The sequence below is a fragment of the Dermacoccus abyssi genome, from assembly GCF_003515945.1.
Lineage (GTDB): Bacteria > Actinomycetota > Actinomycetes > Actinomycetales > Dermatophilaceae > Dermacoccus > Dermacoccus abyssi.
Map to the genome: position 1 here is coordinate 57,672 of NZ_QWLM01000010.1, position 57,671 is coordinate 115,342.

Sequence of the window (57,671 nt, forward strand, 5' to 3'; positions counted from 1 at the left end):
ACGTACGACCTGTGCGCCGATCACGCTCAGCGTCTCACCGCGCCGCGAGGTTGGGACATCGTGCGCCTGGCCGTCGACATGACCCCGCCGGAGCCCACACCGGACGACCTCGTGGCGCTCGCCGAGGCCGTGCGCCGCGCCGCGGCTCGCCCACCGGCCGAGCCCGAACCGGAGCCGGTGCGCAAGCCCGCCCGTGCCGCCCGGGCCGAGGACCCTGCCTTCCTCTCGACGGCCTCACGCCGTCGTCACCTGCGCGCGCTGCCCGATGCCACGGACGACGACGCGTCCACGGAAGCGGGCGACGACGGCCGGTAGGATCGTCGGCGTGAACGCCCCCGTACTCAACGACTTCATCAAGGCCTACGACGTTCGCGGCCTCGTGCCCGAGCAGCTCTCGCCGGCCGTCGCGCGCGAACTCGGCGCCGCCTTCGCGCAGATCGTGGCCCGCCCCGAAGGAGCCGAGGGCGTCGTCGTCGGCCACGACATGCGCCCGAGCTCGCCGGAACTGTCTCGAGCCTTCGCCGAGGGCGCCGCCTCGTACGGCATCGACGTCACTCTCATCGGCCTGTGCTCGACCGACGGCCTGTACTACGCCTCCGGTGCTCTCGGCATCCCCGGCGCGATGTTCACCGCGAGCCACAACCCCGCGCAGTACAACGGCATCAAGCTGTGCCGCGCCGGCGCGCGCCCCGTCTCGCTCGAGACCGGCCTCGCCGAGATGCGTGACCTCGCCCAGTGGGCACTCGATCGTGGCACGGCGGTTCCCTTCGACGGCGAACCCGGCACGATCGACGAGCGCAACATGCTCGGCGACTACGCCGCCTTCCTGCGTTCCCTCGTCGACCTGTCCGGCGGACGCCCGCTCAAGGTCGTCGTCGACGCCGGAAACGGCATGGGCGGCCACACCGTGCCCGCGGTCCTCGGCACGGATGCGGGGCTCGACGAGCTTCCGCTCGAGATCGTCCCGCTCTACTTCGAACTCGACGGCACGTTCCCCAATCACGAGGCCAACCCGCTCGAGCCCGCCAACCTCGTCGACCTGCAGAAGGGCGTCGTCGAGCACGGCGCCGACATCGGTCTGGCTTTCGACGGTGACGCCGACCGATGCTTCGTCATCGACGAGAACGGTGACGCGGTGACGCCGTCGGCCGTCACGGCGCTTGTTGCCCAGCGTGAGATCGCGAAGGAGGTCGCCAAGGGCACCCGCGCTTCGGACGTCTCGGTTGTCGCGAACCTCATCAGCTCGCGCGCCGTCACCGAGGTCATTACCGAGAACGGGGCGAAGCCGGTGCGCACGCGCGTCGGCCACTCCTTCATCAAGGCGCAGATGGCCGAGCACGACGCCGTCTTCGGCGGGGAGCACAGCGCGCACTACTACTTCCGCGACTTCTGGTTCGCCGACACGGGCATGCTCGCGGCGATGCACGTGCTCGCCGCGCTCGGTGAGCAGGAGAGGACGCTCTCGCAGCTCGTCGCCGAGTACGCCCGCTACGAGGCCTCCGGCGAGATCAACTCGACCGTGAGTGACGCCACCGCCGCCACTGGCCGCGTTCGCGAGTGGGTGGCCTCCCAGGGCGAGTACACCGAGGACGGCATGGACGGCGTCACCTTCGTCCACGAAGGCGGTGACAGCGATCCGATGTGGTGGCTCAACCTGCGCGCCTCGAACACAGAACCTCTGCTGCGCCTCAACGTCGAGGCAGCCGACCGTGCAACGATGGAGCGCGTGCGCGATGCCGCGCTCGCCGCCGTCCGAGAAGGAGAAGCACAGTGAACCGAGGCGTCACGATCGAACCGTGGCTGCGTGAGATCCTGCGCTGCCCGGTCACGCACAGTGAGCTCGTCGACGGCGTCGACGACGGCGGCGAGCCCGTGCTCGTCGCCACCGAAGCCGATGCCGAGCGCGGTGGCCGGTTGCAGTACCCGATCCGCGACGGCATCCCCGTGTTCCTCGTCGACGAGGCCACAGTTCTGCCCACCGAGGCCTGATCGGCCCACCTGGTACCTACGCCGAGGCCGCTTCCCGAATCGGGAAGCGGCCTCGCCGCGTGTTGTGCGTGGTGCCGGACGCGTGGCTCAGAGGCGGACGTCGTCCTCGGCGAGCCAGCGCTGCACGGTCGACTCCTCGGGTGCCGGAGCCTCGATGACGTGCGGGACGAAGCGCGCACCGCCGTCCGTGATCGGGCCGTCGGTCTCGCGGATGCCCATGCCGGCCGCGTGACCGTCGACCACCCAGGCTCCGATGACGGGCCGGTTGCCGTCGAAGTCGGGCAGCGGCCACCACTGCTGGTAGCAGAACGACTCGTCGTGTTCCTGGCCGCCGTGCGTCCAGTCGCGACCCTCCGCGTGGACGCGGATCGAGGCACCCTCACGGCCGAAGAACGGCTTCGCGACGTACTCGCGCAGGTCACGCGGGGAGTCGAGGTAGGCCGGAAGCAGGTTGGGGTGACCCGGGTAGAGGTGCCACAGCGCCGCGAGCAGCGCCTTCGTCGAGAGGGCCGAACGCCACAGCGGCTCGATCCAGCGCACGCCGGAAGTCTCGATGTGGGCGCCGAAAGGCTCGACGAGCAGGTCCTCCCACGGGTACAGCGCGTAGCAGACGTCGATCGGGCGCGACTGACCGTCGACGAAGCGACGCGAGTCGACGTCGAGGCCGACGTCGGACAGGTCGAACAGGCTCGTCGTCGCGCCGGCCTGATCTGCGGTGTCTGCGAGATAGGCGAGCGTGGAAGCCTCTTCGACGAGGTGGAGCAGCCCCGCGAAGTGAAGGTCGTCCTGCCCAGCGGCGACGCGCTTCTTCCACGCACCGACGAGCCTTTCGTGGATCGAGTTCCACTGGTCTAGTTCGGGGAAGTTCGCCTCGTGCCAGGACCACTGGGACACGGCCGACTCGACGAGCATCGTCGGGGTGTCGCCGTTGATCTCGAGCATCTTGGGGGTGCCGTCGCCGGCGAGGCACAGGTCGAAACGGGCGTGTGAGCCCGGATCACCCTCCTCGAGACTCGCCAGGAGCCGCCGGGTCGAGCCCTCGGGCAGGCACAGACGCCGGTCGTCGTACGTCGTGAGCATCCACGTCGCGGCGCTCAGGCACATGCCCCACAGTTCGTCCGTGGCCGCCTCGAGCCGGTCGATCTCGGCGGGGGAGAAGGAGTAGTAGGCGCTGTCCGTCCAGTACGGCACGTCGTGGCCGTCGACGGTCTCGGACGCCCAGAGCATGCCCTCGGAATCGAGGATGTCGCGGAAGTTCGGGCGCGGCTCGCAGGCCAGGCGCCTCATCCGCCTCCGCCGCCGCCCTTGCCGAAGCCGCCACGCACGACGCTGCCCTTCGACGAGCCGTCGGCGCCCTTGATCTGAGTGCCCTCGCGGACGGAGGACTTCGTCACCTTGCCGCCCTGGGCGTCGAACCCACCGGCGGCGTAGGTGGCGTTCTTCGGAATCGACGTGGCGTAGCTGTCGAGCTTTCCGCCCACCGGGGCGACGCGCTGGCCCGAGCGGTAGAAGACCCATGCGGCGCCGGCGTGATGTCCGGAGCGGCACTCGCTGTCCGGCAGCCGTTCACCCGTGGCCTTGTCGCGGCACACCCCGGCGTAGTCGGCGCCCTTGGACGACGAACATCCGGTGAGGAAACCGGCGGCGAGAACGGTGGTCGTGCCGAGGGCGAGCCCACCCTTGCGCCTGGTCGTCGGCATCCGAATCCTCTCCTTCGAGTAGGACGTCAATGTATCGCGCGATCTAGGCTGTGACGCGCGGATCCCCTCGGGCGTTCCGTCCCCCCGAGCGACAGAAGGTGTGACATGCCCTACCTCGACGAGAGCTGGCTGGACGACGCCCGTCACCTCGAACGCTGCGACTCGCGCGACTCCCTTCGGGCGCTGGCCACAGCCGGTGCCCAGGTGCGCGAAGCGATGACGCTGGCCCGTGAGGCGGGCGTGGAGCGCACGGCCGATGGTGAGCGGCCCCGCGCCGTCCTCGTGGGCGCGCTCGGTGGCAGCGCCGTCGTCGCCGACGTCCTCGAGACGTTCGCCCAGCCGGGGGCGCCCGTTCCCGTCATCACCCGACGCGACGTGCCGCTGCCGGGATGGGTCGGCCCCCTCGACCTCGTCGTCGCGGTGAGCCTTTCCGGGCGGGCCGCCGGGCCGCTCGCGCTCGCCTCGGAAGCCGCACGCCGTGGAGCGTCCCTGCTCACCGTCGGGGCAGCGGACTCACCCCTGGCGGATGTGTGTGCGCGGGCCCGCGGTACGCACATCCCGGTCGGGCGCGGGCGCACGTCGAGCCGGACGGCGATGTGGTCGCTGCTCACCCCGGTGCTCATGGCGGCGGGGCACCTCGGCCTCATCGACGTCACGGACAGCCACCTCGAGCAGGCGATCACCCACCTCGACCGTGAGGCTGAGGTGTGCCGCCCCAGCTCCGAGCACTTCGTCAACCCCGCGAAGCTCGCGGCGCTGCAGCTCGCCGGTACCGTGCCCATGGCGCTCGCGGACGGACCCGTCGCCGCTGTTGCGGCCCGCCGCGCCGCGTCGATGTTCGCCCGCACCGCTCGGGTGCCGATGACCTGGGGTGAACTGCCGGATGCGGCCGCGTCTGTCGTTGCGACGCTCGACGGTCCCTTCACGGCCGGTGGCGGTAGTGGCGCGGCCTCGGCCCCTGACGACATTTTCGCCGACCCCTTCCTCGACGCGCCCCGACAGCCCGGGCTCGGGCTGCTCAGCCTCCACAGCGACCCCGAAGGTGCCGTTTCGGACTTGGCCGACGTTGCTGCGGGCGTTCAGGACAGCGCGTTCGCGGCCGGCGCCACCGTCGTCGAGGTGCACCCCGGCGATGGCCCGCCCATAGCGCGACTGGCCGAACTCGTCCAGAGGGTCGACTTCACCGCCACCTACCTCGCGCTCGGCCAAGGTCTCGACCCGAATGTGTCGCGGCACGTGACGCAGCTGCGCGACCATCTCGGCGACCGTCGGGCATGACGCCCGCGGTCGGCACGGGGCGGCGGGCGTGTCGTCTGCGTGAGGACGGGAACGTCTTCGCTGGTTAGGCTTGGGCGCATGACGAACTTCTCCCGGGCCGAGGTCGCGGCCATGGTCGACCACACCCTGCTCAAGCCCGAAGCGACGGCTGACGACGTCGCGGCGGTGGCCCGCGAGGCCGAGGAGCTGGGCGCCTACTCGATCTGTGTGTCGCCGAACATGCTGCCCGTCGAGACGAGCGTCAAGGTTGCCACCGTCTGCGGCTTCCCGAGCGGCAAGCACACGAGCACGGTCAAGGCCGCCGAGGCCGCCGAGTCGGTCGAGCGCGGCGCTGACGAGGTCGACATGGTCATCGACGTGGGCGCGGCCAAGATGGGCGACTTCGAGGCGGTCAAGCTCGACATCCGCACGGTGCGCGACGCCATCCCGAACGCCGTTCTCAAGGTCATCATCGAGTCCGCTGCCCTCACCGACGACGAGATCCGCGGCGTGTGCGAGGCGGCCGTCGACGCGGGTGCCGACTTCGTCAAGACCTCCACGGGCTTCCACCCGAGCGGTGCGCCAGCGCCCACGCCGTGCGCCTCATGCGTGAGTGCGTCGGCCCGAACCTGGGCGTCAAGGCCAGCGGCGGCATCCGTGACGCCGCTGCGGCCCGCGAGATGATCGAGGCCGGCGCGTCGCGACTCGGGCTGTCCGGCACGCGCGCCGTGCTCGACGGTCTCGAGGGCGGCTCCGGCGACGCGTCGGCGGCTTCCGCCGAGGGCGCGGCGGGCTACTGATTTCGTATCTGAACGCAACGAAGGGCACCGGCTGAGTCGGTGCCCTTCGTCGTCGGTACGTCGTTGTCCCGGGGTGGACGTGGGGCGGACGCGGGCCGTGTTCAGGCCTCGGTCGGCCGGCGACGCGGCACCCGCCACTCGACGGCCGTGCCGCCGCGCGGCCTCACCCGCACCGTGCACGAGCCGCCCCACCGCTCGGCGCGCGCGACGAGGTGGTCGAGCCCCGAGCGGCGCTCGACGTGCTCGGGCAGCCCGACGCCGTCGTCCGTCACCTTGAGGCGGACGTCCTCGCCGACGTCGAGCGCCACCCGTACCGCCGACGCTCCGGCGTGCCGGGCGGCGTTGCTCAGTGCCTCGCGCACCACGGCGAGAATGTCCATGACGAGGGCGTCGTCGAGCGTCCAGTAGTCGCCGCCCACGGCTACTGAGGGCATGAACCCGAGCGCGTCGCTGCCCTGCTGAGCCAGCTGGTCGATGCTGCGGGCCAGCGCGAGCGCGACGCCTCCCTGCTTGAGGTCGAAGATCGCGCGACGCACGTCCTTCACCGTCTCGTCGAGGTCGGTGACCACGGCGTCGAGCTTCTCGGAGGCCACGGTGTCGCCGACGAGCGGCATGACGCTCTGCACCCGCATGCCGGCGGCGAAGAGGCGTTGGATGACGTGGTCGTGCAGATCCTGGGCGATCCTGTCGCGGTCCTCGAGGATGGCCACGCGCTCGGACTCCGCGTGCTGGTGGGCGAGGAGCGTCGCGACGGACAGGCGGTCGGAGAGCATTTGGCCGACCGCCTCGAGCGGTTCCGGCGCGATCGAGAGAAGCGCCCGGTCCCACGCGATGAGCAGCAGACTGGGGGAGGCCTCCTCGGCAGTCACCGGCACGAGCAGCGCCGAGCGCTTGGCGTCGTCGACGAGCGCGGCTGCCTTGGCGCCGGAGAGGAAACGGGCATCCGGGCGCAGCGCCAAGTCGTCGGCCAGGTCTTGGCCGAGGCGCTCCGTCATGCGATGCACGGGAACGTACTCGACGTGGTCGGCGGTGAGGATGGAATCGAAGCGCTCGACGACAGCCGGCCACGCCTGCTTGGGCGGCAGCTTCGCAAGCAGGGCGACGGCCTCGGCCGCGGCCCTCTGCCAGCGTTCACGGGCCTCTGCCTCAGCGAGCGTGCGAGCGTGCGCGATCGCGGAGGCGGCCGCCGCGGCGAGGGCCTCGAGCACTCGCTCGTCGCGGTTGCTGAACTGGTTCGCCGAGCGCTTGTTCGTCAGGTAGATGTTGCCGTAGACCTGCCCACGGATGACGACGGGGCAGCCGAGAAAGGAACTCATCGGCGGGTGGTTGGGCGGAAACCCGACGCTCTCGGGGTGACGGCTGATGTCGGCCACCCGAGGGGTGTGCGGCTCGTGGATGATCGCGCCGAGGACGCCCTTGCCGTGCGGCCCGTCGCCGATCAGCGCGGCCGTTTCGGCGTCGATGCCGTGGAGGACGAGGTCCTCGAAACCGCCGTCGGCGTCGAGGATGCCGAGCGCGCCGTACTCGGCGTCGGTGAGGTCGACCGCCGTTTCGACGAAACGGTGGAGCAACGGTCGCAGCGCGAGGTCCTTGCTCAGGTCGATGACGGCGGTGAGCAGCGCGTCGTCGGGGGAGGGGCTGCGATCGTCGCCGCGCGGGCTGCGGGGCGAGGCGGGCTGCGATGCAGTGACCATGCACGCGAGTCTAGGGGCGCCAGGTGTGACGAGCGGCTCCCCGCAGACTTCGCCGCACACGTCCCCTCCGGGGTGACGGGCGTCCACAATGGGGGCATGGCTGTTCGTGTCTATCTGCTCGACGATCACGAGATCGTGCGCCGAGGGCTCGCCGAGCTCCTTTCCACCTCCGGGCGTTGTGAGGTCGTCGGTGAGAGTGGGAGCGCCGCCGAGGCGATCCGTCGTATCCCCGCTGCGCGCCCGGACGTCGCGATCCTCGACGGCCGTCTGCCCGACGGCACGGGCACGGAGGTGTGCCGCGCGGTGCGCAGCGTGGACGAGAACATCCGCTGCCTCATCCTCACGTCCTACGACGACGACGAGGCCCTCCTCGCGGCGATCCTCGCGGGTGCGAGCGGCTATGTCCTCAAGCAGGTGCGCGGCGCCGACCTCGTCGAGACGATCGAACGCGTCGCCGCAGGTGAGTCGCTGCTCAAGGGGGAGGACGCCGACCGCATCCGCGCGCGCCTGACCGGCGAGGACGTCATGCTGCGCCCCGAGCTGGCCGCGCTCACCGACCAGGAGAAGCGTGTGCTCGACCTCATCACGCAGGGCTTCACGAACCGTCAGATCGCCGGGCGCCTGCACCTGGCGGAGAAGACGGTGAAGAACTACATCACGAGCCTCCTGTCCAAGTTGGGGCTCGAATCGCGCACCCAGGCCGCGGTGCTCATGGAGCGCCTGCGCCACCCGCACGACTGACCTGCGCGCGAGCCGGTGTGACGCCGGTCTCGCCAGTAACGACGCGGATTTTCGCGTGCTGCGGCCGATTGGCGTCGGGGTCTAAGGTTGACCTCATGGCCCACTACGACCTCGTCATCATCGGTACCGGTTCCGGTAACTCCCTCGTCACGCCGGACTTCGCGGACAAGAAGGTTGCCGTCATCGAGAAGGGCGTCTTCGGGGGTACGTGCCTCAACGTCGGGTGCATACCGACGAAGATGTTCGTCCAGGCCGCCGAGGTGGCCCGCAGCGCACGCGAGTCCTCGCGCCTCGGTGTCGACGCGTCCGTGCAGCACGTGCGCTGGAGCGACATCCGTGAGCGCGTGTTCGGGCGCATCGACCCGATCGCGCTCGGCGGACGCGAGTACCGCGAGCGCGGCTCCGAGGACGGCAACACCACCGTCTATTCAGGCCACGCACGCTTCACGGGCGACCACAGCCTGCGCGTCGACGGCTACGACGAGGAGGTCACCGGCGACCAGATCGTCATCGCCACAGGTGCCCGCCCGGTCATCCCCGCGGTCATCACCGATTCGGGCGTGCCGTACGAGACGAGCGACACCGTCATGCGGATCGCCGACCTGCCCTCGTCGATGGTCATCGTCGGTGGCGGTTTCATCGCGCTCGAGTTCGCCCACGTCTTCAGCTCACTCGGCGTCGACGTGACGATGGTGCTGCGCGGCGAGCGCGTTCTGCGTCACGCGGACGACGACGTGAGCCAGACCCTGACGAACGCCGTCGAGAACCAGTGGACGCTCGTGCGCAACGCCGAGCTGACGTCGGCCGACCACGGAGCCGACGGCGTCGAACTCGCGCTCTCGGACGGCCGCACCGTGAACGGCGATCTGCTTCTCGTCGCCACCGGCCGCCGACCGAACACCGACGACCTCGGCCTGGAGAACACCGGCGTCGAGGTGCGCCCCGACGGTCGCGTCGTCGTCGACGAGTACGGCCGCACCGGCGTGGACGGCGTGTGGTCGCTCGGTGACGCGAGCTCGCCGTTCCAGCTCAAGCACGTCGCCAACGCCGAGGAACGCTGCGTCGCGCACAACCTCGTCCACCCGAACGACCTCCGTCCGTTCCCGCACGACGTGGTGCCGAGCGCGGTCTTCACCCACCCGCAGGTAGCCACGGTCGGCATGAGTGAGGCGCAGGCGCGCGCCGCAGGCCACGACGTCACCGTCAAGGTGCAGGCCTACGGCGCGACGGCCTACGGCTGGGCGCTCGAGGACACCTCCAGCATCTGCAAGGTCATCGCCGACAAGGAGACGCGCAAGCTGCTCGGTGTCCACTTCGTCGGCCCCGACGCCTCGACGCTCATCCAGCCGGCGATCCAGGCGATGTCGTTCGGTCTGGCTGCCGACGAGATGGCGCGCGGCCAGTACTGGATTCACCCGGCCCTCACCGAGGTGCTGGAGAACGCCCTCCTGGGCTTGGAGTTCCCGCCCCACGACGCCTGATCCCGCTCACCGTCACGACGAGCGCTGCGAGGACGCCCGCGCAGCACAGGGCGGTTGTGGCCCACCACAGATCCGGCAACCAGATCATGAGTTGCCGACGATCGTGTCCGAGCGCGCGGGGTGCGTACCAGGCGGCGCTCGCCAGCAGCGCGGAGGCGACGGAAAACCCCCAAGCCCAGGCGCGGGTATGCCGACGTATGCGCCCGCCGAGCCGCGTCAGTCGAGCCCACGTGGCTGCACCGAGCACGAGAAGGACCGCCAGCGCGCTCAGTGCCCACGGCGACCACCAGAGCAACGGGTCGTCACCGCCCGGGAACTGTTGTCGTAGCGTTCCGCTGCGTCGAGCCCCTCGCGGGCGCTCAGGCCACTGCGATGCGTCAGGAGATCGCGGACGGTGGTCTCGTCGTTCGGTATCCAGGTGAAGTAGCGCGCTACCGGTGCGTCGAGCTACACGTCGCCGGCGTGGACGAACTGCAGCACCGCCAGAGCTGTGAAGGACTTGGAGACGGACCCCACAGGCAGCGCCGAATCAGCGGTGAGAGGCCTGCCGGTGCCGTCGGTCCCCGCGAGGTACTCGGTCTCGATCGTGTCCCGAGAAAGGACACGCATGGCAAGGCCGGGCCATCCGAGGCGTTCGCGGGTTTCGCGGGCCAACTTCTGCGGGTCAGTGTCTGCGGGGGCAGCCGGCAGAGCAGACGCGGCACCGGGCCGGAGCAAGCCCACGGTGAGTGCGAGGAGGAGGAAGGGGAGTGCCAGCAATCGCCATTTAAATATGCGCATATTTTTATTGTGCACGGGTCGCTACGCTGAGTCCATGCCGAGAACCGCCGACCACGACGCTCGTCGCACGCAGATCATCGATGCGGTGCGTGGCCTCGTCGCCAGTGACGGGCCCGAGGCCGCGACGATGAGCCGCATCGCGGCGAGTGCGGGTGTCTCGGTGGGCTTGGTGCAGCACTACTACGCCTCCAAGGACGTCCTGCTCGCCGACGCCTACGACCGAACCCTGCAGGTACAGCAAGGGCGGATCGAGACGCTCGTGGCGAGCGAGGAACAGGCGCGGGGGCGGATCGAACACATGGTGCTCGGCGCCCTGACACAGTTCCTTCCGCTCGACCACGATCGCCGAGACGAGACGATCCTCTTCGACCACTTCAGTTCCGTGGCGCTTCGACAGCCGAGCCTGCTCGAGGCGTGGCAACGCACGGACGACGTCCTGCTCGCACGGCTGCGTGAGGCCGTTGTCAACGCCGAGGAGTGCGGGGAGGCGCGAGAGGGCGTCGACCCGGACGACGAAGCGCGGCGCCTGCTCGCGGTGACCCGAGGTCTCGCTCGAACGCTCCTTCTGCGTGACGACGCCCACGAGGTCGCCCGGGTGCGTCGAGTTCTGGCCCAGGAATGCGCTTCGACGTTCCCGAACCCTTGTCGGCAATACGGGAGCTGACGTTCGTGGGGGTGGCTTGTGGACCGTAGGCTGCTCGTATGAGTGACTCTTCGGGCGGCAACAAGGCGATCTTCGCGGCCCTGGCGGCCAACCTCGGCATCGCCGTGACGAAGTTCATCGCCTGGATGCTCACCGGCATGAGTTCGATGCTGGCCGAGGCCATCCACTCGGTGGCCGACTCGGGCAACCAGATCCTGCTGCTCGTCGGCGGCAAGCGGGCCCGCAAGGATGCCGACGAGTTCCACCCCTTCGGTTACGCGCGGGAGCGCTACGTCGCGGGCTTCGTCGTCAGCATCGTCATCTTCAGCGTCGGCGGCATGTTCTCGCTCTACGAGGCGTACGAGAAGTACCACGAGATGTCTCTGCCGGACGCGCCGCACCCGGGCACCCACGAGAAGTGGTGGTGGGTTCCCATCGTCGTGCTCGTCGCCTCGATCCTCATGGAGGGTCGCTCGCTCATGACAGCGGTGAGCGAGGCCAAGAAAGAGAAGGGCGATCAGTCCTGGGGCTCGTTCCTGCGCAACGCCAAGAGCCCCGAACTCCCGGTGCTCTTGTGCGAGGACTCGGCTGCCGTGGCCGGTTTGACGTTCGCGCTCTTCGGCGTCAGCCTGGCGGTGTTCACCGAGAACGGCATCTGGGACGCCGTGGGCGCCGGGCTCATCGGTCTGCTCCTCATCGCCGTCGCGGCGTTCCTCTTTCGCGAGACGCGTTCCCTGCTCCTCGGTGAGGCAGCCCGCCCGGAGACGGTGCGCGAGATCCGTAGTGCCATCGAATCCGCCGACGGAATCGAGCGTGTCATTCACCTCAAGACCTCCCACCTCGGCCCGAACGAGCTTATGGTGGCGGCCAAGATCGCCATCGACCCGCAGGCGCGCGGTGCGGAGATCGTGCGCTCCATCGACGCGGCGCAGCAGGCCGCCCGGCGCGTCGATCCCGACCTGCAGATGCTCGTCTACCTCGAGCCCGACGTCGATACCGGCGGGGATGCGAGCGGCGGCATCGGGCACGTCACGTCAGCCCAGCGCGAGAACGCTCCGGGGGAGTGGCACGTCGGCCCTTCGCGACCCGACGACCGATAGGTCTGCTCAGCGCATTCGCAGGGACGCATCGACGTTCTCTAAGGTTGGCTCCATGAATCGAGAGCACGTTCGCCCGGTCCGCGTCGAGACCCGAGGCGGTCACTGATGGCCGGCGGACTCTTCGCGCTGCTCGACGACGTCGCAGCGCTCGCCCGCCTCGCGGCGGCCTCCACCGACGACGTGGCCGCTGCCGCCGGTCGCGCCAGTGCCAAGGCAGCGGGCGTCGTCATCGATGACACCGCCGTCACGCCGCGCTATGTGCAGGGCCTCGCGGCCGAGCGAGAGCTGCCGATCATCAAGCGCATCGCGATCGGCTCGCTACGCAACAAGCTGCTCTTCATCCTCCCGATCGCGCTGGTGCTCTCGGAGTTCCTCCCGATCGCAGTGACGATCCTGCTCATGCTCGGCGGTACGTACCTGTGTTTCGAGGGCGCGGGGAAGATCATCCACGCCCTCAAGCACCGCCGCGAGCACGGGCACGAGAGTGCCGTGGAGCGCGAGGACGAGGACGTTGCCACCGAGAAGATCGACGAGGACGAGGTCGTGAGCGGGGCCGTGCGCACCGACTTCATCCTCTCCGGCGAGATCATGGTCATCGCCCTGAAGTCGGTCACCGATCAGCCGCTCGTCTCGCGCGCGATCATTCTGGCCGTGGTTGCCGTCCTCATCACGGTGCTCGTCTACGGCTTCGTGGCACTCATCGTGAAGATGGACGACGTCGGCCTCAGCCTCATCGAGGGCGGCAAGAGCGAGAAGTTCGGCCGTTTCCTCGTCAACCTCATGCCCAAGGTCATGGCGTTCCTGTCCACCGTCGGCGTCGTCGCGATGCTCTGGGTCGGTGGCCACATCCTTCTCGTCGGCACCGACGAACTCGGCTTCCACCCGCTGTACTCGGCCGTCCATCACGTCGAAGAAGCGGTGCACGAGGCCACTGGCGCACTCGGCGGCGTGCTCGGATGGCTCACGAACACCGTCGCGAGCGGCATCTTCGGGCTCATCGTCGGCACGATCGTCGCGCTGATCGTGACGCCGATCCTCGCCGCTCGTGCCAAGTCGAAGGGCGAGGCGCCCGCGCACTGAGCTGCCGCACCTCACCTCTCGAACGGCCGTCGCGCGTCCCGTGCGGCGGCGTTGACGTGGCCGTGTCGGAGGTGGCCGGTAGACTCACGGCCAGTCGGCGCGGGCGATAACCCATGCACGAGAGCAGCCCAGAGGGGCACGCCGGAATCTCGAGTCACCGAATGCGAAGGAAACAGAACACCATGCCGTTCGACTACAAGATCCGCGACATCTCACTCGCCGAATCTGGCCGTCACCAGCTGCGCCTGGCCGAGCACGAGATGCCCGGTCTCATGTCATTGCGTGCTGAGTACGGCGAGAGCAAGCCGCTCGCCGGTGCGAAGATCGCCGGGTCGCTGCACATGACGGTGCAGACGGCCGTCCTCATCGAAACCCTCACCGCCCTCGGCGCCGAGGTGCGCTGGGCGTCGTGCAACATCTACTCCACCCAGGACGAGGCTGCCGCGGCCGTCGTCGTCGGCCCGAACGGCACCGTCGACGACCCGCAGGGTGTGCCCGTGTTCGCGTGGAAGGGCGAGACGCTCGAGGAGTACTGGGACTGCACGAACGAGATCCTCACGTGGCCCGGCAACGAGGGCCCGAACATGATTCTCGACGACGGCGGCGACGCCACGATGCTCGTGCACAAGGGCACGGAGTGGGAGAAGGCCGGCCAGGTGCCGCCCACCACCGAGGACGACTCCGAGGAGTTCAGCGTCTTCAAGGCCCTCGTGCGCAAGACCCTCGCCGAAGACCCCACGAAGTGGACGAAGATCGGTGAGCAGATCCAGGGCGTCACCGAGGAGACCACCACCGGCGTCCACCGCCTCTACGAACTCTCGCGCGCCGACGGACTGCTCTTCCCGGCCATCAACGTCAACGACTCCGTGACGAAGAGCAAGTTCGACAACAAGTACGGCACCCGCCACTCCGTGCTCGACGGCCTCAACCGTGCCACCGACGTCCTCGTCGGGGGCAAGGTCGCCGTCGTCGCCGGCTACGGAGACGTGGGCAAGGGCGTCGCCGCGGCGCTCGCAGGCCAGGGCGCCCGCGTCGTCGTCACCGAGATCGACCCCATCTGCGCGCTCCAGGCCGCGATGGAAGGCTTCCAGGTCACGACCATGGACAAGGCCTGCGAATACGGCGACATCTTCGTCACGACGACCGGCAACTTCGACATCATCACCGCCGACCACATGTCGCGCATGAAGAACAAGGCGATCGTCTCCAACATCGGCCACTTCGACAACGAGATCGACATGGCAGGCCTCGCCAAGATCCCCGGCATCGCCAAGGTCGAGATCAAGCCCCAGGTGCACGAGTGGACGTTCCCCGCCGACGGTGACGAGGAAGCCCGCTCCATCATCGTCCTGTCCGAAGGCCGCCTCATGAACCTCGGCAACGCCACCGGCCACCCGAGCTTCGTCATGTCCAACTCGTTCGCCAACCAGACGATCGCCCAGATCGAACTGTTCACCAACGGTGACGCCTACCGCGCCAACGGCAAGCCCCTCGTCAAGACGCTCCCGAAGCACCTCGACGAAAAGGTCGCCCGCGCCCACCTCGACGCCCTCGGCGTCGAACTCACCGCACTGCGCAAGGACCAGGCCGAATACATCGGCGTGGACGTCGCCGGCCCGTACAAGCCCGAGCACTACAGGTACTGACCACTTCGATCGTGCGGGCGCCCGGCGAGCAAGCTCGCTCGGCGCCCGCACGATCTTCGGGTCAGGTGTTGTTTGGCGCGTCTTCCGGCCAGGCCCTAGCGGGCCTGTCTCGGTGCGACACGCATCATGGCGCGTCTTCCGGCGGGACGAGTTCGCAAGCTCACTCGTCCCGCTCGGTGCGACACGCGGCCGTCCACTTCTCGAGGTGGGCGGCTTTCGTGTGGCTGTCACCTTTCGTGGTCTAGAGGTGCCCACGGTTCCTTGTGGCACCTTCGGTCCTGACGGATGGCGCTTCAGGTGCCGTTGGGGCGTCGTGGCTGGTTTTGTCCTGACGGACAGCGCTTGGGTGCCGAATTGGCGATTCGACGCGTTGTGTCCCGACTGGCCCGGGTCGGCCGAGCGTCCCCACTGGACTGTGGAGGGTGGGCGCGCCGTGCTCGCGTGCAGCCGCCCACCGTTACCTGTGTGTGACAATGAGCCCGGCGACGCCCGGGCACACCGCCCGAGCATCTTGAAAGGGGCAGACAGTGACCAACCGTGTGCTGATTGTTGACGACGACCCGGCACTCGCCGAGATGCTCGGCATCGTCCTGCGCGGCGAAGGCTACGACGTCTCCCACGTCGCCGACGGCTCCGCAGCGCTCGGGTCCTTCCGCGACTTCAAGCCCGACCTCGTCCTGCTCGACGTCATGCTGCCCGGCATGAACGGAGTCGAGGTCTGCCGCAAGATCCGCGCCGAATCCGTCGTGCCCATCATCATGCTGACCGCGCGTACCGACACCCTCGACGTCGTGGGCGGCCTCGAAGCGGGCGCCGACGACTACGTCAGCAAGCCCTTCAAGCCCGCCGAACTCGTCGCCCGAGTCCGCGCCCGCCTGCGCCGCGGAGACAACGAGCCCGAGATCGTCACCATCGGTGACCTCGTCATCGACCTCGCCGCCCACTCCGTCACCCGCGACGGCGAAGCCATCTCCCTCACGCCGCTCGAGTTCGACCTCCTTCTCGCCCTCGCCCGCAAGCCCTGGCAGGTCTTCAGTCGCGAGGCGCTCCTCGAGCAGGTCTGGGGCTACCGCCACGCGGCCGACACGCGCCTCGTCAACGTTCACGTCCAGCGCCTGCGCTCCAAGGTCGAGAAGGACCCCGAGAACCCCGAGATCGTCCTGACCGTCCGCGGAGTCGGATACAAGGCCGGTGCCGCCCAGCAGTCTTGAGCGCCGCGGACCCGCCCGACGCGCGCTCTCCGCCGCCGTCGCCGGCGCCCGACGCTTCGCCGCGTTCCTCGGTCGCACGTGGCGGCGGTCGCTGCACTTCCGCGTCATCAGCCTCACGATGCTCATGGGGCTGACGGTGGTGCTCGCCGTCGGTGCCCTCATGTACCAAGGCATTGCCGACGGTCTCGTGCGGAGCAAGACCAGCTCCGCCCAGCAGGTCGCGTTGCGCGAGACGGCCGACGTCCAGAACGCCTTCGACGCCACGGACAAGACCGACCTCACCACCTTGTACAACCTCTCGCGCGACTCCGTGCGACGCATCTCCAGCCCCCTCGACGACACCTCGCGACTCGTCGTCCTCATGCGGGCCGGCGACAACGCACGCCCCGGAATCCCACGCGTCAGCACCGCGGGTGCAGGCGAAATCACGCCCCCCGCCGACGTGCGAGGCGCGCTCGTCCGCGACCCTGCGCACCAGCAGACGAAGATCATCACCCTCCACCACGCCGACGGCGGTGACGTGCCCGCAGTCATGGTCGGCTCCCGCGTCAACATCCCGAACGCGGGCGCCTACGACCTCTACCTCGTCTTCCCGATGGACAAGGAAGCCCAGTCGCTCGGCATCGTGCGCAACTCGTTCGCCGCCGGCGGCTTGGGCCTCGTGCTCCTCATCGGTGCCTGTGCCTATCTCGCGACGAGGCTCGTCGTCACGCCCGTTCGGTCTGCGGCCCACGTCTCCGAACGCCTCGCCGCCGGCAATCTCGACGAGCGCATGCGCGTGCGCGGCGAGGACGACATTGCCCGTCTCGCGACGAGCTTCAACGCCATGGCCTCCAGCCTGCAGCGTCAGATCGGCCAGCTCGAAGACCTGTCGCACCTGCAACAGCGCTTCACCTCCGACGTGTCGCACGAACTGCGTACACCGCTGACGACGATCCGCATGGCCGCCGACATGATCCACGACTCCCGCGGTGACTTCGCCGCGCACGTGGCCCGCTCGTCGGAGCTCCTGTCGAAGGAACTGGACCGGTTCGAAGCGCTGCTGGCCGACCTGCTCGAGATCAGCCGCTTCGACGCCGGTGGCGCCGTCCTCAGCCGCACTCCCGTGTCGTTAACCGCCCTCGCCGCCGATGTCATCGACATGCACGAGCAACTGGCGCAGAAGCTGGGCGTCAAACTGGTGCTCGACGCGCCCACCGACGTCGAGGTGCCCATCGATCGCCGCCGTGTCGAGCGCATCCTGCGCAATCTCGTGTCTAACGCCATCGAGCACGGGCAGAACGCGCCGGTCGTCGTCATCGTCCGCTCGAACGTGACGGCGGTCTCCGTCAGCGTCCGCGACTACGGCATCGGTCTCAAGGAGGGCGAGGCGGACAAGGTCTTCGACCGATTCTGGCGGGCCGACCCGGCTCGCGCGCGCACGACCGGGGGCACCGGCCTGGGCCTTTCCATCTCCCTCGAGGACGCACGCCTGCACGACGGTTTCCTCGAAGCCTGGGGTGCGCCGGGGGAGGGCTCCTGTTTCCGCCTCACCCTGCCGCGCCACCCCGGCGTCCCCATCGCCTCGAGCCCCGGGCCGTTGCAGCCTTCCAGCGTTACCGCGCCCAAGCAGATCGCCAGCGGCACGATGCGCACCTCCGACGGCGGTGCGCGCCTCGTCTCGGGTTATCCGAGCACGGTCGGCACCAAGAAGGCCACGAACGCGTTGCCCCCGACCCTCGAAGGCGAAGCTGTCGCCCGGCCGAGGAGTGACGAATGAGCCGCCTCAGCCGTCCAGCGCCTTTGTCCGCGCTCGCCCTCGCCGCAGTCTTCACTCTCAGCGGGTGCATCGGCCTGCCCTCGACGACGGGGGTGCGCGCCGGTCAGGCCGTCGACGCCGGAGCTGTCGACGAGCCGCTCGCCGTGGAGCCGCTCACGGCGTCCTCCTTCGACGATCCGCGCTCCATCGCCACGGGGTTCGTGCGGGCACAGATGTCGTCGCAGGACAACCACGCAGCGGCTCGCACCTTCCTGACGGCCGAGGCCTCCACCGCGTGGAAGCCGGGTTCCGCCGTGACCGTTTTCAGTGGAGAGAGCGACATCGTCGCCACCCGACCGGAGACGGGCAAGGTTCGGCTGCGGATTCCCGTCGTCGCGACGATCTCTCCGGACGGTCACCTCGAGCGCTCCGATCAGTACGAGCGAACCCTCGAGTTCTCCGTCCGCGAGACCTCCGCAGGATGGCGCCTCACCGACCTGCCGCCGAACCTCGGCGTGTGGATGAGCGACTCGGATGTCACCCGTCTCTTCACGAAGGCGAACGTCTACTATCCGGCCCGCCACGGACGGGTCCTCATCGCCGACCCCCGCGTCCTGCCACGTCAGGGCCTTGCGACGGCGCTCGCCCGAGCGTCCTTGTCCGCGCCGCCCGCATGGCTCGAACCGGCCGTCGAACAGAGCGCTCCCGACGGCACACGTCTCGCCGTGGACGCCGTGCCCGTTCGCGAGGGCACCGCCCAGGTCGACCTGTCCAAGCAGGCCAGCGGGGCTGACAACGCCCAGCGCACGGCGATGTGGGCCGCCATGACCGCCACTCTTCTTCAGGCACCCGAGGTGGGCACGCTGAACCTCACGGTGGGCGCCACCCGCTTGGAGGCCGAGAACCTTCCCAGCACGGTCGACGAGGTCTCGGACGTGGGGTATCGCCTCCCGACCGGCGGCGTCGACACCGTCATCTCCCGCAGCGGCACCTACCTCGCCTGGACGCAGGCGTCCGCGAACGACGCCGTCTCCGGCACGACGAAAGCAGCGGCGCGCGGACGACCGTCGCTTCCCGCCGTCGAGGCGAACTGGACGTTCCTGGCAGCGGGCCAAGGAGGACGTCAGATCGCGGCGGTCTCGAAGGACCGCACCTCGATCAGACGATGGGTCAACGGCAGCGCCGTCACGCTCGACTCGCTCGGTACCGATCTGGTACGCCCCGCGTTCGATGCCAACGGCTGGCTGTGGACCGCCGGACACGCGTTCTCCAACGCGGAGTCGGGAAGGTCCGACTCGAAGGTGCGCGACGCGTCGGTGTGGGCCGTCGACACGTCCGCGAGTGAGGCCGGCGCGGCCCCGGTGCGGCTGCAGGTGCCGTGGCTCGGCGAAGGCGAGGTCGAGTCGCTGAGCATGTCCCCCGAGGGCCAACGTCTCGCCATGATCGTCAAGGACCCGAAGGGGCGCCGCGCCGTTCTGGCGGCGGTGGAACGTGACGCGAAGGGCCGCCCCGTCCGCCTCGGTCCGGCCCACGTCGCGGCCCGGGGCGTGAAGAACCCGACGAGCATCGTGTGGGCAGACGCGACGAGCCTCGCGGTCCTCGGCACGATCGACGGGACGAAGCGACCGGTGCTGCAGACGATCGACGACGTCGTCGAGCCGCTCGCCGCCGTGCGTCACGGCGACGGGCTCGCGAGCACGCTGCGTGGCTCCGACGGGCTGTTCGTCCGGACGTCGAACCAGACAGTTTTCACACGGCTGGGCTCGTCGTGGAGCAGCTTTCTCTCGCGTGGGGACGTCATCGTCCCCAACCCGTGACGGGAGATACGTCCCACCACGTCGTCGGACCGGCCTTTCCACAACACGTCGGTGTTCTCGGCTGCGCCTGGGGTCCCCAAGGCGCGACCGTGAGGCATGCGCCCCAGCCCGTTCGTGCACAACGATTCCCGATCGCCGCTTCGTCGAGCGCTCGCGGAGCTCCTCGATCTCGCGTGGCCGGTCACCTGTGCCGGGTGCGAACGCTGGTCCACGCCGTGGTGTGAGGCATGCGCTCGGGCAACGCGGCTCGAACTCCTGCGAGTCCGTCCCAGCCTCGCGCCACACCTCGTCGTCCATGCGGCCACGCCGTTCGAAGGTGCGGTGCGTCGTGGGGTGACCGTGTTCAAGGACGAGGGCCGCAGTGACCTCGCGCCCGTTCTCGGCGTCCTGCTGCGCGCCGCTGTCGCGGCGGCACTCGCGGAGTACGTCGACGGGGAGCGGCCGATCCCGAGGAGGTGGTTGCTCACCCCCGTCCCGTCGTCGCCCGCTGCGACGCGCGTACGCGGCCGCTTTCCTCTCGGGGAGGTGGTGCGTGCATCGCTGCACAGCGATCGAGCAGGTGCCGAGCAGCGGACGCTCGTCGAAGCTTCTCTGCTGCGCGCTTCGCGACGCACGGTCGACCAGTCCCACCTCACCCGAGCCCAGCGTGGCGCCAACGTCGCCGGAGCTTTCGCTTTGGCCGGTGCCCGCGAGGCCCATGTGCCGGAGGAGTGCGGCGTCGTCCTCGTCGATGACGTCGTCACCAGCGGCGCCACTCTGGCCTCGGCTCACGATGTCCTCGTGCGCGGTGGGTACGACCCTGTCCTTCTCGCGGCGGTCGCCGCGACGCCCGACGCGGGTGCCCGGGGCGACGCCTGAGACGTCCGTGGTCCTGGTCACGTCACGCGCTGTTCATCGGATCGGAACGAAACCCTGGTGTGGGCCCCCTCATAGGTCTAGCGTGGAGTCACGATCCACTCCTGGCAGGAGGTGATGCACTCAGTTCCCTGGGCGGCGCCGTGAATGTGCCCGGCCCCGCCGACTCACGCAGCATCAGTTCTTGGCCTGAGGAGGTCATTCCCATGGAGATCACCGTTACCGGTCGCCACGTCGAGGTTCCCGCCCGCTTCCACCGCCACGCGGAGGAAAAGCTGGCAAAGGTTCCGCAGCTCGACCCGCGCGTCGTGCGCTGTGACGTCGTCGTCACGCACGAACCGAACCCGCGACGTGCGAAAGAGGCGTACCGCATCGAGGTGACCTGCCGCGCCAAGCGCTCGGTCATCCGAGCTGAGGCAGCGGCCGACGAGGAGTACGCGGCACTCGATCTCGTCATGGCCAAGCTGGGTGAGCGTCTGCGTCGCCAGCACGACCGCAGGCGTGTGCACCGCGGCCACGCGCGCCCCACCTCCGTCGCCGAGGCAACGGCCGACCTCGGGCTGCTCGAGGTCATGCCCGACCTCAGCGACAACGCGGACGAAGCACCCGCTGCGCTCGGACAGGACCCGGACTGCCCGGTCCAGCTGCGTGAGAAGGTTCACCAGAGTGCGCCCATGAACGTCGACGAAGCTCTGCGCGAAATGGAACTCGTCGGCCACGACTTCTACCTCTACCAGGACAAGGAGACGGGGCGTCCCAGCCTCGTCTACCGCCGTCGCGGTTGGTCCTACGGCGTCATCCACCTCGACGTGACCGAGGAGGTCGCGCAGGACGACGAGGCCACCGCCTGAGACCGGCGGACTCGACCGCGGGGCCGTTCGCACACCGTGCGGGCGGTCCCGCGGCCGTTCGCCCCCAGGGTCGCTCCCGTGAGGATCGGTGACAATGGAGCGCATGTCAGGTGATGTCGTCGCGACCATCGTGGTCGAAGACCGGCAGATCGCGGTGCACGAGCCCTCGTCCATCGCTTCCCTTCGACGCCTTGTCGCGCTCGCCCGTACGGAGGACGTCGCGGCGGTCGTCGATCCGGCCGACGAAGCTGTCCTGGAACGACTGGTCGGCGCCGGTGTTGCAGCCTTCTTCCCCTTCGTGCCCTCGCGCGACGAACTGACCGAGGCCGCCGAGGCGCTCGCGGTCGCGGGCAGTTATGCCCACCCCGACCTCGCCCAGGCGTTGCTGCGTCTGGCGCGACGGGCTCTGCGACCGGACAGCGTGCTCGACGTCCTGACCGCGCGTGAAGTCGAAGTCCTCCGGCTGCTCGCCGGTGGACAGGCCAACCGCGCCATCGCGGCGCGCCTGTTCATCTCGGAGCACACCGTGCGCAATCACCTCGCGCGCATCTACCGCAAGCTCGACGTCACGACGCGTCGGGAAGCGGTCGACCTGACCCACGAGGCGTTGTCCGACGCCTCGCCGCGGGAGGAGCGCGAGGGGCGCCGCCCGAGCGACTAGGCTTAGGGAACTGTGCGTCCGTCTCGGGCGTACTACGTCAGTGTGAGGCCGCGGGCCGCTGCCCTCACCGACCATCGATCTACGGAGTTGTCGAGTGCCCAAGGTTGTCGAACGTGTTCTGCGTGCCGGCGAAGGCCGAACGCTGAAGAAGCTCGAAGCGATCGCCGCTCAGGTGAACGTCGTCGAGGAGGACTTCGAGAAGCTCACCGACGCCGAACTGCGCGAAGAGACCGACCGCTTCCGCGCCCGTCTCAAGGACGGTGCCACGCTCGACGACATCATGCCGGAGGCCTTCGCAGCCGTCCGTGAGGCGAGCCGTCGCACCATCGGCAAGCGCCACTTCGACGTCCAGCTCATGGGTGGCGCAGCCCTCCACATGGGCAACGTGGCCGAGATGCGCACCGGTGAGGGCAAGACCCTCGTCGCGACGCTGCCGAGCTACCTCAACGCGCTCGAGGGCAAGGGCGTCCACGTCGTCACGGTCAACGACTACCTCGCCGAGTACCAGTCGGAGCTCATGGGCCGCGTGCACCGCGCCCTCGGCCTCGAGACCGGCTGCATCCTTTCCTCGATGACGCCGGCACAGCGACGCGAGCAGTACGCCAAGGACATCACCTACGGCACGAACAACGAGTTCGGCTTCGACTACCTGCGTGACAACATGGCGTGGTCGCCCGAGGAGCTCGTGCAGCGCGGACACAACTTCGCCATCGTCGACGAGGTCGACTCGATCCTCATCGACGAGGCTCGCACGCCGCTCATCATCTCCGGCCCGGCCGACGCGGCCACGAAGTGGTACGTCGAGTTCGCCGGCATCGTCGAGCACCTGACGCGCGCCGAGAAGTCGAAGGAAGGCAAGATCGTCAAGGCCGGCGACTACGAGGTCGACGAGAAGAAGAAGACGGTCGGTCTGCTCGAGTCCGGCATCGAGAAGGTCGAGGACCTGCTCGGCATCGAGAACCTCTACGAGGCGGAGAACACGCCGCTCATCGGCTACCTCAACAACGCCATCAAGGCGAAGGAGCTGTTCAAGCGCGACAAGGACTACGTCGCGATGAACGGCGAGATCATGATCGTTGACGAGCACACCGGGCGTATGCTCGCGGGCCGTCGCTACAACGAGGGCGTCCACCAGGCCATCGAGGCCAAGGAGGGCGTGGAGATCCAGAACGAGAACCAGACTCTCGCGACGGTGACCCTGCAGAACTACTTCCGCATGTACGACAAGCTCTCGGGCATGACGGGCACAGCGCAGACCGAGGCCGCGGAGCTGTACCAGATCTACAAATTGGGCGTCATCACGATCCCGACGAACAACCCGCCCCAGCGTGTCGACCAGGCCGACCGCATCTACCGCACCGAGGACGCGAAGTTCCGCGCCGTCGTCGACGACATCAGCGAGCGTCACCGCAAGGGCCAGCCCGTTCTCGTCGGTACGACGAGCGTCGAGAAGTCCGAGAAGCTGTCGGAGCTCCTGCGCCGCAAGGGCGTGGCGCACGAGGTTCTCAACGCCAAGCACCACGAGCGTGAGGCCGCCATCGTCGCGCAGGCGGGCCGCAAGGGCGGCGTCACCGTGGCCACGAACATGGCCGGTCGAGGCACCGACATCATGCTCGGTGGTAACCCCGAGTTCATGGCCGTGGCGGCGCTCAAGCAGCGCGGACTCGACCCGGAGGAGACTCCGGAGGAGTACGAGGCGAGCTGGGACGAGGCACTCGAGAATGCCGAGAAGGCCGTCAAGGCCGAGCACGACGCCGTGACGGAACTCGGCGGCCTCTACGTGCTGGGCACCGAGCGTCACGAATCGCGACGTATCGACAACCAGCTGCGGGGACGATCCGGTCGTCAGGGTGACCCGGGGGAGTCGCGCTTCTACCTGTCGTTGCAGGACGACCTCATGCGTCTGTTCAACGCCGGCCTCGTCGACCGCTTCATGTCGACGTCGGGCATGGACGACGACCAGCCGATCGAGAACAAGATCGTCTCGCGTTCGATCCAGTCCGCTCAGGGCCAAGTCGAGAGCCAGAACTTCGAGATCCGCAAGAACGTCCTCAAGTACGACGACGTCCTCAACCGCCAGCGCGAGACGATCTATGCCGAGCGCAAGCGCGTCGTCGAGGGCGACATCGAAGGCCAGATGCGTCACTTCATCAACGACACGATCGACGCCTACATCGACGTCGCCACGGCCTCCGGTTTCTCCGAGGACTGGGATCTCGAGAAGCTCTGGGGAGCGCTCCAGGAGTTGTACCCGGTCTCGATCTCCCTCGACGAGCTCGAGTCGGAGTTCGGTGGCCGCGCGGGTATCACCCCGGAGATCCTCGGTGAGGAACTTCGCTCCGACGCGCAGCACGCCTTCGACGACCGCACCGCCTACCTCGGCACGACGGTGGCGCGTGAGGTGGAACGTCGCGTCGTCCTCACGGTTCTCGACCGACAGTGGCGTGAGCACCTCTACGAGATGGACTACCTCAAGGAAGGTATCCACCTGCGTCAGATGGCGCAGCGCGACCCTCTGGTCGAGTACCAGCGTGAGGGCTATCAGATGTTCGACGCCATGACCGAGGCGGTCAAGGAGGAGTCGGTTCAGCTGTTTTTCAACGTGCAGGTGGATCCCGACGAGATCGAGGCTTCCACGCCGGCGCCGAAGCAGCAGGAGATGCACTTCACCGCCCCGAACGAGGAGGGGCTCGCCGAGGAGCACCGCGTTGCGGCCGACGGCCACGTCATGGACGAGGACGAGGAGAAGTCGCGTGAGCAGCGTCGCGCCGCCGATCGCTCCCGTAAGCAGAAGGGCTCCAAGGGCGGCAAGAACACCAAGGGCTCGAAGAAGCGCAAGCGCTGATCGCGGCCACCTCAGAGCATTTCGAGCACCGTGACGACCCATCGGCCGTCGGTGCCGTTGAGGCGTAGAGCGATGGGCGTCGGACGACCGCCGATGCGTGCGACGACCGCTGCCTCGGCCACCCCGTCGCACGGTTCGCAGACCCGTACTCGGCGCACCCGCGTCAGGCCGGCACGCGGGCCGCGCCGTAGGGCGGTGCGGTAGCGGCGCGTCAGACGGCCGAGCACGTCGGCGTCGACGTGCCGCGACAGTTGCGTGGGCGGCCTTCGTCCGTCGAGGCATTCGACGAGTGCCAGGGCGAATCGTTGGACCCACACGCGTGCATCGGGGAGCGCGGCCGACGGCGTGTGCTGCGGTCCGAACATGGGGTCGACGTCCTCGTCCACGCCGCAACGTCGCGCGTAGTCCGTGGCCAGGCGTGCCCGGAGCTCGCCGGCTGTGGGTGCGGCGAGTTCACCGCGCAGCACTGCGCTCACCTCCTCCGAGCTGAGCACCGGTGGCATCTGGTTGGGACGTCGCTCGCCGACCCGTTGCAACGTGGTGGTCATCGGAGCGCTCCCACGGTCGCGCCGGGCACGCGAAGCACGTCGCCGACCTGGATGACGTCCGGGTTTGCCCGGAGGTCCGGATTGGCCTGGATCCAGGTGCCCACGGCGTCGGCCACGAGTTCGGCCGGGGCTCCTTCCGGGAGGTGCGCCGCCGCGATGGACCACAGGTTCTGTCCTCGAAGGACCACGTGGGTACCGGTCTCGGCCGCGCGTCCTGAAGGTACGACGAGGCGACAGCTGTGAGCGTCCGCGGCTCGTGACGAGGGCACCCAGCCAGGCTCGGGCGCAGAGCGACACTCCTGCGGCACCGTGTGGGAATCCGACGTGGGTGGTATCGCAAAGTCAGGTGTGGCCGAGGGCGACCCGTCGGGCACCTGTGGCGCGAAGTCGGGGGAGGGAGCCTGCGTCGTCGCTGTGACCGAGACGCCCGCGACGGGTGTGGCGCTCGCCGCCGCTGCACCGGACCCGACGAGTGCAGCCAGGGCGAGGAAGAGCGAAGCGGCTCGTGCCCTCGCCGGGTTGCGGTGAGCTCGCTCCGTCGAGCCGTGTGCACCCGGTTCGGGGCGTGAACCCGGAGTCGCGAGGATGTCCAGGGCGGCTGCGCCACACACCCAGGCCAGTCGGACGAGACAGGCGCTGGCCAGCGCGACGAACACCGAAGCCACGGCCTCGTCCGTCGTCTGTTGTGCCCGAGTTCCGAGCAGGTGTACGGCCGCCCACACGGCGCCGCCGAAGCACACTGCGGAGGCGCCGCATGCGAACGTCGCCGCGAGCCGTCGCTCGCCGGCAGTGGTGTGAGTGGTCATCATGTCGCCTCTCTCGTGAATCGCGCCGGAGTCGTTCGAGGTGTTCCGACGGATCTCCTTCGCTGCTGATGAAGGTCACTCTATGGCGAACAGTGACAAATGATGTCGATTCATGATGATCAATGTTTAGCGATGCCTGAGCGACGTGCGCGGTCAGCCCTCGATGCGGCACCGGAGAATCCCCGCTCGCCCGCGAGTCCGGGCTAGCGTTCAGCCATGCGCATGGACAGGTTGCTCGCCGATCTCGAGGCAGCGGAGGCTGCCCGACGCGCAGCACAGAGACGTGTCGAGATCGCCGAGGGCGTCCGCGCCGAACGTGCCGCCGTCACACTGGAGGACCGGCTGCGCGGCTCGCTCGGTTCCGACGTCGAGGTCGTTGCTGCGGCGCATCCGGTGCGGGGGCGACTCGTCGAGGTGGCCAGGGGGTGGATCGCGCTGGATCGCAGTACCAGGAAGGACGTGGTGCTCGGAGTCGACGACCTCGCGCGCCCGGGCTCCGTCGTGGTGGCCACCGCCGCGCTCGAGAGCGCTACCGGTCTGCGTGCCTCGCACCACAAGGACGATGCGCCGAGTGTGGGACGAACCTGGGGCTCGCTGCTCCGGGCGCTCGCCCGCTCACGAGTCACCGTCGTGTGGCGGACGACGAGTGGCAACGAGTTCACAGGTCTCGTCGATGCGGTCGGCGTCGATCACGCCGTGGTGAGACGCTCCGCAGGAACTCCGGTCGTTCTGACGACACAGGCTGTGGCGTGCATCGAGGTGGGAGCCCGTCGGGGCGAGGACTACCGCTGAACGAGCGTCACAGGTCGTCGATGTGGCCCGAGGCCACCGCGTTGCGTGTTGCCTCGTACTGCCGCTCGATGTAGCGCTCGACCTCGTCGGCTTCGACGCGCCATTGGTTGTTGATCTTGATGGCGGGCAGCTCGCCGGACTTCACGAGGCCGTACACCTGGCGGGCCGAGACGTTGAGCGTCTCGGCGACATCGGCGATCTGAACGAAGCGCTGAGCCACGGGGCCTCCTCGGAGTCGAGCCTGCGGAATTCTTACCAAAATCTGACCATCATTCTAGGCCTGCGCCGAGACCCCCATCGCTGACGATGTCAGTGGCTGTGGACAACCGGTGAAGGGAGAGCGACGGTGCAGACACCGTGGGGCAAGAAGGTCGTGAGAACGACGGCGCGTGGTTCGAACGGTGAGGACGCGTCGGGCACGAGCAACGATTCATCACGACGGGCCGGCGGATCCGGTGCGCGGTTCGTTCCTGCGAGCATCAAGGACGCTCGCTGGATCGTCGGGATCCTCCTGCTCGCTGTCGGTGTCATCGGCACCCTCCGTGTCATCTCCGGGCTCGACGACTCGGTCCAGGTCTGGACGGCGCGTACCAATCTCGTGCCGGGGCAGCGCCTTCAGGCGAGCGATGTCGTGCGCACTGCCGTGCGTCTCGACGAGGTCCAGTCGGTGTACCTCAGCGGCCCGGCGCCCTCGGGCGTCGTTCAGAGGCCCGTCGCGCGGGGCGAGCTCGTTCCGCGATCGGCGGTGGCCGACGCGAGCAGTGTCGACGTGCGCGCCGTCTCCGTGACGTTGGACCGCGGGCAGGCCGACGTCGTGCGCGCGGGCACGGACGTCGAGGTCTGGGTTGCCGACAAGTCGAGCGAGACGACATCGAACAGCTTCGAACGGCCGAGACAGGTCATCGACCGAGCTCTCGTCTCGCGCATCGGCTCCGGCTCGGGCGGGGTGGTCGCCGTTGCCGACGGTCAGCCTGTCGAGCTCGTCGTGCCGCGAGCATCGCTCGCCGAGATCATTGACGCGGTGAACTCGGGCTCGCGGATCACCCTCGTGCCTCTGGCCGGGAGTCGACGCTCATGACGAGCGTCGCCACAGCCATCTCCGCCCGGCTCGAAGCGCGGTTCGCCGCTGAACTCGAGGATGTCGAGGACGCGGAACTCGTGCGTCGTTGTGCCGACGTGGAGGAACTCCTCACCGTGGCCGAGGCCGGGAGCGTCACCGTCGCCGCGATCAGCCCTGATTTCCCGGGAATGAACGGCAGTGTCGTCGCCGAACTCGCACTGCGCGGAACCTCCGTCCTCGGCGTCGTCGCTCCCACGTCCCCGACCGACGCCCGCCAGTGTGAGGCCTGGGCTCTGAGTCACGTTCATCTGGTCGGTTCGGGCGAGCTGGAGCAGCTCGTCCGGTCACTGGAGCGTTCGCCCGTGACGGTGGGCGGCGCGGGGCTCTCGGTCACCACCGAAGAGGTGGGTGAGGAGGCGGACACCCCGTCCACCTTCTCGCAGCGAGCCACTGTCGGACCCGCCTCGACCTCGCCCAATGCCGGGCAACGCGCGACCGTCGTGACCGTGTGGGGACCGGCCGGGTCTCCCGGTCGCACGACGTGCGCAACACACCTCGCACACGCGCTCTCGCAGGACGGCCCCACCCTGCTCATCGACGCGGACACCGTGGCGCCGGCCTGTGCTCCGGTCCTCGGTCTCCTCGACGAAGCGCCCGGTCTGCTCGCCGCAGCGAGGCTCGTGGATGCAGGGACGCTGAACCTGTCGCAGCTGCGTACGCTCACGGTCACCCTCGACGAGGGCTTCGACGTCCTGACGGGCATCGGCCGCGCGTCACGCTGGCACGAGCTCAGTCGGTTTCATCTCGGCGCGGTTCTCGACCAGGCCGTCACGGGGTACCGGTGGATCGTCCTCGACATCGCGAGCGACCTCAGCGTCGACGAGTCACTGCTGTACGACACCGTGGCTCCGGTGCGCGCCGCGGCCGGCATCGAAGCGGTGGAGCGCAGTGACGTGTTGCTGGCCCTCGCGGCCTGCGACCCGATCGGGTTGCAGCGTTTCGTCGTCGAGTGGGAACAGGTGGGGAGCTCGCATCCGGCCACGCGCGTCGTCATCTCGAAGGCCCGCGAGCAGGCTGTCGGCGGCGCACCCGAGAAGGTGGTGGCGAAGGCGCTTGCTCGGTTCGCCAACGTCGATCCGGTGGCGGTGCTGCCCGATGCGCGTGACGAATTGGACAGCGCCCTTCTGCTCGGGAAGCTGTTGTCGACCACACGACCTGACAGCGCGTACGTGGCGGCGGTTGCACGGGTCGCGGCGAGCCTCGGGGCTACCGCCGGGCCACCTGCGACCCGCCGCGGTCTGCGCCGGTTGCGGGCCCCTCGCTAGGGTGTGGCACGTACGCAAACCAGCGAGGAGCGCCCGCCCATGATCCGTGCCTACATGCCTGTCGACGCCGACGCACTCGACATCTTGTCCCGTGAGGGATCGGTTCCGGCCACCCATGTCGTGAGCGTGACGTCCGGAGTGCGAGCACTCGCACCGGACGGTGACGAGGAACTGCACGAGCACCTCGCCTGCCAACTCGCCGCAGCGGCAGCCACCAGTGACCCCGTGGCGGTTCTCGCGTTCGACGTGCGGCCCGAGCGCGTGGAGGACGCGGAGGGCCACGTGGGTGCGATCTCGCTCCTGGGCGACGTCGGTCTGCGGGATGTCGCGTGCTTCCTCGTCGCGGACCCGGGCGAGCGCGTGCAGGAGGACGCCGAGCTCGAACTGAGCTGGTACGACGCAGGGGAGCGTGACAGCGTGCGTGCACTCCTGAGCAGCTGACCGCTCGGGGCGACGCGCCCACCCACGTGGTCGGTCAGCGCAGCATCCGGTCGTCACCGACACGGTCGAGACATCGGGTGAGGAAGCGCTCGAGACGTGTTGCCGAGTCGCCCAGGGCGTCGAACGACCCGTCCTGGCCGGCCACGAGCGGGCCGAGACGAAGGTAACCGTGACGGTACGCGGCGAGAACGCGGCTGAGACGGTCGAGGGCGTCGGCCACCGACGTGACGAGCGCGCCGCAATGTTGGGGCCCGGTTTCACCGATGAGCAGAGCCCGCAGTTCGTCATGGATGTCGTCGATCGCTTCACCGGCCCGACGCACCGAAACCGCGTTCCCCGGCAGGCGGCCGGATTCGATCTGACGCCTCAGCCCGGCTTGGGCCCGTCGCGTCACGAGGGGCGGGAAAGGCCCCGTGCGAGGAGCGGTGAACGACGGTGCGGGCTGCCCGGCGAGTTCGGCGCCCGCGGCGTCACTCAGTTGTTCGCTCAGGGACTCGACGACGCGGTCGAACGCCTCACCGTTCAGTGCCGTCGCAGGGTCGAACGGGATGTCGAGCAGGCGCAGCGCACAACGCGTCAGGTGGGTGGCGACGTCACGACTCGCGAGGCTGGCAGCTGGCATACCCCCAGCGTATGAGCAGGGCGAATCTCGGCGTCGGCGCACCCTCCGTGCCTGGGGATAACCCCGGTGGGACGAGGGCCCGGCAACACCGCTCGCCCTCGACTCGGACCCGGGTGTCCGCGCGCGTTAGAGTCGCCTAGGTGGTACAGCGTCGTGCCGCTTCTTCGTCCTGCCAGGAGAGGTCATGTCTGTCGAGGCTTCCACGCCCGTCCTGTCCGAAGTCGCTGAACGTGTCGGTGTCACGCTCGAAGTCGCTCAGGGGGTGTTGGGCGACATTCCGGCCGCGGAGCTGGAGGGCAAATCCCTCGATCACCTCGCGTGGATCGTGCGAGGGCAGTGGAGGGCCGCGGCCGAGCGACGCCAGGGGGAGCCGGTCGTCGTCGTCGAGGAGGAACTGCCGCGCTCGCTCGTCGCGGACGCGGTGGAGCACGCGGGTGTCTCCAGCCTGACCTCGGGTGTCGTGGTTCGCGTTGTCACGGACGACACCGCTTTCGTCGTGGACTCACTCGTGGCAGCGTTCACGGCTCGAGGTGCGGGCATCGGGGATCTCGTCCACCCGCAGATGCGTGTCGTGCGTGACGATGCTGGTCGCCTCATCACGGCAACGCGAAATCGCAAGCGTCAGGGTGCGGTCCGTCTGCCCGGTCACAGCGAGGAACTTCCCGCGGGCGCGCACGAGGTCGCGGAGTCGTGGGTCTATCTCCACCTCTCGCCGGAGGGCGAGTTCGACGGCAGCCAAGACATGGTGGAGACCGTGCACAAGGTCCTTCGCGACGTGCGCCTGGCTTCCGAGGACTGGCAGAGCATGCGTGACATGGCCCTCCAGACGGCCGACGACCTCGAGAACGACCCGCCCGTGAGTGTTCCCGAGTTCGCCACGGCTGACGTGCGCCGCTTCCTGCACTGGCTGGCCGACGACAACTTCACCTTCCTCGGCTACCGGGAGTACGAGTTGGCCACCATGGACGAGGAGGACGTCCTGCGGCCCGTGGAGGGCACCGCCCTCGGCATCCTGCGCAGCGCATCGGGTTCGGCCACCGGATTCGAGCGCATGACGCGGGAGAGCCGCGCCATGGCACGCTCCCCGCAGCTGCTCATGCTGACCAAGGCCAACTCGCGCTCACGTGTTCACCGTGATGCCTACCTCGATTACGTCGGCGTGAAGACCTTCGACGCGGAAGGCAACGTCACCGGGGAACGCCGCTTCCTCGGTCTGCACACGGCCCGCACCTACGCGGCACCGACGTCGACCGTTCCGGTCGTTGCCGAGCGGGTTGCGAAGGTCGTGCGTCGAGCCGGGCACTCGCCCGACTCCCACTCCGGACGTGACTTGCTCAACGTCCTCGAGAACTACCCGCGCGACGAACTGTTCCAGACGTCGTCCGCGCGCCTCTACGACATCGCCACCGAGGTCGTGCGCCTCCAGGAGCGCCGCCACGTCGGCGTCTTCACACGCAATGACGACTACGGGCGCTTCGTCGCCGTCATGGTGTACCTGCCGCGTGACCGGTACAACACCCGGGTGCGCGAAGCCATTGCCGAGTTCCTTCGCGAAACCTACGGCGCGCAGAACGTCGACTACACGGCTCGGGTGAGCTCCGAGGCACTCGCCCGTATCTTCTACACGGTTCGCATGCCGCGCGGCGCCGCCATTCCAGACGTCACGCCCGAGCAGATTCGCGCTCACGTCCTGGAGACGACCCGGACGTGGACCGAGCGTGTCACGCATGCCGCGCAGACGGAGGGTGAGCTCGACGGTTCGACGGCCCGCGCTCTCGTCACGCAGTACGGCACGGGCTTCTCGACGGCCTACTCCGAGGCGTTCTCGCCACGCCAGGCGGTGGCGGACATGCAACGCCTGGAGAGGCTGGGTGACGACGACTCCGCGCTCACGCTCTACGGCACCAAGAACCTCGACACCCGCGAACGTCGGCTCAAGATCTTCCGCAACGAACCCCTCATGCTCACCGAGGTCTTTCCGATCTTCACCCACCTCGGCGTGCAGGTTTCCGACGAGCGCCCATACACGGTTCGACGCTCGGACGGCCGCACCTCGTACGTGTACGACTTCGGTCTGATCGCGGACCGCACGGCCATGTGGGGCAACACCCCGCAGGAGAGTTCGCGCCGCCGCACGAACGTGCAGGACACCGTTCTCGCGGCGTGGCGTGGGCAGGCCGAGAACGACGCCCTCAACCAGCTCGTTCTCGCTGCCGGGCTCACGTGGCTCCAGATCAGTCACCTGCGGGCCCTCGCTCGCTACATGCGCCAGATCGGCTTCTCGTTGAGCTACGAATACGTCGTCGCGGCGCTGCTGGCCAACACCGACCTCACGTCGCTGCTCGTGCGTCTGTTCGAGGCGCGCTTCGACCCGACCCTCGACGACGCCGAGCGTGAGGCCCAGACGAAGGCGGTGCGTCAGCGCTTCTCCGACGGACTGGCCGACGTGGCGAGTCTCGACCACGACCGCATCCTGCGCACTCTCGAGGGTGTCATCATGGCGATCGTGCGCACCAACGCGTACACCCCGCGGGTCCTTTCCGGCGAGGTCGCCGAACTCGTCTTCAAGATCCGGTGCGCCGACGTGCCCGGCATCCCCGCACCGGTTCCGATGTTCGAACTGTGGGTCTACGGCCCGAAGGTCGAGGGTGTCCACCTGCGCTTCGGTCAGGTGCGCGCGGCGGCCTGCGGTGGAGCGACCGGTTCGAGGACTTCCGAACCGAGGTGCTCGGCCTCGTCAAGGCGCAGATGGTCAAGAACGCCGTCATCGTGCCGACCGGATCGAAGGGCGGTTTCGTCGCGAAGCAGCTCCCGGACCCGAGCGACCGCGAAGCGTGGCTCGCCGCGGGCGTCGAGGCGTACGAGGCCTTCATCAGCGGCATGCTGTCGGTTACCGACAACCGTGACGGTGACGAGGTCATCCCCCCGAAGGACGTGGTGCGTTACGACAGCGACGACCCCTACCTCGTCGTCGCGGCCGACAAGGGCACCGCGGCCTTCTCCGACAAGGCCAACGCCGTGGCTCGTCGCGCAGGCTTCTGGCTGGACGACGCGTTCGCGTCCGGAGGCTCGAACGGGTACGACCACAAGGCCATGGGCATCACCGCCCGCGGTGCGTGGGAGTCGGTCAAGCGTCACTTCCGCGAGCTCGGGCACGACACCCAGAGCGAGGACTTCACGGTGGTCGGCGTCGGCGACATGAGCGGCGACGTGTTCGGCAACGGAATGCTCCTCTCGGAGCACATCCGCCTCGTCGCGGCGTTCGACCACCGCGACATCTTCATCGACCCGAACCCTGACGCGGCCACCTCCTACGCGGAGCGCAAGCGCCTGTTCGAGCTGCCGCGTTCGTCGTGGTCGGACTACTCACGTGACCTCATCTCCGAGGGCGGCGGAGTGTTCTCGCGCTCGGCCAAGCAGGTGCGCCTCACCCCCCAGATCCGCGAGGCCCTGGGTATCGAGGGCGACGTGGAGACGATGACGCCGAACGAGCTCATGCACGCCGTGCTGCTCGCTCCGGCCGACCTCTTCTGGAACGGTGGCATCGGCACGTACATCAAGGCATCGAGCGAGACCAGCGAGCAGATCGGCGACCGCGCCAACGACGCCATCCGTGTCGACGGGCGTGACCTGCGCGTCCGCGTCATCGGTGAGGGCGGCAACCTCGGCGTCAGCCAGCTGGGGCGTATCGAGGCAGCGCAGAACGGCGTCAGTGTCAACACCGACGCCATCGACAACTCGGCGGGCGTCGACTCGAGCGACCACGAGGTCAACATCAAGATCCTCCTTGCCGATGTCGTACGCGACGGCGGGCTGACGATGGACGAACGCAACGAGCTTCTTGCGTCGATGACCGACGAGGTTGCCCACAAGGTGCTGCGTCACAACACCGACCAGAACACGCTGCTCGGCAATGCGCGCGTCCAGGCGCCGGCCATGCTGCACGTGCACCGTCGTCTCATCGACGCCCTCGAAGCGGACGGCTTCCTCGACCGCGAGCTCGAGTTCCTGCCGAACGACGTCGAGATCGACGAGCGGATCGAGGCCGGTGAGGGCCTGACCTCGCCGGAGTTCAGCGTGCTGCTCGCCTACGCGAAGCTGCGTCTGAAGGATCAGGTCCTCGCGAGCGACGTCGTCGACGACGAGTGGTTCGTCCGTGAGCTGGCCGCCTACTTCCCGGACGCTTTGCGCACCCGGTACCCCGAGGCGATCGAGGCGCACGCACTGCGTCGCGAGATCATCACGAACTCGGTCGTCAACGGCCTCGTCAACCGCGGCGGCATCACGTTCGTCCACCGCGCGAGCGAGGAGACGGGGGCTCGCCCGGAGGAGATCGTGAAGGCGTTCGTCGTGGCCCGTGAGGTCTTCGACGCGCAGAGCTTCATCGACGAGGTCGAGGCACTCGACAACGTTGTGAGCACCGACGTCCAGTCCTCCCTGCTTCTGCGTCTGCGTCGTCTGCTCGACCGAGCCACCCGCTGGTTCGTCCATCACGAGGTGGAGCACACGTCGGTGTCGGCGCTCATCGAGCGTTACGAGCCGTCCGTCAGCCGTCTCGCGCCGAAGGTTCCGGAGCTCGTCATCGGCGTGGGCCGGGAGCAGTACGAGGACACGGCGGCGGGTCTCGTGGAACAGGGTGTTCCCGAGCAGTTGGCCCGACGGGCCGCCGCCCTGCTCGATCTGTTCGTCCTGCTCGACATCACGGATCTGGCGCACGAGGTCGACGCCGACGTCGAAGCCGTGGCGAGCACGTACTTCCACGGTGCGGCGCAGATCGGTCTGGGACGCATGCTCGACGCCATCGCCGAGCTGCCGCGTGACGACCGGTGGGACGCACTGGCCCGCGGTGCGGTGCGTGACGACGCCTACGCGGTGCTCACCGACCTCACACGCGACGTCATGCTCGAGGCGCCGGAGGCCGGGTCCACCGAGGAGCGCTGGAACGCCTGGGCCGAGCGGCACGCGCTCGCGGTCGAACGCGGCCGTGCGGCGATCGCCGGCGTCGAGCGGGCCGAATCGCGTCTCGCACCGATGTCGGTCGCGCTGCGCACGCTGCGCACGCTGACGCGTGGCACCTCCGGCGACTCAGGGCAGACCGAGCCGACCGCGTGAGCGTGACGACGACCGACATTCTCGGGTCGGCCTCGTGGAGTGACGAGGCGACCACGAGTGGCTGCACCAGCTCGTCGGCGACTGGCAGCTGCTCGCGGATCTGTCGTTCTCCGACCTCGTGTTGTGGGTCAGCACGGACGAGGGGTGGCGTGCCGCCGCTCACGTGCGGCCCACGACAGGTGTCAGCATCTTCGCCGAGGACCTCGTCGGCGTGGTGCCCTCTCAGGAACTCGCCGCGCGGCTGACCCGCAGTTCTGTCTCCGGGCAACGGACGTCGTCCGATGAGGACGACGACGGGCAGCCTGTCACGGTCGAGACCATCCCGGTGCGACGGACGATCACCACGGTGGCCGTCCTCAGTCGACACATGATCCGTGGCAACGTCGGACGCCGCGGGCGCTTGGAGAGCCGCTACCTGGGGCTGTCGGACGCGCTGCTGACGATGGTCGCCGACGGAACCTTCCCCGACGGAGGGGGCGCCTCCACTGGCCGTGGCGGTGCACCCCGAGTCGGTGACGGTGTCATCGCGCTCGACGAGGGCGGTCACATCACGTACGCGAGCCCGAACGCCGTCTCGGCGCTGCGGCGCCTCGGCATCGAGACGAACGCCCTCGGCCTTCGGCTCGGTACGGCGTTCGAGGAGCGCGGCGTGACGTCGGCGGAAGCCCCTGTGGAGGGCGGCGTCGTGCTTGCCGGTCGTGCGCCGTGGCACGCCGAGTTCCGCAAGGGGTCGGCCGCGCTCATGGTGCGAGCCGTGCCACTCATCGCCGAGGGGCGCCGTTTCGGGGCGGCGCTGCTGCTTCGCGACATCACCGAGCTGCGCCGCCGCGATCGCGAGCTCATCACGAAGGACGCGACGATCCGTGAGATTCACCATCGGGTGAAGAACAACCTTCAGACGGTTGCGGCCGTCCTGCGGCTGCAGGCGCGGCGCCTGCCGGACATCGAGGCACAGCGGGCGCTCGCGGATGCCGGCCGTCGCGTCGCGGTCATTGCGGCGGTCCACGAGACGTTGAGCGCGGGATTCGGCGGAGCGGTCGACTTCGACGAGGTGGCCGAGCGAGGACTCACGACCGGTGTCGACGTGGCACGGCTGCCGGACGCTCCCGTCGAGGCGCGGCTCGTCGGTTCCTTCGGGGTGCTCTCGAGCGAGGACGCTACCTCGTTGGCCATGGTGCTCGGCGAGCTCGTACAGAACGCGGTGGAGCACGGCCTCGCGGAGCGCGGCGGACGGGTGACGGTGGAGGCGCGTCGTGACGGCGACGGCCTCGACGTCAGCGTGGTGGACGACGGGTCCGGCCTCGTCGCCGGGGAAGGCGTGGCCGGGGGAGCGTCGGGTCTCGGTACTCAGATCGTGCGCACCTTCGTCCAGGACCTGCACGGAACGATCGAATGGGCTGCCGAACCGGGAGGCGGCACGAGGGCACGGTTCAGTGCACGGCTGCGTCCGCTCGATGCGTCATCGGGGGGAGGGGACGCGAAAACGGGCGGCCATCGTGATGATGGGCCGCCCGCTGAGACGCGATGAGAACGATCAGCTGGCGCGGCGCGCGCGAGCGTTGCGACGCTTGAGAGCGCGTCGCTCGTCCTCCGAAAGGCCGCCCCAGACACCGGCGTCCTGACCGGACTCCAGTGCCCACTTCAGGCACGTGTCGATGACTTCACAACGACGGCAGACGGCCTTGGCGTCTTCGATCTGCTGCAGGGCCGGGCCGGTGTTGCCGATCGGGAAGAAAAGCTCCGGGTCCTCGTCCAGGCACGCAGCGCGATTGCGCCAATCCATGTGGCATTGCTCCTTGAGTCTCCGCTGAAACCGGCGGGGTCGGTGCGAACGATGTCGGGGTGCCGACGGTCCGATGCGCTGTGCGATGCATCGAAACGATGATCGTTTGGGGCGCGGGTGGGCGTTCCCCTATAGGTTCACACCTGGCCCGGCGTACGCACAAGGGGTTTCGACGAACTTTTTTGTTCGATTGTGTGAGTTTCTGATCACATGTCGGCTCGCAGAGGGTGCCACGTACAGTTTACGGCGTGACGCGAAAACCCCCTAATGCCTCAGAACTGCCCGACGAGACGCCATCCCGCACACCTGCGCGATCGAATGATGCAGCCTGGCTCGTCAGTGCCGCCGGCACCGGCCTTGCCGTGCTCGCGATGCTCGTCATGGCGGCGATGTCGGCGTACGGCGTGATCAACGGGGAGGCCAGTACCACGACCCGCGCCCTCACGGAGGCCGCTGTTCTGGTCGTCCTGGCGGCGGGCGTGGCGTTGCTCGCGATCAACCTGCTTCGTCACAAGAGCCTGGCAAAGACCCCGACGTTGCTGTGGAACGGCATGCTCGTGCCGGTCTCGTTCAGCCTCATCAGCGGGGGAGCCAAGCTGTTCGGCGTCGCGACGCTCGTTGTTGCGGTCGTCTCGTTCGTCGCGGCGCTTACGCTGCCGCGCTTCGACCCGGACGAGGACGACGAGGCGGACGCCGTTCTCTGACGCCCGGTCGACCATGCAGCGTGTCAGGCAGAGGCGCTGCTCGACGTTGACGACGAACTGCTCGACGAACTGTTCGAGGAGGGGCTCGCGCTCGACGACTTGGTCGGCGTCTTGGCCGGCCCGCTGGCCTTCACCTTGTTGCCGAGCAGTTGAACGAGCTTGGGCACAACCGTGTCGCGGTAAGCCTTGCGGGCGCTCGCGTGGTCGTCTCCGAGTGAGGAGAACCCGATGCCGGAGAACGAGATCTGGCCCGCGGCATCACCGTTGGTGAGCAGGACGTGTGTGGTCGTGCCGTCGCTGAAGGAGTCGGCCACACCGTTCTTGCCAGGTCCGGCGAAGGTGTAGATACCGGGGTTCTTGGCGGCACGAGCCTGGTGAGCCTTCTTGTCCGCGTCCCAACCCTTCGTGACGTCGGCCTTTGTGCCGAAGCGATCGAACTCGATGACGATGCGGCTGCGGTTGTCGCTCTCCTCTCCCTTGACGGTGAGAGTGAGCGTGCCGTCCGAGAAGTCGGCCGACCGAAGACCCGGCACGATCGAGCGCAGTTCCTCGGTAGCTAGAAGGGTCGACTCCTTGGGGAGCGCGGACTTGTCGATCTTGCCCTTGCCGTCGAGGCGCAACGTGATGGCGCTCCCCTTGGGGGACTTCGGGGAGGACGAGGTACTGCTCGACGAGGATGAGCTGCTCGAGGTCGAGCTGGAGGACGTGCTCGAGGTACTGCTCGGCGTCGACGTGCCGGGCGTGCTCGTTTCGGTGGCGATGGCCGGCGCGGCGATGAGGGCGCCCGTGAGCGCGACGGCGGCGGTGATCTTGCGCGTACTCGTCATGGTGACAGGGTGTCACATTCACCCGGCTCGCCCGGGGACACGAAGTGCAGGACGTGCGCGTGCGGCAGAACGAGTCCGCGTCCGGGCGGCATGGCTGCGGGCACCTGTGCCGGACGGAGACCCGCGAGGGAGTACTCCGTTTGGTCGTTCTGACGCAGGACGATCTTCACCTCGAGGAGCGCCGCGAGCTTGGACGCGAGAACCAATCGCGCTCCCGTGATGACGAACACCCTGCGGAACTGGTGCGCGCGCTGCACGTGCCGCAACATCTCGTCCGCCGCGAGCCCGTGGTTGATGCGCATGAGGCTGTCGTTGAGGGCTTCCCAGCCGTCGACGACGATCGCGACGCGCTCCGCGACCGGGCTCGGCTCGTTGAGGGCGGTGAGCAGGCGTACGACGTCGTCCGGATCGTCAGCGGCGAAGTGGTCGTCGACGGGGAAGCTCGGGACGTCGCCGACCCACCAGGTGCGTTCGCCCGTCGACCGTCTGGCTCTCGCAATCGTCATGGCAGCGTGTGTGCGCCCGCTGCGAGGAGCCCCAGCGATGCCGATGTGTTCGGTGCCGGCTCCTGAGAGGACCGGTTGCGATTGATCGTGCGGGAGGTCGACGACGGCGATCGGCACGCTGTTTCGCGGGCGCTCGCCTGCTTGGGGGCGCGCGAGCAGGAGGTCGGGCCAGCGCACTTCGCCCATGGCGAGGTGGGCAACCGACCTGGTGTTTTCGCACAGGGGCGGGAGCACCGGGCGGCGCGGAGCAGGTAGGTGCGTGGCGGCAGCCTTGGCTTCGGCGACGAACGTTTCCAGGTCGTTCGTCGTGGAATGGCCCACCGGCCGGCATCCGGGGCACTCGGGCTCGGCAGCAAGGGGGCCCGGTGCGCGGAGATCGACCGCGTGAACGTGGAGTGGGGGTTCGTCGGTGTGGAGCATGCGTGGCGCGCCGGTGAAGGCCGTCTGCAGCTCGACAGGGGTCGACCCGCCATGGGCGAGGAACGCTCGCCCGGGATGGCGAGGCGAAATCGCTGCGGCGGCGGGGGAGTCGATGACGTCGATGCTGTCGGAGCGTTCGCGGACACGCAGTGCGACCCGTACGTCCAGGTTGGCGCGCATGTCTGCGGTGACGGCGCCACCGGGGCGCTGGGTGGCGAGGACGAGGTGCATGCCCAGCGACCGACCGACAGCCGCCAGCCGCACAAGGCCTGCAACGAATTCGGGCAGTTCCTCTGCGAGGACGCGGAACTCGTCGACGATGACGAAGAGACGCGGCAGCGCCGTGGCACTGTTCGGTGGGGTGGCTCGATACGCCGTGTAGGAGTTGTACCCGGCGGCAGCCAACGTGTGCTCGCGTCGTTTGATCTCCGCCTGGAGCGCGGACAGAGCCCGTTCCGCGAGGGAGTTGTCGAGGTCCGTCACGAGACCGACGACCTGGGGAGCGTCGACGAGCGGGCCGAAGGTGGCTCCGCCCTTGTAGTCGATGAGCAGTGCGGTGACGTCGCCAGGCCCGTTGAGTGTGAACAGGCCACGCAGGTAGGCGAGGAGGAACTCGGACTTGCCTGCACCCGTGGTGCCGGCCACGAGGGCGTGTGGCCCCGAACGGACGAGGTCGAGGTGGACGGGGCCGGTTGCCCCGAACCCGACCGGGACGGCGGTGGACGGTCCGGCCGCCCATGCCCGGGCGACGTCTTCAGGCAGGAGACTGTCGGCGGGCACCGTCGTCGGAATGGACGAACTCGTGCCTCGGCGTGAGGTGGTCGCCCACCGCCGCGCGAGCCTGGTCGTCGTGACGAACCACGAACTGATCGGCTCGTCGAAGGTGAATCGGTGCCCGGTCGGCAGCAAGGAGGCGTTGTGGCCGTGGCGGACCGTGACGACGAGATCGGTCGGCCCGCTTGAGCCGCGCCTCTCGCGTTGCATTCCGGGCGCCGACGGTCCGACCCAGACGAGAACCCCCGAGGCCACGGGGAGCCAGCGTCTCAACGCCTCGCGTGCGCCCTCGCTGCGCGCGTCGAGGACGAAAACCGGAAGCTCGTCGCCGGTGTGACCGGGTCGGGCGGCCCGCTCTGCCAGGTCCTGTTCCGTGTCCTCGGGTAGGGCTGCTCCCACCTCGAGGCGAGCTGTGTCGCGGCACCACGTCCACCGCGCACCCTCAGCCATGTCCGTGACGACGTGGAGGCCGCAGGCGCCGGGTACGCCTTCGACGAGAAGCCGGGCGACGACGTGTTCCATGCAGGCACCCAGCGAGGCGGCGTCACAGTCGAGATGGAGCAGGTCGCCAGAAGTGAGGGCCACCGCAACGGGCGCGTCGTCAAGGGTGAGGTCACGTGTGACGCCGTCATGGGTCACGGAATGGATCGACGGAGACGTTCCGTGTCCGAGACGCAGAACCAGGGGCCAGCTGCGTTCACCCGACGCGATGCCCGGCCGACGCCCCGCCGCGACGTCGGTGAGAACGTCCGGTGGCGGGAGCCGTGCGGTGCGCTCGAGGCGCTCGCGGTTCAGGAGGTCGTCGATTCGTCGCCCGGTATCCGCCTTGGATCGCGCGTACTCACGAGCGGCCGCTCGTCCTCCGAGCCGACCTCGTCGTCGGTCGTCGAGATACGTGAGGCCGATGGTCAGGGGCCCGATGAGCATGAACGCCAGCATGAGGGTGGAGTGCAGAACGACGGCCATGACGAGCGCCACCGGCACAGAAGCGAGTGCTGCCACCCACCGGAGCGGGCTGCGGGGCGGGGCCGTGGGACGTGAGGGCCACTCCAGCCGGGTGGGCGCCAGTTCGAGGCGGTTCGTCACTGGAGCGGGGATGCGCAGTGTGCCGTCCCCTCGGGCTTCCACCGCTACGGGCTCGAGCGTGGTGTCGAGTCGGATGCGCGTTGCTCCGAGGCGTAGATGTTGACCGATCCGCCACACGCAGGGCTCACCCGGATCCAATGCCCGGGCATCGAGTGAGGTGCCGTTGGAGCTGCCTTCGTCGCAGACCTCGACCGAGCCGCGCCGCACGATGACGCGAGCGTGTGTGCGGGACACGAGCGGGTCGTCGGTGAGAAGCGGGTGGGCGCGGCCCAAGATGTGCTCACCCGAAGGAAGCGGGCACGAGCGTCCCTGACCCGGCCCGGCGGACACCACCAGTCGAAGCGGAGTGGGAACCGAGTTCGTGATGGTCGTGCGCTGCGGCTCGAGGAACGCGCCGTCGACGAGCGGAGCCTCGCCGAGGCGGAATTCGTCGTCGATGTCGATGTCGTCCACTCGAAGTCTCTTGCCGACGAGAGCCGGGCCGAGGTGTTCGCGCAGCGTCGTGAACTGTGTGCCCGCGGGGGCCTCGATGTCGAAGACGCGGGTGTGGGCTTGGTCGGGGTTCGCGAGCGCGAGACGCAGTTTCACCTTCATGGTGACCAGCGTGTGCCGAACCCGCGAGCCAGCAACAGAGCCAATTTCTTCCTGTGGATAACTCCGAGAAAGCGAATGGTAAGAATTTGGTAAGAATTTCGGCTAAACCCCCGCTCGGTTCCGCCGGAGCCTTTGATGGCCGCCAGGAACGAATCGACTCGACGAGCGAGTCGGCGGGAGGTGACCATCCATGGCTATCGGTCTCATCGAGGACGAGGTCCGTGAGCAATTGCGCTCGCGTGCCGTCGATCCGAGCACCGAACCGGAGAAGGTCCGCTCGATCATTGCGGAGATCGTGTCAGCCACCGAGCTCGCTCGCGCACGAGCCGGGCTCCCGGCGCTTCCGAGTGCGAAGGACGAGGCCAAGGCCGTGTTCGACGCGGTGGCGGGTTTCGGGCCTTTGCAGCCCTATCTCGACGACCCGTCCATCGAGGAGATCTGGCTCAACGAACCGGCCCGCGTGTTCGTGGCACGCTCGGGAATCCCCGAGCTGACGAACACGATTCTCACGCCCGAACAGGTGCGCACGCTGGTCGAACGAATGCTGCGCTCGTCCGGTCGTCGCTTGGACCTCAGCGCTCCGTTCGTCGATGCAGCTCTTCCGGACGGATCACGTCTGCACGTCGTCATCCCCGATGTCACCCGCGAGTTCTGGGCGGTGAACATTCGCAAGTTCGTCGCCACGAGTCATTCGCTCGACGATCTCGTGCGTCGCGGCTCGTTACCGTCGGGGCTCGCGAAGATCCTGAGCGCATGTGTCCGCGCGGGTCTCAACGTGCTCGTTTCGGGGCAGACCCAGGCCGGCAAGACCACCATGCTCAACTGCCTGGCGAGTGCCATTCCGCCGACCGAGCGGGTCATCACCTGCGAGGAGGTCTTCGAGGTCCAACTCGCGGCGCGTGACTGGGTGGCGATGCAGTGTCGCCAACCCAACCTCGAGGGCAACGGCGAGGTCACGTTGCGCATGCTCGTCAAGGAAGCACTGCGCATGCGCCCCTCGCGTGTCGTCGTGGGGGAGGTGAGGCAGGCCGAGTCGCTCGATCTGTTGTTGGCGCTCAACAGCGGTCTGCCGGGCCTCGCCACTCTGCACGCCAACTCTGCCCGTGAAGCCCTGACGAAGCTGTGCACACTTCCGCTGTTGGCGGGCCCCAATATTTCTTCGTCGTTCGTTGTCCCGACGGTCGCCAGCGCGGTGGACCTCGTCGTCCACCTCGGCCTCGATCGGCACGGGCGCCGCTCCACCCGCGAGGTGCTGCGCGTGACCGGCCGCGTCGAAGGAGACACCGTGGAGACGATCAGCCTTTACGAAGAGGGGCAGGACACCTACCCACGGCTGCTCGCGGCCTTCGACGGCGAACCCCGCTTCGCACGGGCGGGTATTGACCTGGCTGCACTGGCGCGGGAGCTGTCGTCATGACGGCGTTGTTGTGCGCCGCGGCGGTCGGCACGGGTCTACTGCTCATGTGGAGTGCCTGGAGCGCGCCTCAGCCCGTGGCCCCGGTGGCATCTCTACGCCGCTCACGTCAGTACGAGCGCGTGCGTGAGCAGTTGACGCTCGCGGGATTTCGCGAGCAGGGGGTCGGAGCCGTCGTCGCGGCCTCGATGCTCAGTGCCCTCGTCGTGGGTGGCGTCGTTTTCGTCGCCACCGCAGTTCCGGCTCTGACGTTGCTCGGTGGTGCCGTAGGTCTCTACGCGCCGTGGATGTTCGTGCGTCACCGCGCCGTCGTCCATCTTCGGGCTCGGCGTGAAGCGTGGCCGGACGCTGTCGATCACGTCGCCTCCGCGGTACGCGCTGGCCTCTCCATTCCGGAAGCTCTGCGGCAACTCGCCCACCACGGTCCCGAGGTGTTGCGGGAGGACTTTGCCGCCTTCGCCCGGCACGATGCCGCGCACGGCCGCTTCGACGTGTCGCTCGACGTGCTCAAGAGCTCCCTCGCGGATCCGGCCGCCGACCGGCTCATCGAGTCCTTGCGACTCGCCCGCAACGTCGGAGGATCCGACGTCGGACGTCTGCTTCGCACACTCAGCTCGTTCCTGCGCGAGGACGCCGCGACACGCACTGAGTTAGCTGCCAAACAGAGCTGGACGGTGAGTGCCGCTCGCCTGGCGCTCGCGGCGCCTTGGCTCGCTCTCGTCGTGGTCGGTTTCCGCAGTGGCGGACTCGACGCCTACCGCTCCAGCACGGGAGTGGCCGTTCTCGTGGTGGGCGGCATCGTCTCGTGGATTGCCTACCTCGCCATGCGCGCCATCGGTCGGCTGCCGACAGAGGAACGAGTCATGCGATGAGCACCTACGCAGCGTGGTGGCCGGCACTGTGCATCGGTGCCGGGCTACTGCTCATCGGTACATGGCTCGTGCGCCCGCGAACGTCACTTCTCGAGCAGCGCCTCACCGGCATTCTCACCGGTGACCGAGGTCCAGGATCACGCCGTAACGCACGAGCTCTGCTCGACTCCGTCGCTTCGGGGCTCGGGAGGGTCCTCGGAGGCGCTGACCACGTGCGCTCCCGACTCGAGCGAGCCGGGCTCGCCCCGGACGTTCAGATGTTCCGCACGAGCCAAGCGGTATGGGGCATGACCGGCTTCGCCGCCGCATGCTTGGTGTTGCTGGTGGGTGGGTCGTCTTCGCAGTCCGGGCCGGTGGGCGCTACGGCTCTCATTCTGCTTGCGACGGGGCTCGGTGTCGTGCTTCGCGACCAGGTGTTGACGCAGCAGGCGACCCGTCGCGAGGCGCGCATGCTCACCGAGTTCCCGTCCGTGGCCGACATGCTGGCGCTCGCGGTAGCGGCAGGGCAGGGGCCCCTGGGCGCCCTCGAGCACGTGACCCGCCTGTGCAGCGGCCCGCTGTCGGACGAACTGCGTCGCGCTCTCGACGAGACGCGGGCAGGAACGCCACTGGCGCGGTCGCTCACGGGGGTCGCTCGGCGAACCAACGTCATGGCGGTCAACCGCTTCATCGAGGGCGTCATCGTCGCTCTCGAGAGGGGGACCCCACTTGCCGACGTTCTTCGGGCCCAGGCTCAGGACGCCCGTGAAGCCGCCCGTGGGGAACTCATCGAATCAGCTGGGCGCAAGGAGGTCCTCATGATGGCGCCCGTCGTCTTCCTAGTGCTGCCGATCACCATCCTCTTCGCCGTCTATCCGGGCATCGCCGCCCTGGACCTCAACCTCTGACCCCACCCTGTCGGAACTCCTCACCGACACCCCACCGGAAGGAACACACCATGTCTCATCTCGTCTCAGCCCAGCGCCGAGTCCGCCGAGCCGCCGGCAACGTCATGACACGGCTGACAGGCCAACCGGATCGCGGCGACGTGCCCGGTTGGGTGCTGGTCACCCTCATGACCGCGGGCCTCGTCACACTCCTGTGGCAGACGGCGGGGCCCCTGCTCAAGAACATGTTCACCGCCGCGATGAACAAGGTCTCCGGAGGATGAGTCGACGCCCGGAGCGTCGCGTCGCCGCGCTCTCCGGGGACGAAGGCTCGGCCGTGGCTGAGTACACGATGACGATGGCGCTCATCGTGGGCGTGTTCCTCGTCGTCTGCCAGTTCGCCTACGCCACCCACGTCCGTTCGACCCTCACCATGGCAGCAGCAGAGAGTGCCCGGTACGGCGCTCGGGTCGATGCCGGTCCCGGCGTGGCACAGGAGCGCGCCCGCGACCTCGTGTCCGATTCCCTCAGTCCGCGTTACGCAGGATCGATCTCAGCGCATCGCAGCAGTGCGGAGGGGCTCGACGTCATTCGGGTGGACATCGACGCGCCCGTTCCCGTGCTCGGGCCGTTCGGTGTCGGGCTCACGCTGCACACCAGCGGGCGCGCGATCGTCGAGGAGCGTTCCTCGTGAGCGTCGAAAGGACTGTCGGTCACGACGTCGTCGACCGCCACAGTGAAGAAGGTTCCGCTCTCATCGAAACCATCGTCGTCATCGCAGTCTTGCTCCTGCCGCTCGTGTGGGTCGCGACCGCGCTCCTGCGTGTGGAAGCGGCCTCGTACGCGGCACGTCAGGCCGCTCGCGAAGCGGCGCGCACCTACGTCACGTCATCCTCCAGCGCGGCAGGTGCTGCCCGCGCGAACACAGCAGCTCGGATCGCCTACGCCGACCAAGACGTGCCGGTCGGATCGACGGCAGTGACATGCACCCTCAGCCCTTGCCTGACGCCGGGTGCCTCGGTGCGGGCTTCCTCGCGAGCGACGGTGACGTTGCCGTTCGTGCCGAAGTGGCTCGCCGGGGCCGCGAACCTTCAGGTCACCGTGTCGTCGTCCCACGAACAGAAGGTCGAACAGTACGGGGGCCAACGATGATCCGTTTCCGCGCGCCATGGATGTGCTTGCGAGCGTCGCTGAGTCGCCGCACCAAGGCTGCTGTGGCCGACGAGACCGGAGGTATCGGCTTGCTCGGTCTCGGTCTCAGCGTGTGCGTGTGCATGCTGCTCGTCGGGGGAGTGAGCGTCGCATCCGCGCAGATGGCTCGCCTCGACGTGCTCGATGCAGCCGACCACGCAAGCGCAGCGGCCGCTGACCGCATCTCCCTGGCCGGCGCCTATACCGAGGGAGTCGACAACGCCACGCTCGATGCCGACGCGGCCACGGCGGAGGCGGCACGCATCGTCGCTTCCACACCCTTGCCCAAGCACGTCACGTCGTGGCGCGTCAGCGGCGTCGAGGTCGTCGGCGAGCAGGTCACTGTTCGAGTACGCGCCGTCGTGCGTCCGCCGGTCGTCGGATCGGCCATGGCGGCTCTCGGTGAACCCATGACCGTGGACGTCGTCTCACGTGCTGACGCCCATCTGGAGCGGTGAACAATCGGTTGGTTGGGGAGTCGGGCGTCATAACGGATACCCTGGAAAGCGTGGCTGTCGACTTTCCTACCGAAATCAAGAACCTGCGCTCGACGATGGCGTCCGTGCGCGAGGTGCTCGACCTCGAGAAGCTGAAGAAGCAGATCGCCGACCTCGAGGAGCAGTCTGCCGCCCCCGACCTGTGGGACGACGTCGAATCGGCCCAGAAGATCACCTCCGCCCTGTCTCGCGCGAACGCCGAGAAGGACCGCGTCGAGAACATGGACGCCGCGATCGACGACCTCGAGACCCTCGTCGAGATGGGTACCGAGGAGAACGACGCTGACACGATGGCCGAAGCCGAGCGCGAGCTCACGAAGCTGACGAAGGCCGTCGGCGAACTCGAGGTTCGCACCCTGCTCAACGGCGAGTTCGACGAGCGCGAGGCCGTCGTCACCATCCGCGCCGGCGCCGGTGGCGTCGACGCCGCCGACTTCGCCGAGATGCTCATGCGCATGTACCTGCGCTGGGCCGAGCGTCACGGCTACCCGACGAAGGTCATGGACACCTCCTACGCCGAAGAGGCCGGTCTCAAGTCGGCCACGTTCGAAGTGAACGTGCCCTACGCCTTCGGGAATCTCTCGGTCGAGGCCGGCACTCACCGCCTCGTGCGCATCTCGCCGTTCGACAACCAGGGCCGCCGCCAGACGTCGTTCGCCGCCGTCGAGGTCGTGCCGCTCATCGAGACCACCGACACGATCGAGATCCCGGAGAACGAGCTCAAGGTCGACGTCTTCCGCTCCTCGGGCCCCGGTGGTCAGAGCGTCAACACGACCGACTCGGCTGTGCGCATGACGCACATTCCCACCGGCACTGTCGTCTCGATGCAGAACGAGAAGAGCCAGATCCAGAACCGTGCTGCCGCTCTGCGCGTCATGCAGTCGCGCCTGCTGCTCATCAAGAAGCAGGAGGAAGCCGCGCAGAAGAAGGAACTGGCCGGTGACGTCAAGGCCAGCTGGGGCGACCAGATGCGCTCCTACGTCCTGCACCCCTACCAGATGGTCAAGGACTTGCGCACCGAGCACGAGGTCGGCAACACGAGCGCCGTCTTCGACGGCGACATCGACGGCTTCGTCGAAGCAGGCATCCGCTGGAAGCGTGCTGCGGACCGCGACGACGACTGACCTCACCGACGGGACCGAGAGCACTCCACACCACGATGATCCGATTCGACGACGTCTCCCTGACGTACGACAAGAACCAAGCCCCGGCGCTGGAGCACGTCAGCTTCAACATCGCGCGCGGTGAGTTCGTCTTCCTCGTCGGCGCCTCCGGTTCCGGCAAGAGTTCGCTCATGCGCCTCATGACGCACGAGGTCGCGCCCACCGACGGCGAGATCCACGTCGCCGGGCGCGAACTGCGCAACATGCCGCGACGCAAGGTCCCGAGCCTGCGACGCGACATCGGTGTCGTCTTCCAGGATTTCCGTCTCCTCGAGAACAAGACGGTCGAGGAGAACGTGGCCTTCGTCCTCGAGATCCTCGGACGTCGACGCGGCGCCATCCGCCGGGCCGTGCCCGAGTCGCTCGAACTCGTCGGGCTGGCGGAGAAGGCCAAGCGCTTCCCGCACGAGCTCTCCGGCGGTGAGCAGCAGCGCGTGGCGATCGCCCGCGCCGTCGTCAAGCAGCCCGCCATCCTGCTCGCCGACGAGCCCACCGGAAACCTCGACCCCGCGAACTCGGACGACGTCGTCGGGGTGCTCGATCGCATCAACCGCACGTCGACCACGCTCGTCATGGCCACGCACGACAACAGCCTCGTCGACCGCCTGCAGCGTCGCGTGCTCGAGATGAAGGACGGCCGTCTCGTGCGCGACTCCACCGGTGGTTACCGAGCCGAAGCCCTCGAACCGGACCTGGGTGAACTCGGTACGCGCAGCGCCTACCGCGCGGCGCACGGATCCCATCGTCTGGAGGAGACGCCGTGAGACTTCGTTTCCTCACCTCCGAGGTGTGGCAGGGCGTTCGACGCAATACCTCGATGATCGCGTCCGTCGTGCTCGTCTCGATGGTCTCGCTGTTCTTCGTCGGTTCCGGCCTGCTCGCCCAGCGTCAGGTGGACCAGGCCAAGGGCGACTGGTACGAGAAGGTCCACGCCTTCGTTTTCCTGTGTACCGACTCGGACACGAACGTCGCGTCGTGTGCCGGGGGAGAGGCGAGTACAGCCCAGACCGAGGCGGTCAAGAGCAACCTCGACAACCTGCGCCCACTCGTGACGAAGGTCGACTACAAGACGAGCGAACAAGCCGTCGCGATGTTCCGCGAGCAGTACAAGGACTCGCCGTACGTCAGCAGCGTCGACGCGAAGTCGATGCCGGCGTTCTACGAGGTTCGCCTGTCGGATCCGCAGCGCTTCGACGAGATCGCGAGTGGATTCCAGGGCATGCCCGGCGTCGCGCACGTGAGCAACCTGCATCAGGTGCTCGCGCCGTTCTTCTCCTTCCTCAACATGCTCGGTGTGGGTTCGGCCATCATCGCCGGTCTCATGGTGGTCTGTTCCATCCTGCTCATGGTCACGACCATCCGGCAGGTCGCGTTCACCCGCCGCCGCCAGGTCGGCATCATGCGACTCGTCGGTGCCTCGAGCGCCACCATCTATCTGCCGTTCGTCGCGGAGGTCCTCATCGCCTCCCTCGCCGGTGCGGTGCTCGCGTCCGGCCTGTTGTGGGCGATGGTGCACTTCGGCGTGAGTGGGCTCGCGAGTTCGGGCGGCGGCTTCGTCAATCTCATCGGTGACAGCGACGTCCTCGTCGTCGTCCCCTGGCTCTTCCTGGGAGCCTTCGTCCTCGCTGTCTCGACGTCGTGGGTGACGCTGCGTCGTTATCTCAAGGTCTGATGAACGTGGGTGCACTCTCCTCGCGACGCTCTCGCGCGGCTGCCTCGATGGCCGTCGTCGCGGCCCTGACGCTGGGCGCCGGCTCGGCGGCATTCGGCGACGACGTCGACGACAAGATCAAGGCGAGCAAGTCCGAGATCGACGACCTGTCGAAGGAACTGACGGCCGCGGATGCGAAGCTCAAGAAGACCGACGCCGCGGTCGCCGCCGCTCACAAGAAGGTCACGACGGCACGGTCCAAACTGACGAGCGCGCAGCAGAAGCAGACCGACGCCAAATCCGATTACGACCTTGCGAAGGCCGACGAGGACGCGTCACTCAAGGCGCTCGCCCGCAACCGCACCGATCAGGCGGCCGCTCGGACGCAGGTCGGTGGTCTCGCGCGCAACGCCTTCGAATCCGGTGGCTTGGGTGACCTCACCTTCACCGTCCAGGTGCTCACCTCGAAGACCGACGTCACGGGCTCCATGGCGCTCGCCGACATCGTCATGCGACGCCAGCAGGGCGTCATCACGAACCTCAAGAGTTCCGCGGCCGCCGGGCAGAGCGAAGCCGCGCGTCTTGCCGAGGTCCGCCGCAAGGCGAGCCTGGCGAAGACGAAGCAGGACGCCGCCGTGGCTGCCGCGTCCGCGGCCAAGAAGCAGGCCGACACCGCCGAATCTGACCTCAAGACGGTCCAGGCGACGCAACAGAGCGACCGAGCGTCACTGGCCAAGGAGAAGAAGAAGGAAGAGGCGAAGCTCGCGGCCCTCGAGGCGGAGAGCAACCGACTCAAGAACATCACCTCGACGAGCGACAACCTCGACCCGAGCGTCACGAAGCTGACGAACGAAGGCGGCTTCCTCGCCGCACCCGGACCGGCGTCCTCGATCGTGTCGCCGTACGGCTATCGGTTCCACCCGGTGCTGCGGATCCAGAAGCTGCACGAGGGCGACGACTACCCCTTCGCCTGTGGCACCCCCGTGTACGCGTCGGGTGACGGCACCGTCATCGAAGCGAACTACAACGGGATCTCGGGCAACCACGTCTACATCAGCCACGGAACCGTCAACGGCGTACAGCTCACGACGGCGTACATGCACTTCACGAGCCTTCGCGTCAGTGCCGGGCAGAAGGTCAAGAAGGGCCAGCAGATCGGTGTCTCCGGCATGACCGGGCGCGTCACCGGATGCCACCTCCACTTCGAGACCCGAGAAAATGGTGTCGCAGTCAGCCCGCGCAAGTGGGTAGGGTGACGAGCTGACGGGCGCAGTACGGGACGAACACGAGACGAGGAGGTGAGCCGCATGCCCAAGGAGAAGGGCACGAAGGTCATCGCGAACAACAAGAAGGCGCGCCACGACTTCCACATCGAGGACACGGTCGAGGCCGGCCTCTCCCTCATGGGCACCGAGGTGAAGAGCCTGCGCATGGGTCGGGCCTCGCTCGTCGACGGCTACGTCCTCGAACGTGACGGTGAGATGTGGCTCGAGAACGTCCACATCCCCGAGTACATGCAGGGCACGTGGACCAACCACTCGGCGCGTCGGCGGCGCAAGCTGCTCCTGCACAAGGCCGAGATCATCAAGTTGGCCGACAAGGCGCAGTCGAAGGGCTACACGATCGTGCCCTTGTCGCTGTACTTCAAGGACGGGCGCGCCAAGGTCGAGATCGCACTGGCCAAGGGCAAGCAGCTGCACGACAAGCGTCAGACGCTGCGTGAGCGTCAGGACAACCTCGAGGCCCAGCGCGAGATGCAGATCCGCCTCAAGCGCGGCGGGTGACCCGTTCGCCCCTTCGTTCATGCCCCTTCCTCGCTCATGGCAGGGTAGGGGCATGAGCCGTTTCTCGGGGATGTTGACGACGTTGGCCGCAGCCTCGACGCTCGTCGGGGTGAGCGTCCTGCCGGGGGCGCAGGCGGCAGTGGCCGCCGGCAACGAGAACATGCGCATCAGTGCCTACGACATCGACTACGACCTCAAGCGTGACGGCGCCGTCGACGTCACGGAGAACATCACGGTCCGCTTCGACGACAACTCCCACCACGGGCTCGACCGGTTCATCATCACGGCGCAGGGCTACAACGACGAGAAGCACCGTGTGTACCCGCTGACGAACGTCAAGGTCACCTCCAGCACGGGTGCGCCCTCGGACGTCGAGAAGTCGGCCGACGGGGCGGCGACGCGACTGCGCATCGGCGACGCCGACCGCACTGTCAGCGGGGTGCAGAAGTACACGATCACCTACCGCCTCGGCGGCGTCGTCAACAAGCAGCCGAACGGCTCCACCGAGTTCTACATCAACGCAATCGGCCAGCAATGGGGCATTCCGATCGACAAGGCGAACGTCACCCTCAAGGGCCCCGCCGCCGTCAACGATGCGAAGTGCTTCTACGGCGCGAAGGGCTCCAAGCAGACGTGCCAGGCCACGAGCGGCGAGCAGGCCACCTTCTCGGCGCGCTCCGTGGGCAACGGCGAGGGCATGTCCATCGTGTCCGCCATGCCGACGAGCGCCTTCACGAACACCGCGCCGATTCTCGAGGACGGCTCTGCGGTGGAGGCCTACGGTTCGGGTGGTCCGTTCTCCCAGAGCACGCGCAAGAACCTCAACCTCGTCGGCGGCGCAGGCACCGTGGGCGTGGCGGGCCTTGCCGGAGCCTGGATGCTCGCGCGGCGGCGCAAGACCGGCGATCAGCGCTTCGGTGGGGTGACGCCCGGTGAACTGCCCGCCGACGGACAGCGCTACGACGTCGTGCGTGGCCCGGAGCCGGAGGTCGCCGTCCGTTTCGACCCGCCCCGGGACACGACGCCCGGGCTCATGGGCACCATCATCGACCGCAGCGCGGACAACCGTGACGTCGCCGGCACGATCGTGGATCTGTCCGTGCGTGGCTACCTCACGATGACCGATCTCGGCGACAAGGACTGGCTTCTCACCGCCCAGAACCCGCCCGGCGGTGATTCGCTCCTGCCGTACGAGGCCACGTTGCTCAACGCCGTCTTCGCCGGCGGCACGGAGGTGAAGCTCTCGGATCTGCGCAACGAGTTCTCGGGCCACCTCGCCGAGGCCAAGGAGGGGATGTACCGCGAGACGCTCGAACGCGGGTGGTTCGACGAGTCGCCGGCCACCTCACGCGCGAAGGCGATGGGACTTGTCGTCGGTTTCTTCGCACTAGCACTCGTCTCGTTCTTCGTGGCCAGTGCGCTCAACCTCAACGGTTTCCTCTTCGGTGCGGGCTTCGCCGCTGCGGGCGTTTTCGCGCTGTTCCTCTCGCGCAGTGCGGGTGCGCGAACTCCCGTGGGTTCTGCCGTCTACGACCAGTCACGCGGGTTCGAGCTGTACCTCAAGACCGCCGAGGCGAAGCAGTTCAAGTTCGAGGAAGCCGAGCAGATCTTCAGCCGCTACATGCCGTACGCCGTCGTGCTCGGGCTCGCGGAGCGCTGGGCCAAGGTCTTCGGTGAAGTGGCCGAGGCCGCTGCAGCTCAGGGCTATCCGTTGGCGATGCCGTACTGGTACATCCCGTACGGCGGCTACGGGGGTTTCAGCGGTTTCGACGATCTCGGTTCGGGCCTCGACTCCTTCGGCGAGGCCGCCTCGGCGGCTCTCAGTTCGACGCCCGGCTCCAGTGGGGGCAGCGGCTTCTCCGGCGGCGGAGGCTTCTCCGGCGGTGGTGTGAGCGGCGGCGGTGGCGGCGGCTGGTGACGTAGCCGACCGACCCGCCCCAGGCATGACGAAGGGGTGACCATCGAATCCGATGGTCACCCCTTCGTCGTGCACTGTTCGGTCGTCACTCCAGGACGAGGACGAGGTCACCGCCTTCGACCTGCGTCTCGTGCTTGAGCGCCACGCGCTTCACCGTTCCGGCGACGGGCGCTGTGATGGACGCCTCCATCTTCATGGCCTCGATCGTCGCGACGGTGTCGCCCGCCTCCACCTCGTCGCCCTCGGAGACCGTGACCGACACCATGCCCGCGAACGGCGCCGGCACGTGGCCCGAGTTCTTCGGGTCGGCCTTCTCCACCGCGTCGACGTCGACCTTGACCGACTCGTCGCGCACCTGAACGGGACGGAGCTGGCCGTTGACGGTGGCGAGCACCGTGCGCATGCCCCGTTCGTCAGGTTCGGAGACGGACACCACGGACAGCAGGATGCGCTTGCCGGGCTCGAGGTCGACCTCGTGCTCCTGGCCCGGCGCGAGGCCGTGGAGGAACTCCTTCGTCGAAAGCACCGACAGGTCGCTGTAGAGCTCGCGGGCGCGCTCGAAGTCGCTCGTCGGGCCGGGGAAGAGAAGACGGTTGAGCGTCGAGCGCGGATCGCGAGCAAGCTCCTGCTCGTCCTCCTCGGACAGCTCTTCGACGCTCGGGCGCACCGTGCGGCCCTCGAGCGCCTTGGTGCGGAACGGCTCCGGCCAGCCGCCGGGCGGGTCGCCCAACTCGCCGCCGAGGAAGCCGATGACCGAGTCGGGGATGTCGTAGTTGCGCGGGTTCTCCTCGAAGTCCTTGGGGTCCGCGTCGGCGCTCACGAGCGCGAGCGCGAGGTCACCGACGACCTTCGAACTCGGGGTGACCTTGACGACGTTGCCGAGGATGTCGTTCGCCGCGGCGTACATGTCCTCGATGGCCTCGAACCGGTCGCCCAGACCGAGCGCGATGGCCTGCTGACGCAGGTTGGACAGCTGACCGCCGGGGATCTCGTGCTTGTAGACGCGGCCTGTCGGAGCGGGCAGGCCGGACTCGAACGGCTTGTAGAGCGTGCGCACGGCCTCCCAGTACGGCTCCAGATCGCACACGTTCTGCAGATCGAGGCCGGTGGCACGCTCGGTGCCGTCCGTGGCCGCGACGAATGCGGACATCGAGGGCTGGCTCGTCGTGCCTGACATCGAGGAACTTGCGACATCGACGGCGTCGACGCCGGCGTCAACGGCCGCGAGCAGTGTGGCGAGCTGACCTCCTGCCGTGTCGTGCGTGTGCAGGTGCACCGGCAGGTCGAAGCGCTCACGCAGCGCCGTGACGAGCGTGCGAGCGGCAGGCGCGCGCAGCAGCCCGGCCATGTCCTTGATCGCGAGAACGTGCGCGCCCGCGTCGACGATGCGCTCGGCGAGCTCGAGGTAGTAGTCGAGCGTATAGAGCTTCTCGCTCGGTGAGGTGAGGTCACCCGTGTAGCACAGGGCGACCTCCGCGACCGACGTTCCGGTGGCGCGCACGGCCTCAATGGCGGGACGCATCTGCTCGACGTCGTTGAGTGCGTCGAAGATGCGGAAAATGTCGACGCCGGTGCGCGCGGCTTCCTGGACGAAGGCGTCCGTCACCTTCGTCGGGTAGGGCGTGTAGCCGACGGTGTTGCGTCCGCGAAGCAGCATCTGCAGCGGAACGTTCGGCATCGTCTCGCGCAGCTTGGCGAGGCGCTCCCACGGGTCCTCCGACAGGAAGCGCAGGGCAACGTCGTACGTGGCGCCGCCCCAGGCCTCCATGGAGAGCAGTTCCGGCGTCATGCGAGCGACGTAGGGGGCGACGTGGACGAGGTCGCGGGTGCGGATGCGTGTGGCCAGGAGTGACTGGTGCGCGTCACGCATCGTCGTCTCGGTGACGGCGACCGCCGTCTGCTCACGCAGTTGGCGGGCGAACTCATCGGGGCCGGCTGTGAGAAGGCGGTCGCGCGTGCCCGGGGGCACCGGGGTGGTGACGTCGAATCTCGGCAGCTTCTCGCGGGCCGTGACGGTGAGCGCCGAACGCTCACCGTACGGCTTGTTCACCGTGGTCTCGGCGAGGTAGGTGAGCAGCTTCGTGCCGCGGTCGCCCGGCGTGCGCGCGTTGAGCAGGTCGGGGCGCTGTTCGATGAACGACGTCGTGACGTGTCCTGTGATGAAGGCCGGGTCGTCGAGCAGGGCCTGGAGGAAGGGGATGTTCGTACTCACGCCGCGGACGCGGAACTCGGCGAGGGCGCGACGGGCCCGACGCACCGCGGTTGCGAAGTCGCGACCGCGGCACGTGAGTTTGACGAGCATCGAGTCGAAGTGGGCGCTCACCTCGGCGCCCATGTGGATCGTGCCGCCGTCGAGTCGGACGCCGGAGCCACCCGCCGAACGGTAGGCGGTGATGGTGCCGGTGTCGGGGCGGAAGCCGTTGGCCGGGTCCTCGGTCGTGATGCGGCACTGGAGGGCGGCTCCACGCAGGTGAATGTCCTCCTGGCGCAGGCCCAGGTCGTCGAGGGTGTCGCCGGAGGCAATCCGCATCTGGGCGGCAACGAGGTCGACGTCCGTGACCTCCTCGGTGACCGTGTGCTCGACCTGGATGCGCGGGTTCATCTCGATGAAGACGTAACGCCCGCTCGGGTCGAGGAGGAACTCCACCGTGCCCGCGCACGAGTAGTCGATCTCCTTCGCGAACGCGACGGCGTCGGCGCACATGCGTTCGCGCAGTTCGGGGGAGAGGTTGGGCGCCGGTGCCATCTCGACGACCTTCTGGTGGCGTCGCTGCACCGAGCAGTCGCGCTCGAAGAGGTGGACGACCTCGCCGGACTGATCGGCGAGCACCTGCACTTCGATGTGACGTGGGTCGACAACGGCTTCCTCGATGAAACACGTTGCGTCGCCGAAGGCGGACTCGGCCTCGCGCATCGCGGCCTCGAGGTTCTCGCGCAGTGCTTCGGGCTTCTCGACGCGGCGCATACCTCGTCCGCCGCCACCGGCGACGGCCTTGACGAAGACCGGGTACCCGAGTTCGTCGGCTCCGCGCACGAGTTCGTCGATGTCGGACGACGGTGGCACGCTGCGCAGCGTCGGCAGGCCGGCGCGCTTGGCGGCCGCGATGGCGGTGGCCTTGTTGCCGGTCATGTGCAGCACGTCCGGGTGCGGGCCGATGAACGTGATGCCAGCGTCGGCGCACGCCTCGGCGAGCAGTGGGTTCTCGGAGAGGAATCCGTACCCCGGGTAGACAGCATCGGCGCCCGATTCGCGCGCGACGCGGACGATCTCGTCGACATCGAGGTAAGCGCGCACGGGGTGGCCGACCTCGCCGATCTGGTAGGCCTCGTCGGCCTTGAGGCGGTGCTCGCTGCCACGGTCCTCGTGCGGGAACACAGCGACGGTGCTCGCACCGAGTTCGGTGGCGGCGCGGAACGCACGGACGGCGATCTCGCCTCGGTTGGCCACCAGGACCTTGCGGAACATCAGTAGTCTCCGTTCACGGGGATGTCGGACGGATCAATCCTACCGGCCGGGCACATCGCGTCTGCCCCGAATCTGCGCGCAATACCGACCAATACTGAACACATGCGCACAGCGCCTCACGCCCATGCGAAGGGCGCTCGCGGTCTGCCGCAGAGGTGCACTCCCGCCGCGGGCGGAGCGCGGGTCCCCAATCGCGGACAACGACGCTGCGCTGCTGTTCACCCTCGAGCTGTGAACCCAGGCGTGTGCGTCATTTGCGAGCCGGAGCCGGCGCTGCGGAATGAAGTCGCGACGTCGCTCGTTGATGGCTACAGTGGTGTTTCGCGGTGCGAGACGCCGCACACAACTCCACAGTGCGAACAGCTACTCATGGGGATGATCGGTTTCGACATCGGTCGCCGTCCCAGGGGAAGCGGGCCGAGGATGCAGAGTTATCTCGTTAACGCCCTCTGCAAACCAATAGGTGCCGATTCCAAGCGCACCGACTTCGCCCTCGCCGCCTGAGCGAGCCCGAAGTCTGTCAGCCTGAGCTAGTTCTCGACTCAGTGTCTGGCATCAGC

48 protein-coding genes, 1 other RNA gene and 3 pseudogenes (2 of these 52 cut by a window edge) are annotated in these 57,671 nt (G+C 68.2%); 39 read left to right on the forward strand and 13 right to left on the reverse strand.

Features of this window, described 5'->3' with window-relative positions; all coding sequences use genetic code 11:
• The 3 genes in view from D1832_RS09580 to D1832_RS09590 are tightly spaced (at most 10 nt apart) and all read left to right on the forward strand, a layout consistent with a single transcriptional unit that may run on beyond the window.
• On the forward strand, positions 1-315 hold the 3' portion of the coding sequence (locus tag D1832_RS09580; RefSeq protein WP_047311897.1) for a DUF3499 domain-containing protein. 123 nt of this gene lie to the left of the window's left edge; the window shows 315 of its 438 coding nt (coding positions 124-438); its start codon lies off the left edge, out of view; its stop codon occupies positions 313-315.
• A gap of 10 nt (positions 316-325) precedes the next feature.
• Positions 326-1,774 carry a phosphomannomutase/phosphoglucomutase gene (locus tag D1832_RS09585; RefSeq protein WP_206609384.1) on the forward strand — a complete coding sequence of 483 codons (1,449 nt, stop codon included), beginning with the start codon at positions 326-328 and terminating at the stop codon, positions 1,772-1,774.
• Positions 1,771-1,989 (forward strand): Trm112 family protein, encoded by a 219-nt coding sequence (locus D1832_RS09590; protein WP_047311899.1) that lies wholly within the window; start codon positions 1,771-1,773, stop codon positions 1,987-1,989. Before D1832_RS09585 ends, D1832_RS09590 begins: the two co-directional genes overlap by 4 nt.
• Positions 1,990-2,076: 87 nt before the next feature.
• Here D1832_RS09590 and D1832_RS09595 read toward each other — a convergent pair whose 3' ends face one another.
• A complete protein-coding gene (locus D1832_RS09595) occupies positions 2,077-3,276 on the reverse strand; it encodes a glutathionylspermidine synthase family protein (protein ID WP_118913667.1) in 1,200 nt (399 codons plus the stop codon).
• Positions 3,273-3,689, reverse strand: coding sequence for a hypothetical protein (locus D1832_RS09600; protein WP_052947033.1), 417 nt, complete (start codon positions 3,687-3,689; stop codon positions 3,273-3,275). The genes D1832_RS09595 and D1832_RS09600 overlap by 4 nt, the downstream gene beginning before the upstream one ends.
• A gap of 105 nt (positions 3,690-3,794) precedes the next feature.
• Here D1832_RS09600 and D1832_RS09605 point away from each other — a divergent pair, with 105 nt between their 5' ends.
• Both D1832_RS09605 and deoC read left to right on the forward strand, forming a co-directional pair.
• Positions 3,795-4,967, forward strand: coding sequence for an SIS domain-containing protein (locus D1832_RS09605; protein WP_118913668.1), 1,173 nt, complete (start codon positions 3,795-3,797; stop codon positions 4,965-4,967).
• Positions 4,968-5,045: 78 nt separating this feature from the next.
• A pseudogene (gene deoC, locus D1832_RS09610) lies at positions 5,046-5,746 on the forward strand (deoxyribose-phosphate aldolase).
• A gap of 101 nt (positions 5,747-5,847) precedes the next feature.
• Here deoC and D1832_RS09615 read toward each other — a convergent pair.
• On the reverse strand, positions 5,848-7,440 hold the full coding sequence (locus D1832_RS09615) for a GAF domain-containing sensor histidine kinase (protein ID WP_118913669.1): 1,593 nt from the start codon (positions 7,438-7,440) through the stop codon (positions 5,848-5,850).
• Positions 7,441-7,536: 96 nt separating this feature from the next.
• Here D1832_RS09615 and D1832_RS09620 point away from each other — a divergent pair, with 96 nt between their 5' ends.
• Complete coding sequence (locus D1832_RS09620) at positions 7,537-8,181, forward strand: response regulator (protein ID WP_118913670.1); 645 nt, start codon at positions 7,537-7,539, stop codon at positions 8,179-8,181.
• A 95-nt stretch (positions 8,182-8,276) separates the two neighbouring features.
• Complete coding sequence (mtr, locus tag D1832_RS09625) at positions 8,277-9,662, forward strand: mycothione reductase (protein ID WP_118913671.1); 1,386 nt, start codon at positions 8,277-8,279, stop codon at positions 9,660-9,662.
• A 267-nt stretch (positions 9,663-9,929) separates the two neighbouring features.
• Here mtr and D1832_RS15820 read toward each other — a convergent pair.
• Positions 9,930-10,442, reverse strand: a pseudogene (locus tag D1832_RS15820) (serine hydrolase domain-containing protein).
• A gap of 34 nt (positions 10,443-10,476) precedes the next feature.
• On the opposite strand from D1832_RS15820, the gene D1832_RS15150 reads away from it, so the two are divergent.
• From D1832_RS15150 to secA, 11 genes are all read left to right on the forward strand, one after another.
• Entirely contained in the window at positions 10,477-11,106 is a 630-nt protein-coding gene (locus D1832_RS15150) for a TetR/AcrR family transcriptional regulator (protein ID WP_182434742.1), read from the forward strand.
• A 38-nt stretch (positions 11,107-11,144) separates the two neighbouring features.
• Positions 11,145-12,185 (forward strand): cation diffusion facilitator family transporter, encoded by a 1,041-nt coding sequence (locus D1832_RS09645; protein WP_047311907.1) that lies wholly within the window; start codon positions 11,145-11,147, stop codon positions 12,183-12,185.
• Between the two features lie 105 nt (positions 12,186-12,290).
• Positions 12,291-13,265, forward strand: a complete 975-nt coding sequence (locus D1832_RS09650; RefSeq protein ID WP_118913673.1) for a DUF808 domain-containing protein — start codon at positions 12,291-12,293, stop codon at positions 13,263-13,265.
• A gap of 182 nt (positions 13,266-13,447) precedes the next feature.
• Positions 13,448-14,911: an adenosylhomocysteinase gene (gene ahcY / locus D1832_RS09655; protein ID WP_118913674.1), complete on the forward strand. Its 1,464-nt coding sequence runs from the start codon at positions 13,448-13,450 to the stop codon at positions 14,909-14,911.
• 527 nt (positions 14,912-15,438) lie between these two features.
• The gene (gene mtrA / locus D1832_RS09660; protein ID WP_118913675.1) at positions 15,439-16,122 is read left to right on the forward strand and encodes an MtrAB system response regulator MtrA; all 684 of its coding nucleotides are present in this window, start codon (positions 15,439-15,441) and stop codon (positions 16,120-16,122) included.
• Positions 16,103-17,881, forward strand: coding sequence for an MtrAB system histidine kinase MtrB (gene mtrB / locus D1832_RS09665; protein ID WP_241510959.1), 1,779 nt, complete (start codon positions 16,103-16,105; stop codon positions 17,879-17,881). Before mtrA ends, mtrB begins: the two co-directional genes overlap by 20 nt.
• Positions 17,878-19,677: an LpqB family beta-propeller domain-containing protein gene (locus D1832_RS09670; RefSeq protein WP_118913676.1), complete on the forward strand. Its 1,800-nt coding sequence runs from the start codon at positions 17,878-17,880 to the stop codon at positions 19,675-19,677. The genes mtrB and D1832_RS09670 overlap by 4 nt, the downstream gene beginning before the upstream one ends.
• A gap of 96 nt (positions 19,678-19,773) precedes the next feature.
• On the forward strand, positions 19,774-20,535 hold the full coding sequence (locus tag D1832_RS09675) for a ComF family protein (RefSeq protein WP_118913677.1): 762 nt from the start codon (positions 19,774-19,776) through the stop codon (positions 20,533-20,535).
• Between the two features lie 203 nt (positions 20,536-20,738).
• Positions 20,739-21,383, forward strand: coding sequence for a ribosome hibernation-promoting factor, HPF/YfiA family (gene hpf, locus D1832_RS09680; RefSeq protein ID WP_118913678.1), 645 nt, complete (start codon positions 20,739-20,741; stop codon positions 21,381-21,383).
• A 103-nt stretch (positions 21,384-21,486) separates the two neighbouring features.
• On the forward strand, positions 21,487-22,044 hold the full coding sequence (locus D1832_RS09685) for a helix-turn-helix transcriptional regulator (RefSeq protein WP_241510960.1): 558 nt from the start codon (positions 21,487-21,489) through the stop codon (positions 22,042-22,044).
• Between the two features lie 94 nt (positions 22,045-22,138).
• Positions 22,139-24,889: a preprotein translocase subunit SecA gene (gene secA / locus D1832_RS09690; RefSeq protein ID WP_118913679.1), complete on the forward strand. Its 2,751-nt coding sequence runs from the start codon at positions 22,139-22,141 to the stop codon at positions 24,887-24,889.
• Positions 24,890-24,900: 11 nt separating this feature from the next.
• Here secA and D1832_RS09695 read toward each other — a convergent pair whose 3' ends face one another.
• Together D1832_RS09695 and D1832_RS09700 are read right to left on the reverse strand one after the other, a co-directional pair.
• Positions 24,901-25,437 carry an Rv3235 family protein gene (locus D1832_RS09695; RefSeq protein ID WP_052947037.1) on the reverse strand — a complete coding sequence of 179 codons (537 nt, stop codon included), beginning with the start codon at positions 25,435-25,437 and terminating at the stop codon, positions 24,901-24,903.
• The gene (locus tag D1832_RS09700; protein WP_147362669.1) at positions 25,434-26,243 is read right to left on the reverse strand and encodes a LysM peptidoglycan-binding domain-containing protein; all 810 of its coding nucleotides are present in this window, start codon (positions 26,241-26,243) and stop codon (positions 25,434-25,436) included. The genes D1832_RS09695 and D1832_RS09700 overlap by 4 nt, the downstream gene beginning before the upstream one ends.
• A gap of 216 nt (positions 26,244-26,459) precedes the next feature.
• On the opposite strand from D1832_RS09700, the gene D1832_RS09705 reads away from it, so the two are divergent.
• Positions 26,460-27,035, forward strand: a complete 576-nt coding sequence (locus D1832_RS09705) for a hypothetical protein (protein ID WP_052947038.1) — start codon at positions 26,460-26,462, stop codon at positions 27,033-27,035.
• Between the two features lie 7 nt (positions 27,036-27,042).
• Here D1832_RS09705 and D1832_RS09710 read toward each other — a convergent pair whose 3' ends face one another.
• A complete protein-coding gene (locus D1832_RS09710) occupies positions 27,043-27,255 on the reverse strand; it encodes a helix-turn-helix domain-containing protein (protein WP_047311915.1) in 213 nt (70 codons plus the stop codon).
• Positions 27,256-27,381: 126 nt separating this feature from the next.
• On the opposite strand from D1832_RS09710, the gene D1832_RS09715 reads away from it, so the two are divergent.
• The 3 genes from D1832_RS09715 to D1832_RS09725 are packed head-to-tail and all read left to right on the forward strand — an operon-like array spanning position 27,382 to position 29,861.
• Positions 27,382-28,113 (forward strand): hypothetical protein, encoded by a 732-nt coding sequence (locus D1832_RS09715; protein ID WP_052947039.1) that lies wholly within the window; start codon positions 27,382-27,384, stop codon positions 28,111-28,113.
• Positions 28,110-29,420 (forward strand): CpaE/TadZ family protein, encoded by a 1,311-nt coding sequence (locus tag D1832_RS09720; protein WP_118913681.1) that lies wholly within the window; start codon positions 28,110-28,112, stop codon positions 29,418-29,420. The genes D1832_RS09715 and D1832_RS09720 overlap by 4 nt, the downstream gene beginning before the upstream one ends.
• A gap of 39 nt (positions 29,421-29,459) precedes the next feature.
• A complete protein-coding gene (locus D1832_RS09725) occupies positions 29,460-29,861 on the forward strand; it encodes a DUF6912 family protein (RefSeq protein WP_118913682.1) in 402 nt (133 codons plus the stop codon).
• 34 nt (positions 29,862-29,895) lie between these two features.
• Here D1832_RS09725 and D1832_RS09730 read toward each other — a convergent pair whose 3' ends face one another.
• Both D1832_RS09730 and D1832_RS16130 read right to left on the reverse strand, forming a co-directional pair.
• Positions 29,896-30,483: a hypothetical protein gene (locus D1832_RS09730; protein ID WP_118913683.1), complete on the reverse strand. Its 588-nt coding sequence runs from the start codon at positions 30,481-30,483 to the stop codon at positions 29,896-29,898.
• Between the two features lie 136 nt (positions 30,484-30,619).
• Positions 30,620-30,913, reverse strand: a complete 294-nt coding sequence (locus D1832_RS16130) for a hypothetical protein (protein WP_338067317.1) — start codon at positions 30,911-30,913, stop codon at positions 30,620-30,622.
• Here D1832_RS16130 and D1832_RS15825 point away from each other — a divergent pair.
• Positions 30,802-35,592, forward strand: a pseudogene (locus D1832_RS15825) (NAD-glutamate dehydrogenase domain-containing protein); the annotation flags it as partial. The gene D1832_RS16130 and the pseudogene D1832_RS15825 overlap by 112 nt on opposite strands.
• 64 nt (positions 35,593-35,656) lie before the next feature.
• Complete coding sequence (locus D1832_RS09740; protein WP_118913685.1) at positions 35,657-37,123, forward strand: sensor histidine kinase; 1,467 nt, start codon at positions 35,657-35,659, stop codon at positions 37,121-37,123.
• Positions 37,124-37,129: 6 nt separating this feature from the next.
• Here the strand turns inward: D1832_RS09740 and D1832_RS09745 are convergent, their stop codons facing one another.
• Entirely contained in the window at positions 37,130-37,378 is a 249-nt protein-coding gene (locus D1832_RS09745; protein WP_006943843.1) for a WhiB family transcriptional regulator, read from the reverse strand.
• A 248-nt stretch (positions 37,379-37,626) separates the two neighbouring features.
• On the opposite strand from D1832_RS09745, the gene D1832_RS09750 reads away from it, so the two are divergent.
• Positions 37,627-38,082 carry a hypothetical protein gene (locus D1832_RS09750; protein WP_147362670.1) on the forward strand — a complete coding sequence of 152 codons (456 nt, stop codon included), beginning with the start codon at positions 37,627-37,629 and terminating at the stop codon, positions 38,080-38,082.
• Between the two features lie 23 nt (positions 38,083-38,105).
• Here D1832_RS09750 and D1832_RS09755 read toward each other — a convergent pair whose 3' ends face one another.
• Positions 38,106-38,909, reverse strand: a complete 804-nt coding sequence (locus D1832_RS09755; protein ID WP_118913687.1) for a hypothetical protein — start codon at positions 38,907-38,909, stop codon at positions 38,106-38,108.
• Positions 38,906-42,289: an FtsK/SpoIIIE domain-containing protein gene (locus D1832_RS09760; protein ID WP_118913688.1), complete on the reverse strand. Its 3,384-nt coding sequence runs from the start codon at positions 42,287-42,289 to the stop codon at positions 38,906-38,908. The genes D1832_RS09755 and D1832_RS09760 overlap by 4 nt, the downstream gene beginning before the upstream one ends.
• Before the next feature lie 190 nt (positions 42,290-42,479).
• Between D1832_RS09760 and D1832_RS09765 the strand changes: the two genes are divergently transcribed.
• The 13 genes from D1832_RS09765 (at position 42,480) to D1832_RS09825 (ending at position 53,645) form a co-directional block, all read left to right on the forward strand.
• Positions 42,480-43,706 (forward strand): TadA family conjugal transfer-associated ATPase, encoded by a 1,227-nt coding sequence (locus D1832_RS09765; RefSeq protein WP_118913689.1) that lies wholly within the window; start codon positions 42,480-42,482, stop codon positions 43,704-43,706.
• Positions 43,703-44,575: a type II secretion system F family protein gene (locus D1832_RS09770; protein ID WP_118913690.1), complete on the forward strand. Its 873-nt coding sequence runs from the start codon at positions 43,703-43,705 to the stop codon at positions 44,573-44,575. Before D1832_RS09765 ends, D1832_RS09770 begins: the two co-directional genes overlap by 4 nt.
• Positions 44,572-45,462, forward strand: a complete 891-nt coding sequence (locus tag D1832_RS09775) for a type II secretion system F family protein (RefSeq protein WP_118913691.1) — start codon at positions 44,572-44,574, stop codon at positions 45,460-45,462. Before D1832_RS09770 ends, D1832_RS09775 begins: the two co-directional genes overlap by 4 nt.
• Positions 45,463-45,512: 50 nt before the next feature.
• Positions 45,513-45,725 (forward strand): hypothetical protein, encoded by a 213-nt coding sequence (locus D1832_RS09780; protein ID WP_118913692.1) that lies wholly within the window; start codon positions 45,513-45,515, stop codon positions 45,723-45,725.
• Positions 45,722-46,135: a TadE family protein gene (locus D1832_RS09785; RefSeq protein ID WP_118913693.1), complete on the forward strand. Its 414-nt coding sequence runs from the start codon at positions 45,722-45,724 to the stop codon at positions 46,133-46,135. The genes D1832_RS09780 and D1832_RS09785 overlap by 4 nt, the downstream gene beginning before the upstream one ends.
• A complete protein-coding gene (locus D1832_RS09790) occupies positions 46,132-46,593 on the forward strand; it encodes a pilus assembly protein (protein ID WP_118913694.1) in 462 nt (153 codons plus the stop codon). Before D1832_RS09785 ends, D1832_RS09790 begins: the two co-directional genes overlap by 4 nt.
• A gap of 62 nt (positions 46,594-46,655) precedes the next feature.
• Complete coding sequence (locus tag D1832_RS09795) at positions 46,656-47,090, forward strand: hypothetical protein (RefSeq protein ID WP_147362671.1); 435 nt, start codon at positions 46,656-46,658, stop codon at positions 47,088-47,090.
• 50 nt (positions 47,091-47,140) lie between these two features.
• Complete coding sequence (gene prfB, locus D1832_RS09800) at positions 47,141-48,253, forward strand: peptide chain release factor 2 (protein WP_047311930.1); 1,113 nt, start codon at positions 47,141-47,143, stop codon at positions 48,251-48,253.
• A 35-nt stretch (positions 48,254-48,288) separates the two neighbouring features.
• Positions 48,289-49,056 carry a cell division ATP-binding protein FtsE gene (gene ftsE, locus D1832_RS09805; protein ID WP_118913696.1) on the forward strand — a complete coding sequence of 256 codons (768 nt, stop codon included), beginning with the start codon at positions 48,289-48,291 and terminating at the stop codon, positions 49,054-49,056.
• Entirely contained in the window at positions 49,053-49,964 is a 912-nt protein-coding gene (gene ftsX / locus D1832_RS09810; protein WP_047311932.1) for a permease-like cell division protein FtsX, read from the forward strand. The genes ftsE and ftsX overlap by 4 nt, the downstream gene beginning before the upstream one ends.
• A 5-nt stretch (positions 49,965-49,969) precedes the next feature.
• On the forward strand, positions 49,970-51,199 hold the full coding sequence (locus D1832_RS09815) for a M23 family metallopeptidase (RefSeq protein ID WP_047311933.1): 1,230 nt from the start codon (positions 49,970-49,972) through the stop codon (positions 51,197-51,199).
• 51 nt (positions 51,200-51,250) lie between these two features.
• A complete protein-coding gene (gene smpB / locus D1832_RS09820) occupies positions 51,251-51,727 on the forward strand; it encodes an SsrA-binding protein SmpB (RefSeq protein WP_047311934.1) in 477 nt (158 codons plus the stop codon).
• Between the two features lie 52 nt (positions 51,728-51,779).
• On the forward strand, positions 51,780-53,645 hold the full coding sequence (locus D1832_RS09825) for a DUF2207 domain-containing protein (protein WP_182434743.1): 1,866 nt from the start codon (positions 51,780-51,782) through the stop codon (positions 53,643-53,645).
• Positions 53,646-53,730: 85 nt separating this feature from the next.
• Here the strand turns inward: D1832_RS09825 and D1832_RS09830 are convergent, their stop codons facing one another.
• The gene (locus D1832_RS09830; protein ID WP_118913699.1) at positions 53,731-57,111 is read right to left on the reverse strand and encodes a pyruvate carboxylase; all 3,381 of its coding nucleotides are present in this window, start codon (positions 57,109-57,111) and stop codon (positions 53,731-53,733) included.
• A 371-nt stretch (positions 57,112-57,482) separates the two neighbouring features.
• On the opposite strand from D1832_RS09830, the gene ssrA reads away from it, so the two are divergent.
• Positions 57,483-57,671, forward strand: a transfer-messenger RNA (tmRNA) gene (gene ssrA / locus D1832_RS09835) (it continues 178 nt past the right edge of the window).

What these genes read in the sequence shown, in the direction of transcription:
- D1832_RS09595 (WP_118913667.1), bottom strand. Translation starts at nt 3,276, where the DNA reads ATGAGGCGCCTGGCCTGCGAGCCGCGCCCGAACTTCCGCGACATCCTC.
- D1832_RS09600 (WP_052947033.1), bottom strand. Translation starts at nt 3,689, where the DNA reads ATGCCGACGACCAGGCGCAAGGGTGGGCTCGCCCTCGGCACGACCACC.
- D1832_RS09605 (WP_118913668.1), top strand. Translation starts at nt 3,795, where the DNA reads ATGCCCTACCTCGACGAGAGCTGGCTGGACGACGCCCGTCACCTCGAA.
- D1832_RS09615 (WP_118913669.1), bottom strand. Translation starts at nt 7,440, where the DNA reads ATGGTCACTGCATCGCAGCCCGCCTCGCCCCGCAGCCCGCGCGGCGAC.
- D1832_RS09620 (WP_118913670.1), top strand. Translation starts at nt 7,537, where the DNA reads ATGGCTGTTCGTGTCTATCTGCTCGACGATCACGAGATCGTGCGCCGA.
- mtr (WP_118913671.1), top strand. Translation starts at nt 8,277, where the DNA reads ATGGCCCACTACGACCTCGTCATCATCGGTACCGGTTCCGGTAACTCC.
- D1832_RS15150 (WP_182434742.1), top strand. Translation starts at nt 10,477, where the DNA reads ATGCCGAGAACCGCCGACCACGACGCTCGTCGCACGCAGATCATCGAT.
- D1832_RS09645 (WP_047311907.1), top strand. Translation starts at nt 11,145, where the DNA reads ATGAGTGACTCTTCGGGCGGCAACAAGGCGATCTTCGCGGCCCTGGCG.
- D1832_RS09650 (WP_118913673.1), top strand. Translation starts at nt 12,291, where the DNA reads ATGGCCGGCGGACTCTTCGCGCTGCTCGACGACGTCGCAGCGCTCGCC.
- ahcY (WP_118913674.1), top strand. Translation starts at nt 13,448, where the DNA reads ATGCCGTTCGACTACAAGATCCGCGACATCTCACTCGCCGAATCTGGC.
- D1832_RS09670 (WP_118913676.1), top strand. Translation starts at nt 17,878, where the DNA reads ATGAGCCGCCTCAGCCGTCCAGCGCCTTTGTCCGCGCTCGCCCTCGCC.
- D1832_RS09675 (WP_118913677.1), top strand. Translation starts at nt 19,774, where the DNA reads ATGCGCCCCAGCCCGTTCGTGCACAACGATTCCCGATCGCCGCTTCGT.
- hpf (WP_118913678.1), top strand. Translation starts at nt 20,739, where the DNA reads ATGGAGATCACCGTTACCGGTCGCCACGTCGAGGTTCCCGCCCGCTTC.
- D1832_RS09685 (WP_241510960.1), top strand. Translation starts at nt 21,487, where the DNA reads ATGTCAGGTGATGTCGTCGCGACCATCGTGGTCGAAGACCGGCAGATC.
- D1832_RS09695 (WP_052947037.1), bottom strand. Translation starts at nt 25,437, where the DNA reads ATGACCACCACGTTGCAACGGGTCGGCGAGCGACGTCCCAACCAGATG.
- D1832_RS09700 (WP_147362669.1), bottom strand. Translation starts at nt 26,243, where the DNA reads ATGACCACTCACACCACTGCCGGCGAGCGACGGCTCGCGGCGACGTTC.
- D1832_RS09705 (WP_052947038.1), top strand. Translation starts at nt 26,460, where the DNA reads ATGCGCATGGACAGGTTGCTCGCCGATCTCGAGGCAGCGGAGGCTGCC.
- D1832_RS09720 (WP_118913681.1), top strand. Translation starts at nt 28,110, where the DNA reads ATGACGAGCGTCGCCACAGCCATCTCCGCCCGGCTCGAAGCGCGGTTC.
- D1832_RS09725 (WP_118913682.1), top strand. Translation starts at nt 29,460, where the DNA reads ATGATCCGTGCCTACATGCCTGTCGACGCCGACGCACTCGACATCTTG.
- D1832_RS09730 (WP_118913683.1), bottom strand. Translation starts at nt 30,483, where the DNA reads ATGCCAGCTGCCAGCCTCGCGAGTCGTGACGTCGCCACCCACCTGACG.
- D1832_RS09745 (WP_006943843.1), bottom strand. Translation starts at nt 37,378, where the DNA reads ATGGATTGGCGCAATCGCGCTGCGTGCCTGGACGAGGACCCGGAGCTT.
- D1832_RS09755 (WP_118913687.1), bottom strand. Translation starts at nt 38,909, where the DNA reads ATGACGAGTACGCGCAAGATCACCGCCGCCGTCGCGCTCACGGGCGCC.
- D1832_RS09760 (WP_118913688.1), bottom strand. Translation starts at nt 42,289, where the DNA reads ATGAAGGTGAAACTGCGTCTCGCGCTCGCGAACCCCGACCAAGCCCAC.
- D1832_RS09765 (WP_118913689.1), top strand. Translation starts at nt 42,480, where the DNA reads ATGGCTATCGGTCTCATCGAGGACGAGGTCCGTGAGCAATTGCGCTCG.
- D1832_RS09770 (WP_118913690.1), top strand. Translation starts at nt 43,703, where the DNA reads ATGACGGCGTTGTTGTGCGCCGCGGCGGTCGGCACGGGTCTACTGCTC.
- D1832_RS09775 (WP_118913691.1), top strand. Translation starts at nt 44,572, where the DNA reads ATGAGCACCTACGCAGCGTGGTGGCCGGCACTGTGCATCGGTGCCGGG.
- D1832_RS09780 (WP_118913692.1), top strand. Translation starts at nt 45,513, where the DNA reads ATGTCTCATCTCGTCTCAGCCCAGCGCCGAGTCCGCCGAGCCGCCGGC.
- D1832_RS09785 (WP_118913693.1), top strand. Translation starts at nt 45,722, where the DNA reads ATGAGTCGACGCCCGGAGCGTCGCGTCGCCGCGCTCTCCGGGGACGAA.
- ftsE (WP_118913696.1), top strand. Translation starts at nt 48,289, where the DNA reads ATGATCCGATTCGACGACGTCTCCCTGACGTACGACAAGAACCAAGCC.
- smpB (WP_047311934.1), top strand. Translation starts at nt 51,251, where the DNA reads ATGCCCAAGGAGAAGGGCACGAAGGTCATCGCGAACAACAAGAAGGCG.
- D1832_RS09825 (WP_182434743.1), top strand. Translation starts at nt 51,780, where the DNA reads ATGAGCCGTTTCTCGGGGATGTTGACGACGTTGGCCGCAGCCTCGACG.
- D1832_RS09830 (WP_118913699.1), bottom strand. Translation starts at nt 57,111, where the DNA reads ATGTTCCGCAAGGTCCTGGTGGCCAACCGAGGCGAGATCGCCGTCCGT.